44 protein-coding genes and 1 pseudogene (1 of these 45 cut by a window edge) are annotated in these 45,106 nt (G+C 70.2%); 21 read left to right on the plus strand and 24 right to left on the minus strand.

Annotated elements, in window-relative coordinates; genetic code table 11:
- The 5 genes from LDL49_RS30675 to LDL49_RS30695 all read right to left on the minus strand — a co-directional run.
- Positions 1-364, minus strand: the 5' portion of a protein-coding gene (locus tag LDL49_RS30675) for a DNA-3-methyladenine glycosylase family protein (protein ID WP_225296076.1). It extends 530 nt beyond the left edge of the window; 364 of the gene's 894 nt are visible here — the first part of the coding sequence; it begins with the start codon at positions 362-364; its stop codon lies beyond the left edge, outside the window.
- 175 nt (positions 365-539) lie between these two features.
- Positions 540-1,619: a mannose-1-phosphate guanylyltransferase gene (gene manB / locus LDL49_RS30680; RefSeq protein ID WP_225295976.1), complete on the minus strand. Its 1,080-nt coding sequence runs from the start codon at positions 1,617-1,619 to the stop codon at positions 540-542.
- A gap of 32 nt (positions 1,620-1,651) precedes the next feature.
- Positions 1,652-2,770 (minus strand): glycosyltransferase family 4 protein, encoded by a 1,119-nt coding sequence (locus LDL49_RS30685; RefSeq protein WP_225295978.1) that lies wholly within the window; start codon positions 2,768-2,770, stop codon positions 1,652-1,654.
- A 94-nt stretch (positions 2,771-2,864) separates the two neighbouring features.
- Complete coding sequence (locus LDL49_RS30690) at positions 2,865-3,764, minus strand: lysylphosphatidylglycerol synthase transmembrane domain-containing protein (protein WP_225295980.1); 900 nt, start codon at positions 3,762-3,764, stop codon at positions 2,865-2,867.
- On the minus strand, positions 3,761-4,588 hold the full coding sequence (locus LDL49_RS30695) for a class I SAM-dependent methyltransferase (RefSeq protein ID WP_225295982.1): 828 nt from the start codon (positions 4,586-4,588) through the stop codon (positions 3,761-3,763). Before LDL49_RS30695 ends, LDL49_RS30690 begins: the two co-directional genes overlap by 4 nt.
- Before the next feature lie 92 nt (positions 4,589-4,680).
- On the opposite strand from LDL49_RS30695, the gene LDL49_RS30700 reads away from it, so the two are divergent.
- Positions 4,681-5,640, plus strand: coding sequence for a lysylphosphatidylglycerol synthase transmembrane domain-containing protein (locus LDL49_RS30700; protein ID WP_225295984.1), 960 nt, complete (start codon positions 4,681-4,683; stop codon positions 5,638-5,640).
- Here the strand turns inward: LDL49_RS30700 and LDL49_RS30705 are convergent.
- From LDL49_RS30705 to LDL49_RS30715, 3 genes are all read right to left on the minus strand, one after another.
- Positions 5,541-6,602 (minus strand): glycosyltransferase family 4 protein, encoded by a 1,062-nt coding sequence (locus tag LDL49_RS30705; RefSeq protein ID WP_225295986.1) that lies wholly within the window; start codon positions 6,600-6,602, stop codon positions 5,541-5,543. The two genes, LDL49_RS30700 and LDL49_RS30705, sit on opposite strands and share 100 nt — an antisense overlap.
- A 1-nt stretch (position 6,603) precedes the next feature.
- Positions 6,604-7,497, minus strand: coding sequence for a glycosyltransferase family 2 protein (locus LDL49_RS30710; protein WP_225295988.1), 894 nt, complete (start codon positions 7,495-7,497; stop codon positions 6,604-6,606).
- A gap of 84 nt (positions 7,498-7,581) precedes the next feature.
- Positions 7,582-9,609, minus strand: coding sequence for a hypothetical protein (locus LDL49_RS30715; protein WP_225295991.1), 2,028 nt, complete (start codon positions 9,607-9,609; stop codon positions 7,582-7,584).
- Between the two features lie 157 nt (positions 9,610-9,766).
- Between LDL49_RS30715 and LDL49_RS30720 the strand changes: the two genes are divergently transcribed.
- The 4 genes from LDL49_RS30720 to LDL49_RS30735 all read left to right on the plus strand — a co-directional run bounded on the left by LDL49_RS30720 (position 9,767) and on the right by LDL49_RS30735 (position 15,406).
- A complete protein-coding gene (locus tag LDL49_RS30720; protein ID WP_225295993.1) occupies positions 9,767-11,197 on the plus strand; it encodes a glycosyltransferase family protein in 1,431 nt (476 codons plus the stop codon).
- A 170-nt stretch (positions 11,198-11,367) separates the two neighbouring features.
- Positions 11,368-13,002, plus strand: coding sequence for an LCP family protein (locus tag LDL49_RS30725; RefSeq protein ID WP_225295995.1), 1,635 nt, complete (start codon positions 11,368-11,370; stop codon positions 13,000-13,002).
- A gap of 175 nt (positions 13,003-13,177) precedes the next feature.
- Complete coding sequence (locus LDL49_RS30730; protein ID WP_225295997.1) at positions 13,178-14,383, plus strand: acyltransferase family protein; 1,206 nt, start codon at positions 13,178-13,180, stop codon at positions 14,381-14,383.
- A gap of 57 nt (positions 14,384-14,440) precedes the next feature.
- Entirely contained in the window at positions 14,441-15,406 is a 966-nt protein-coding gene (locus tag LDL49_RS30735; RefSeq protein WP_225295999.1) for a glycosyltransferase, read from the plus strand.
- Positions 15,407-15,507: 101 nt separating this feature from the next.
- Here the strand turns inward: LDL49_RS30735 and LDL49_RS30740 are convergent, their stop codons facing one another.
- A complete protein-coding gene (locus LDL49_RS30740) occupies positions 15,508-16,383 on the minus strand; it encodes a helix-turn-helix transcriptional regulator (protein ID WP_225296001.1) in 876 nt (291 codons plus the stop codon).
- Positions 16,384-16,613: 230 nt separating this feature from the next.
- Here LDL49_RS30740 and LDL49_RS30745 point away from each other — a divergent pair, with 230 nt between their 5' ends.
- Both LDL49_RS30745 and LDL49_RS30750 read left to right on the plus strand, forming a co-directional pair.
- A complete protein-coding gene (locus LDL49_RS30745) occupies positions 16,614-17,633 on the plus strand; it encodes a zinc-dependent alcohol dehydrogenase family protein (RefSeq protein ID WP_225296003.1) in 1,020 nt (339 codons plus the stop codon).
- A 166-nt stretch (positions 17,634-17,799) separates the two neighbouring features.
- Complete coding sequence (locus LDL49_RS30750; RefSeq protein WP_225296005.1) at positions 17,800-18,513, plus strand: acetoacetate decarboxylase family protein; 714 nt, start codon at positions 17,800-17,802, stop codon at positions 18,511-18,513.
- Here LDL49_RS30750 and LDL49_RS30755 read toward each other — a convergent pair.
- The 7 genes from LDL49_RS30755 to LDL49_RS57280 all read right to left on the minus strand — a co-directional run bounded on the left by LDL49_RS30755 (position 18,510) and on the right by LDL49_RS57280 (position 25,141).
- The gene (locus LDL49_RS30755; RefSeq protein ID WP_225296007.1) at positions 18,510-19,301 is read right to left on the minus strand and encodes an ABC transporter ATP-binding protein; all 792 of its coding nucleotides are present in this window, start codon (positions 19,299-19,301) and stop codon (positions 18,510-18,512) included. The genes LDL49_RS30750 and LDL49_RS30755 overlap by 4 nt on opposite strands.
- 59 nt (positions 19,302-19,360) lie before the next feature.
- Positions 19,361-20,245, minus strand: a complete 885-nt coding sequence (locus LDL49_RS30760) for a glycosyltransferase family 2 protein (protein WP_225296078.1) — start codon at positions 20,243-20,245, stop codon at positions 19,361-19,363.
- A 187-nt stretch (positions 20,246-20,432) separates the two neighbouring features.
- Entirely contained in the window at positions 20,433-21,200 is a 768-nt protein-coding gene (locus LDL49_RS30765; RefSeq protein WP_225296009.1) for a CDP-alcohol phosphatidyltransferase family protein, read from the minus strand.
- Positions 21,178-22,218 carry an iron-containing alcohol dehydrogenase family protein gene (locus tag LDL49_RS30770; protein WP_225296080.1) on the minus strand — a complete coding sequence of 347 codons (1,041 nt, stop codon included), beginning with the start codon at positions 22,216-22,218 and terminating at the stop codon, positions 21,178-21,180. Before LDL49_RS30770 ends, LDL49_RS30765 begins: the two co-directional genes overlap by 23 nt.
- Before the next feature lie 28 nt (positions 22,219-22,246).
- Positions 22,247-22,978, minus strand: a complete 732-nt coding sequence (locus LDL49_RS30775; RefSeq protein ID WP_225296011.1) for a phosphocholine cytidylyltransferase family protein — start codon at positions 22,976-22,978, stop codon at positions 22,247-22,249.
- A 79-nt stretch (positions 22,979-23,057) separates the two neighbouring features.
- Positions 23,058-23,681, minus strand: a complete 624-nt coding sequence (locus tag LDL49_RS57275; protein ID WP_263655687.1) for a DUF5941 domain-containing protein — start codon at positions 23,679-23,681, stop codon at positions 23,058-23,060.
- Positions 23,678-25,141: a CDP-alcohol phosphatidyltransferase family protein gene (locus tag LDL49_RS57280; RefSeq protein ID WP_308016215.1), complete on the minus strand. Its 1,464-nt coding sequence runs from the start codon at positions 25,139-25,141 to the stop codon at positions 23,678-23,680. Before LDL49_RS57280 ends, LDL49_RS57275 begins: the two co-directional genes overlap by 4 nt.
- Before the next feature lie 95 nt (positions 25,142-25,236).
- On the opposite strand from LDL49_RS57280, the gene LDL49_RS30785 reads away from it, so the two are divergent.
- Both LDL49_RS30785 and LDL49_RS30790 read left to right on the plus strand, forming a co-directional pair.
- Positions 25,237-26,628 (plus strand): bifunctional cytidylyltransferase/SDR family oxidoreductase, encoded by a 1,392-nt coding sequence (locus LDL49_RS30785; protein ID WP_225296013.1) that lies wholly within the window; start codon positions 25,237-25,239, stop codon positions 26,626-26,628.
- A gap of 26 nt (positions 26,629-26,654) precedes the next feature.
- Positions 26,655-28,430: a CDP-glycerol glycerophosphotransferase family protein gene (locus LDL49_RS30790; RefSeq protein ID WP_225296016.1), complete on the plus strand. Its 1,776-nt coding sequence runs from the start codon at positions 26,655-26,657 to the stop codon at positions 28,428-28,430.
- Here the strand turns inward: LDL49_RS30790 and LDL49_RS30795 are convergent.
- Positions 28,393-29,409: a glycosyltransferase family 2 protein gene (locus tag LDL49_RS30795; protein ID WP_225296018.1), complete on the minus strand. Its 1,017-nt coding sequence runs from the start codon at positions 29,407-29,409 to the stop codon at positions 28,393-28,395. The two genes, LDL49_RS30790 and LDL49_RS30795, sit on opposite strands and share 38 nt — an antisense overlap.
- Before the next feature lie 69 nt (positions 29,410-29,478).
- Between LDL49_RS30795 and LDL49_RS30800 the strand changes: the two genes are divergently transcribed.
- The 4 genes from LDL49_RS30800 (at position 29,479) to LDL49_RS30815 (ending at position 33,132) form a co-directional block, all read left to right on the plus strand.
- Positions 29,479-30,921 carry an LCP family protein gene (locus LDL49_RS30800; RefSeq protein WP_225296021.1) on the plus strand — a complete coding sequence of 481 codons (1,443 nt, stop codon included), beginning with the start codon at positions 29,479-29,481 and terminating at the stop codon, positions 30,919-30,921.
- A gap of 34 nt (positions 30,922-30,955) precedes the next feature.
- Positions 30,956-31,303: an STAS domain-containing protein gene (locus LDL49_RS30805; protein ID WP_225296082.1), complete on the plus strand. Its 348-nt coding sequence runs from the start codon at positions 30,956-30,958 to the stop codon at positions 31,301-31,303.
- Positions 31,304-31,450: 147 nt separating this feature from the next.
- Entirely contained in the window at positions 31,451-32,281 is an 831-nt protein-coding gene (locus LDL49_RS30810; protein ID WP_225296024.1) for a GNAT family N-acetyltransferase, read from the plus strand.
- Between the two features lie 11 nt (positions 32,282-32,292).
- Positions 32,293-33,132, plus strand: a complete 840-nt coding sequence (locus tag LDL49_RS30815; protein ID WP_225296026.1) for an LLM class flavin-dependent oxidoreductase — start codon at positions 32,293-32,295, stop codon at positions 33,130-33,132.
- A gap of 9 nt (positions 33,133-33,141) precedes the next feature.
- On the opposite strand, the gene LDL49_RS30820 is transcribed toward LDL49_RS30815, so the two are convergent.
- Positions 33,142-34,008 (minus strand): hypothetical protein, encoded by an 867-nt coding sequence (locus LDL49_RS30820; RefSeq protein WP_225296028.1) that lies wholly within the window; start codon positions 34,006-34,008, stop codon positions 33,142-33,144.
- Positions 34,009-34,122: 114 nt separating this feature from the next.
- Here LDL49_RS30820 and LDL49_RS30825 point away from each other — a divergent pair, with 114 nt between their 5' ends.
- The 4 genes from LDL49_RS30825 to LDL49_RS30840 all read left to right on the plus strand — a co-directional run bounded on the left by LDL49_RS30825 (position 34,123) and on the right by LDL49_RS30840 (position 37,407).
- Positions 34,123-34,881, plus strand: coding sequence for a DUF4097 family beta strand repeat-containing protein (locus LDL49_RS30825; protein ID WP_225296030.1), 759 nt, complete (start codon positions 34,123-34,125; stop codon positions 34,879-34,881).
- 55 nt (positions 34,882-34,936) lie between these two features.
- On the plus strand, positions 34,937-35,641 hold the full coding sequence (locus LDL49_RS30830; RefSeq protein WP_225296032.1) for a TetR/AcrR family transcriptional regulator: 705 nt from the start codon (positions 34,937-34,939) through the stop codon (positions 35,639-35,641).
- Positions 35,642-35,650: 9 nt separating this feature from the next.
- Positions 35,651-36,799: an FAD-dependent oxidoreductase gene (locus tag LDL49_RS30835; protein ID WP_225296034.1), complete on the plus strand. Its 1,149-nt coding sequence runs from the start codon at positions 35,651-35,653 to the stop codon at positions 36,797-36,799.
- A gap of 146 nt (positions 36,800-36,945) precedes the next feature.
- Positions 36,946-37,407: a hypothetical protein gene (locus tag LDL49_RS30840; RefSeq protein ID WP_225296036.1), complete on the plus strand. Its 462-nt coding sequence runs from the start codon at positions 36,946-36,948 to the stop codon at positions 37,405-37,407.
- Positions 37,408-37,424: 17 nt separating this feature from the next.
- Here the strand turns inward: LDL49_RS30840 and LDL49_RS30845 are convergent, their stop codons facing one another.
- Positions 37,425-37,778: a VOC family protein gene (locus LDL49_RS30845; RefSeq protein ID WP_225296038.1), complete on the minus strand. Its 354-nt coding sequence runs from the start codon at positions 37,776-37,778 to the stop codon at positions 37,425-37,427.
- A 193-nt stretch (positions 37,779-37,971) separates the two neighbouring features.
- On the opposite strand from LDL49_RS30845, the gene LDL49_RS30850 reads away from it, so the two are divergent.
- Positions 37,972-38,313, plus strand: a complete 342-nt coding sequence (locus LDL49_RS30850) for an ArsR/SmtB family transcription factor (RefSeq protein WP_225296040.1) — start codon at positions 37,972-37,974, stop codon at positions 38,311-38,313.
- A gap of 122 nt (positions 38,314-38,435) precedes the next feature.
- Positions 38,436-39,329, plus strand: coding sequence for a TIGR03620 family F420-dependent LLM class oxidoreductase (locus LDL49_RS30855; RefSeq protein ID WP_225296042.1), 894 nt, complete (start codon positions 38,436-38,438; stop codon positions 39,327-39,329).
- Here LDL49_RS30855 and LDL49_RS30860 read toward each other — a convergent pair.
- From LDL49_RS30860 to LDL49_RS30870, 3 genes are all read right to left on the minus strand, one after another.
- Positions 39,326-39,862: a hypothetical protein gene (locus LDL49_RS30860; RefSeq protein ID WP_225296044.1), complete on the minus strand. Its 537-nt coding sequence runs from the start codon at positions 39,860-39,862 to the stop codon at positions 39,326-39,328. The genes LDL49_RS30855 and LDL49_RS30860 overlap by 4 nt on opposite strands.
- Positions 39,855-40,655 carry an amidoligase family protein gene (locus tag LDL49_RS30865; RefSeq protein WP_225296045.1) on the minus strand — a complete coding sequence of 267 codons (801 nt, stop codon included), beginning with the start codon at positions 40,653-40,655 and terminating at the stop codon, positions 39,855-39,857. Before LDL49_RS30865 ends, LDL49_RS30860 begins: the two co-directional genes overlap by 8 nt.
- Before the next feature lie 294 nt (positions 40,656-40,949).
- Entirely contained in the window at positions 40,950-42,917 is a 1,968-nt protein-coding gene (locus LDL49_RS30870; protein WP_225296047.1) for a hypothetical protein, read from the minus strand.
- A gap of 47 nt (positions 42,918-42,964) precedes the next feature.
- Between LDL49_RS30870 and LDL49_RS59785 the strand changes: the two are divergent.
- A pseudogene (locus tag LDL49_RS59785) lies at positions 42,965-43,087 on the plus strand (IS982 family transposase); the annotation flags it as partial.
- 29 nt (positions 43,088-43,116) lie between these two features.
- Here the strand turns inward: LDL49_RS59785 and LDL49_RS30875 are convergent.
- Both LDL49_RS30875 and LDL49_RS30880 read right to left on the minus strand, forming a co-directional pair.
- Positions 43,117-43,578, minus strand: coding sequence for an MBL fold metallo-hydrolase (locus tag LDL49_RS30875; RefSeq protein WP_372470465.1), 462 nt, complete (start codon positions 43,576-43,578; stop codon positions 43,117-43,119).
- Positions 43,463-44,008 (minus strand): MBL fold metallo-hydrolase, encoded by a 546-nt coding sequence (locus tag LDL49_RS30880; RefSeq protein ID WP_225296053.1) that lies wholly within the window; start codon positions 44,006-44,008, stop codon positions 43,463-43,465. The genes LDL49_RS30875 and LDL49_RS30880 overlap by 116 nt, the downstream gene beginning before the upstream one ends.
- A gap of 111 nt (positions 44,009-44,119) precedes the next feature.
- Between LDL49_RS30880 and LDL49_RS30885 the strand changes: the two genes are divergently transcribed.
- On the plus strand, positions 44,120-44,983 hold the full coding sequence (locus LDL49_RS30885; RefSeq protein ID WP_225296054.1) for a LysR family transcriptional regulator: 864 nt from the start codon (positions 44,120-44,122) through the stop codon (positions 44,981-44,983).
- Positions 44,984-45,106: the final 123 nt, after the last annotated feature.

The following is a 45,106-nucleotide window of genomic DNA, read 5'->3' on the forward strand; positions in this document are numbered from 1 at the left end:
GCACGGCGGGCACCAGGGCCTCCATGACCCGGCCCGTCCTGCCGATGCGCAGCCCCGCGTGCTTCCTGGCCACGTCCTCCAGCACGGCGTGCCGAACGCTGAACCCCGAGGCGTCGTCATCGGCCCCGAGCAGGGCGGGCAGCGCCTCGAGCAGCCACGCGGCGCCCGGCCCCCAGGCCTGTCCGCACACGCTCCCCGCCCGCACGCTCACCCGCAGGGTGCCAGGGCCGTCCGGGGTTCGGGAGGTGCGCCACACGGCACCGTCGTGCGTGGTGCGCCAGGTGGGATCGCCTGTGCCGCGCCGGTGCGGACCCAGTACGAGGCCCAGGTCCACCGGCCCCTCGGGCTCCCACCAACGCTCCATCACCCCTACAGTCTGCCGTCCCCGTACGCCTCCGGGTGCCGGTGGGCCTTTGTCAGGGGCGCGCGTATCGGCGGCCGGCCACGTGCGGGTTCAGCGGGCGTATTCCTGGAGGCCCCCAGCCCAGTACGGCGGGTGGCGGGTGCCCACCGCTTGCCGTACAGGAAGAAAAAAGGGTTTAGACGTCGCTTGAATAGCGAACGGCGCGCTCAGGAAGCTCGATGCCAGGCCAAATGCGTACACCTGCCTGGAGTTCGTTGCCCGGGCCCACCACCGCGCCGTCGCCGATCACCGCGTCGCGCACCACCGCGCCCGCGCACACCCGCGCCCCCCGGCCCACCACCGAGTCCGTGACCGACGCGCCCGCGTGGATCACGCAGTCGTCGCTCAGCACGCTGCCGAGCACCGAGGCGCCCGCCTCCACCACGACGCGCGCGCCCACCGTGGAACCGCCCTGCACCTTGGCCTCCGGCGAGACCACGGCGCCGTCGAGCGCCAGGTATTCGCCGGTCGGGCCGGGCAGCGCGGGCGAGGCCAGCCGGCCGAGCACCAGGTCGCGCGAGCCGCGGACGAACGCGGCGGGCGTGCCGACGTCGAGCCAGTAGGTACGGTCGGCGTAGCCCAGCACGAGCTCGCCCGACTCGATGAGCCCCGGGAAGGTCTGCCGCTCGACCGACACGACCTCGCCCATGGGGATCTGGTCGATGACCGAGCGGGTGAACACGTAGCAGCCCGCGTTGATGCGGTTGGTCACCGGGTTGGGCGTCTTCTCCAGGAAGTCCGTCACCCGGCCGTCGTCGTCGGTGGGCACGCAGCCGAACCGGGTCGGATCGTCGACCTCCGTCAAATGGAGCGTTACAGCGGCGGAACGGTCCACATGAGTGCGGACCTGGTCGCCTATGTCGTGACCGGACAGGATGTCACCGTTGAGGATGAGCACGGGATCGCCTGGACCCGAGGTGAGCGCCTCGGCGGCGTTGCGGATCGCGCCGCCGGTGCCGAGCGGCGTCTCCTCCGTCATGTATTCGAGCGACAGCCCGAACGCCGCCCCGTCACCGAAGACGGGCTCGAACATCGAGGCCTTGTAGGAGGTCGCGAAGACGATCCGGCGCACCCCGAACGATCGGGCGCGGGCCAGCTGGTGTGCCAGGAACGGCACTCCGGCGGTGGGAAGCAGCGGCTTGGGCGTGCCCAGTGTCAGCGGACGCAGGCGCGTGCCCTGCCCTCCGACCAGGAGGATCGCCTCAAGGTCTGGCAAAGAGCTCTCCATCACTCGGTGAGGTTATCTGACTATTCGATCGCGCGCTGGTAGGAGCTGAGATGCGCCTCCACGGACGCCTCCCAGGTGAACTCGCGGGCTCTGGCCAGACCGGCCTCACGTAGCTGGTGCCGCCGCTCGGTGGAGGCGAGCAGCTGGCCCAGCTCTGTGGCGATGCTGTCGGCGTCGGGCTCGGTGTAGGCGACCGCGTCGCCGCCCACCTCGGGCAGCGAGGTGCGGTGGGTGGTGAGCACCGGCGCGCCGCAGGCCATCGCCTCCAGCACGGGCAGCCCGAACCCCTCGCCGCGCGACGGGAACGCCACCACGAGCGCCCCGCCGAGGAACCCCGGCAGGTCCGGAATGCTCAGGTAGCCCGGCCGCACCACCTTGACGGTGGCCTCGACCTCCCGGCAGGCCGCGTCGACGTCGTCCTCGTGAACCCCGCCGCCGAGCACCAGCGCGGGCGGGTGGTCCAGGCTCTTGACGGCCATGGCGAAGCCGCGGATCAGGTTGGGCACGTTCTTGCGCGGATCGAGCGCGCCGAGGAAGGCCACGTACGGCTGGCCGTGCAGGCCGCACCTGGTGGCCGCGCGGAGCATCTCGGCCTCTGCAGGCGGGTGGAAGAGCCGGTGGTCCACGCCGTGGTAGGCGACGTCGATGCGGGTCGGATCGGCGGCGAGCACGCGGATCAGCTCGTCCCTGGTCGCCTTGGACGGCACGATGACGCGGGTGGCGTGACGTACGGAGGTACGGGTGGCGGACCGGAAGAACGACGCCCGGACCGCGCTGTGCTGGTCGGGCTCGGTGAACCAGGTGACGTCGTGCACCGTCACCACCGTGGGCAGGCCCGCGCGGATCGGCATCGAGTAGTAGGGGGCGTGGATGACCTGCGCCCCCGCCTGGCGGGCGAGCAGCGGCACTCCGGTCTGCTCCCAGGCGAGCCTGGCGGCCCGGTTGGTGATGGCGACGGGACCAGGCATGATCCGCGCCGAGGGCGCGAGCCGCCCATAACGGTCGGCGTCGGCGCGCTGGCAGACCACCGCGAGGTCGGCACCCGCTCGGTCGAGACCGGCGACGAGCCCGTCCACGTATCTGATCAACGCCCCACGGTCCGCGGGGACCGCCGCGGCGTCGACGAGCACTCGAGGCATTACGAAGATCTTCTCCCCTCAAGATCAACGTGGGACCTTTCGCCCCCCTCTACGGTTCAGCTTATGACCACTGAGCCCCAAATCGTGGTCCAAATCACACCGAGTCGCGCCGAGCTGCGATTCCCGCCATACCCGCGCAGATCAGGTCGCCAATGATGATGACTATCCGCGATGAAAGAGCCACGGCGATAGCCGGCCCCGAGGGCATCACCGGCGACAGCACGCCCACCATGACCACTTCCCGCACACCGGCACCGGCGGGAACGACGAACGACATGATGCCCAGGGACCACGACAGGGCGAAGGCGCCGATGGCGAAGAGCAGGCCGCTCTGCGGCACGATGAAGTAGAGGTGCACGCCGTAGGAGATCCAGCCGGCCAGGGCCCAGCCGAGCGCGGTGAGCATGCCGCGCCGGGTCAGCCGGCGTTCGAGGGGCTCGCGCTTGAGCTTACGCAGCCCGAACCCGATCAGCCCGTTGATCACCTTGGGCTCCAGCAGCACCAGCAGCACGGGGACGAGGAGCAGCAGCCAGCCGAACCGGTCCCAGCCGAGCGTGGCCAGCGTGACGAGCAGGCCGCTGGCCAGCTGGATCGGCATCATCAGGAAGAACGCCGCCGCGCTGCGCGGGCGGGGCACGCCGAGGTCGCGGCCCATCTCCATCTGGGCCAGGACCGGCCAGACCGCGCCGGGGATGTACTTGCCGAGCTGGCCGACGAAGAACACCTTGGCGGCGGGGCGCAGGGGCAGTGGTGAGCCGAGGTCGGCCAGCAGGGTGCGCCAGGTCATCATGGCGCACAGCAGCGCGGCCACCACCCCGATCAGGGAGGCGGCGAGCAGCGGCCAGCTCAGCCGGGCGAACCCGGCGACCACGGCGTCCCACTGCGACGCCACGGCCCACCCGCCGAACCCGAGGGCGACCAGCAGGAACCCGAACCGCACGGCCTTGCGCGCCACGGGCGCCTTGCCGGATGTGCCGGGTTTGATGGTGCTCACAGCGGGCGGACCCGCTCGGGCGGCTGCGGGAGGGCGGCGCCCGCCGGGCGCCGGGGCGTCTTCGTCGCCACCCACAGGTAGGTGGGCACGATCGGCAGGAGCAGGCGCAGCACCGCGCGCGGAGTGCGCGCCAGCACGGCCTGCACCACGCGGCCCAGCGCGCCGGGGAACAGCTCGGACCCGGCGAACCGGGTGGGCGTCGCCAGCACCGGGAAGGTGTAGTCCCACACATGGAAGGCCCGCAGCATCCGGCGCAGCCCACGCCGGGTGCGGAAGCGCTCGTAGTAGTGGTCGGCGCGACCGGAGGCGCGCACGTAGCGGTCGGCCAGCGCGGGCGGCAGGTAGGACAGGAACGGCAGCTTGTAGTGCGGCTCCATGATGCCGAGCCGGTTGCCCAGCCCCAGGTAGAGCACGCCGTCGTCGGACAGCACCCGGTGCATCTCGGCGACCACGGCGTCAGGGTCGACCACGTGCTCGTAGATGTGGTTGAACACCAGCACGTCGAGCGAGCCGTCGGGGAAGGGCAGCGCGGTGCCGTCGCCGCAGACGAACGCCACCCGCTCGCCGAACCGGTCGGCCGCCTTGCGCAGCCCGGGCACGTCGATGTCGATGCCCAGCGTGTGCTCGGCCCCTGCGCCGGCCAGCTCGTCGGCGATGAACCCGGCCGAGCAGCCGACGTCGCCGACGGTCAGCCCGCCGAGCGGGCCGTGGAAGTGCTCCACCACCGCGATGATCTTGGCGGCCTTGCGCCGGCGTTTCTCCTCGTCGAGCATCGCCGACTGGAACTCGGAGTACTCCAGCTGTGCGACCCGTTCCTTACCCACGCCGCCCAACAGTACCCGCGTGCGAGAGGCGCTGAACGATCGACGACCCGATCGTCTGGCTATACCCGGCCGCGCGCGGTTAGCCTTGGCCAATGCTCCGCCGCCTGCTGCGCGTCTTCCTCGCGCTGGTCGCGCTCGGTTTCCTCGGCTACGGACTGGCCAGGAACTGGGGTGAGACCACCGCGGCCGTGACCGCGTTGTCGCCGTGGGCGGTGCTCGGGGCGTTCGGCGCGGTGCTGGCCGGCCAGTTCTGCATGCTGCTCGCCTGGCGCAGGGTGCTGGCCGGGCTCGGGTCGCCGCTGCCGTTGCCGGTGGCCGGGCGGATCATGTTCGTGGGGCAGCTGGGCAAGTACATCCCCGGCTCGGTCTGGGCGTACGCGGCGATGATGGAGCTGGGCCGCGACCACGGCAGCCCGCCGCGCCGGACGTTCGCCTGCATCTCGCTGTCCCTGGTGATCAACCTGGGGGTCGCGCTGTCGATCGCCGCCGCGACGCTGGCGACGCAGCAGGCCGTGCGCCAGGCGTGGTACCTCCTGCTGCTGGTCCCCGTGATCATCGTGTGCCTGCATCCCAAGGTGCTCGCCTGGGGTCTCAACCTGGCCCTGCGCCTGGCGCGCAAGGAGCCGCTCGAAAGCGTGCTGCCCGGACGTACGGTGCTGGTCGCGGTGGGCTGGACCGCCCTGGGCTGGTTCGTGTACGGCCTGCACACCTGGCTGCTGTCCGGCAGGTGGGACCTCTACGTGGTGGCGACCGGGGCCTACGCGTTCGCCTGGGCCACCGGGCTGCTGACGTTCGTCGTGCCCGCCGGGGTCGGGGTGCGCGAGGGCGCCATGATCCTCGTGCTCTCGCCGCTGATCGGCACCGGCCCGGCCTACGCGGTGGCGGTGGTGTCGCGGCTGGCGTTCACCCTGGGCGACGCCGTCGCCGCGGGCATCGCCTTCCTGCTGGGCCGTCAGGCGTCGAGGAGCACCGCGGAGTACGACGACCAGAACGGCTCCGGATCGACCGCCTTGACGCCCGACCGCAACCGTTCGGGCTCGCCGGGGGCGTAGAACCGCTTGATCGCCGCGTTGAGCGCCTCGACGTCGTCCGGCTCGACCAGCAGCCCGTCGACGCCGTCCGTGATGTGGTCGGCGAGCGCGCCGACGCGGGTCGCGATCACCGGCACGCCGTGCTCGTGCCCGAGCCAGACGTTCTGGCTGGCGGTCGCGGTGCGGTAGGGCAGGACGAGTGCGTCCGCCGAGGCGAACAGCTTCGGCACGTCCTCGGCGGCCACGTAACCGGGCCGCAGCTCCACCCGGTCGGCGATGCCCAGCTCACCGATCAACGCCTGGGTCCCGTCGAGGCCGCCCCAGAACTCACCCGCCACGGTCAGCCCGACCCCCTCCGGCAGGGCGCGCAGCAGCAGGTCGAGCCCCTTGTACGGCCGGACGATGCCGAAGAACAGCAGCCGCCCGTGCACCTCGGCGGAGCGCTCCCCGGTCGTGGACGGCAGATGCGGCGGCAGCCCTGCCACGCTCACCGGCTTGCCGGTCAGGGACGCCGCCAGCTCCGCCTGCTCGCCGGAGTGGGTGAGCACGGCGTCGACCCGGTTGAGCAGCGCCTTCATCAGCGGCCGGTCGTAGGGCTTGCGCTCGTGCGGCAGCACGTTGTGGCACAGGGCGACGGTCCTGGCCTTGCCGCCCAGGCCGTACAGGATGCCGAGGTAGGCCGGGACCTGCACCGGGCTCAGGACGGCCAGGATCACCAGGTCGGCCGAGCGCAGCCGGCGCCCGCAGGCCACCCAGCCCGCGGGATTGCGCCAGTCGAGCCGGCGCAGCGTCTTCGGGAAGGGAGTGCCCTCGGGCGCCGTTATCGTCTGCTGCCCCGGATAGAGGAAGGCCGGGTATTGCGCCCGCCAGGACTCGATCACCACGTCGTGGCCCAGCGCCGTCAGCCGGTGCGCCAGCTCGGTGGTGTGCTGCGCCCCGCCCCCTTTGTAGGGATAGGTGGGGCCGACGATGGCGATGCGCACGCTATTCGCCCCGCGACCGCACGATCAGGTCGGCCAGCAGCGCCACGGACCCGATGAGCAGGCCCGACAGGAAGATCATGACGGTGTTGGCCGGAAAGTAGAACGGGTGCTGGATCATGTCCCAGATCCCCTTGACGAACCCGATCGCCACCAGCCACAACGCGGGCGGCATGAGCACCTTGAGCGGGTTGAAGTACATGATCATCCGCAGCACCTGCAGGATGTAGCGGTAGGCGTCGGAGACGAAGCTGAACTTCGACGTGCCCGCCCGCTTGGCGTAGCCGATCGGCATGTAGTAGACGTCGTGCTGGTTCGACAGGAACGACAGCGTGATCGTCGTGACGCAGGAGAACCCGGGCGGCAGCAGCCGCAGGTAGGGCTTGGCCACCGACTTGCGGAACGCGCGCAGCCCGGAGTTGAGGTCGGGGATCTTCTGCCCGGCGAGCTGCTCGGCCACCTTGCGGATCACCCACTTGGCCGGCACGCGCAGCAGCTTGTGCGACCCCTCCTCGCTGGTGCGGGCGCCGACGACCTGGTCGACGGTCTTGTCCTTCTCCAGGATCTGGACCAGCTCGGGGATGCGCTCGTTGGGGTAGGTCATGTCGGCGTCGGTCCAGACGACGATCTCGCCCCTGGCCTCCTGCGTGCCGATGCGGCGCACGGTGCCCGACCCGCCGTTGCGGTGGAAGGCGCGGATCCGCAGGTGCTCGAACCGGGGCGCGGCCTCCTGCAGCCTGGCCAGCGTCTCGTCGGTGGAGCAGTCGTCGACCGCTACCAGCTCGTAGGTGTAGCCGCTGGAGTCCATCGCCTTGGTGATGCGCTCGACCTCGTCGATGACGTGATCCTGCTCGTTGTAACAGGGCAGGACGATCGTGACGTATGGCGCTTCTTCCACGGCGTTTCCACTCTGGGGGGTCTCAGACGTGCTCACGTGCGTCGAGGGTACTCTGCCCAGCAGGGAGAAAAGTCCACACACAGGTCAGGCAACGGCCATCCACACGGTGATGGCGAACTTCCAGGTGCCGTTCGGCGCGTCGACGAGCGAGCGCTCGTCCTGCCGGGAGACCAGGGCCATGACCTGCGTCTTCGGGCCGTACGGGGCGACCTGGACCGCTTCGGCCGCCAGCACGACGGGGACGCGGCCGACGGCGCGGACGCGATCGATCAGGCGGCGCACGTCTTCTTCCTTTGCCGTATTCTTCCCGGCCTCCACCAGAACCCGGGCCGTCGGGCGGTCGCACATGCCCCGGACGACCTGGGTGAACCGGTTGGCCGTCACCCGCTCGACGATCAGCACCGAGGCGTTCGGCGGGATCTTGGCGCACATCGCCTCGACGGCCGCCCGCTCGCCCCGCTCCACCGGGGTGAACGCGGTCCCGATCGAGGTGATGGTCGGTGGCACCAGGATGAGCAGGGCGCCCACGACGCCGATCCATCGGCCGTACCCGCGCATGGGCGCCCGGGTGCGCACCCACTCCAGCCCCCACACCGCCAGCAGGATCATCCCGGGGATCACCACCGGGACCAGCCGGCGCGCGGCCCACGGATGGTCGGGGGTGATCTCCGGGCGCAGCAGCGTGGTCACCGTGGTCCAGCCGATGACGGCCAGCGGCAGCAGCCACTCGGCCGGGGAGCCGTTCCTGAGCAGCCGCCGCACCAGCACCGCCGCGGCGAGCGTGGCCAGGACGATCACGGGGATGCCGACGTACCAGCTCACCCAGTGCAGCGACAGTTCCGAGTAGAGCCGGGTGCCGTCGACGGGCAGTCCGTTGTTCTTCTGCGTCTGTCGGATGAACTCGGCGGTGAGCCGGTCTTCCGGCGTCGTGGCCACCCGCGTCACGGTCTGCAGCCACGGTCGCACGGCCAGCCCCGCCACGACCAGCACGACCAGCCCGGCCCCCACGTCCGGCAGCCACCCGGGCAGCCGGATCCGGGCCAGCCGGGGCGCGGCGAGCGTACCGGCCAGGGTGAGCAGGAGAACGGCGGCGCAGATGGCCAGCAATGGATTGAGCGACTTGGACAGATAGGACAGATACGGCCGCGCCAGCACGTACGCCGCCAGCAGCCCCAACCCGGCACCGGCCGCGAGCCCGGCCAGAAGCGGCGGCCCGAGCGCACCCTGGGGCCGGCCGAGGCGCCGCCAGGCGATCAGCGCCCCAGCGAACGCCAGGACCGGCAGCACGTCACGCAGCCCGTCGATCCTGACCAGCACGGCCAGCCCGAACACCAGCCCGCCCAGTGCCGCTGCCCAGCCCCGCGACCTGCCCTCCCGCGCCAGGGCGTCATGGACCAGGGCCAGGCCGCCGAACAGCAGCACCAGCGAGGGGATCTCGCTGAAGGTGGTCCGCGAGGTGTAGAGGACCGGCAAACTCACCGCGAAGGCCAGCGCCGCCACCGGCGCCCAGCGCCCACCGGCGAGCCGGCCCACCACCCCCGCCAGCGTGAGCACGGCCAGCGCCCCCAGCACGGCCGGTGTCAGGAGCATGCCGCCGAGCCAGTCGCCCGCGGCGAACAGCAGCGGCGGTCCCGGCATGAACTGCGGCACCACCGCCCCGTCCGCGGGGTAGAACCCGATGCTGTCGAACAGCAGCGCCGGATCGGGCCCGCCGAACGCCTCCACCTGCGGGGTGATCGGCAGCGAGCCGTGCCGGGCCAGCCAGACGGCGTACTGCGCGTACGTGGCGGGGTCACGCCTGACGATCAGCTGCTCGGTGTGCGTGATCGCGTTGAACACGCCCGACCCCACCGCCACGGCGACGACCGCGCCGACCTGCCGCCCGGTCGCCTCGACGACCTTCAGCGGCCCGCGAACGGCGAACCGGCACAGCAGCCCGATGACCACCGCCCCGAGCACCAGCGCGGGCACCGGCTGGTTCCGGCCCGCCAGCAGCAGCGGAAGCGCGGCGAGCAGCCAGCCGGCCACGATCAGGGCAGGCAGGATCGAGACCACGGCGAGCACCCGGCCCGCCGACGGCCTGCGCGTACGGTCCGGCCAGGCGATTCGCATCGGTGATCGCGAGCGTATCCAACGCGCGGGCACCGTGACGCTGCCACGGGCCTCCGGCGCGCCAGAAGGCGGGGTGGGGCGGTTATGCGCGACCGCGCACCGCGCCCGGTGTGGGCGGTTACGCGAGATCGTCCGAAACGCGGGTAGCGTACGCGACGTGCCGGTGAAGCGGGAGCGGGAGAACGTACAGGTCGAGGAGGCGACGCCCGCCGGCGACCCCGCCCGGACGGCCTCACTGGTGCGGCGGCACGGCTGGTTCCTGGCGGTCCTGACCCTCGGCGCCGCGCTGCGGGTGGTCACGATGCTGGGCTACCGCCCGGCCCTGTGGTTCCCCGACTCCTACACCTACGTCGTCACCATCTTCCACCCGCGCCCCGACCTGGTGCGTCCCGCCGGCTACCCGGCCTTCATGAAGGCGCTCGAACCGTTCCACACGTTCGGCGCGGTCACCGCCGTACAGCACCTGCTCGGCCTGGCCACCGGCGTGCTGGTCTACTGGTGCGCGCGCCGGGCGCCCAGGTGGGCGGCGACGCTGGCCACCGTGCCGGTGCTGCTGGACGCCTACCAGATCGAGCTGGAGCACCTGCTCGTCTCCGACACGCTCTTCATGTTCCTGATCGTCGCCGCGATCGCGCTCACCCTGGCCGACCGGCCCGTGGTGATCGCCGTCGGGCTGCTGCTGGCCGCCGCCACGCTCACCAGGACCGTCGGCCAGCCGCTGATCGTGATCGTGGCGGCCTGGTTCCTGCTGCGCAGGCGGGTGGGGCTGGCCGGGGTGGTGGTCGTGGCCGCGTTGGCGCCGATCCTCGCGTACGGGGGGTGGTTCTACGCCTCCTACCAGCGCGTCGGCATCGTCGGGGCGAACGGCGTGTTCCTGTACGCCCGGACGATGTCGTTCGCCGACTGCGCCAAGATGGACCCCCCGCCGGACCTCAAGGTGCTCTGCGACCCCCGGCCGCCCGATCAGCGGCCGCCTTCACAGGAGTACATCTGGGCCAAGGACTCCCCCCTCGTCGCGCTGCCCGACATCACGTTCACCGAGCAGAACAACGATCTGGCGGGCCGGTTCGCCTCGCTGGCCATCCGCGAGCAGCCGCTCGACTACGCGGCCTCCGTGCTGTCGGAGCTGGGCCGTTCGTTCGTCTGGGGCCGCCCGGTCTATCCCGACCACGAGATCTACGACTACTACGAGTTCCCCGCCACCTCGCCGCCACCGCCCGGCCGGTGGGCCGCGCAGCTGGGCGTCGACCTGGGCAAGCGCTACGAGCAGGGGCCGATCGGCACCGAGGTCGTCGAGCCGTACGCCGGCTGGATGCGCGCCTACCAGGACATGGCCCGCCTGCCGGGCACCGTGCTGCTGGCCGTCCTGCTCGTCCCGCCCGCCCTGGCGATCAGGCGGCGCCGCTCCAGGCTCGTGAGCGGGGCCTACGAGCCGCCCATGTGGCTGCTGCCCTGGTCGACGTCGGTACTTCTGCTGGTGATGCCCGCCGCGGTGGCCGAGTTCGACTACCGGTACGTCCTGCCGGCCGTACCCCTGGCCTGCCTGGCGGCGGCCCTGGCCACCCGCCTCGACCTGGGCAAATCCTAAGAGTTTGCCCAGGATATTCCACGATATGTCCAGCTCTGAGTATGCTTTTGCCCGGTAACATCACGCCTGAGTCACGGTCGATTCTCTTGGTCATGGCTGCGGGCACGCCGTCGGTGACCTAGTCTCGTGGCGCAGAACGACCGAGCCGACCGGACTGGGCGAGGGGGCGCATGAGTGACCATTGGAGCGTGTCCGTGGAGGACCGCAGGGTCGCCTCTACACAGCCCGGCAGCCGGATGTCGCGGCGGGCGGCGGCGTCGAGCCCTCCTCCTCCGCCGCCACCCGAGGACCTGCCGCCCCGCGGCCACCGCGGCGGTGGCAACAGCGGTGGCAACAAGATGCGCGTGCTGGCCTGGATCAGCATCGCGACCACCTCGCTCATGGTCGCCGGCGCGCTGACCGGCTACACGCTCTACCGCGACGCCTTCAGCAACATCAACCAGAAGGGCTTCAAGGAAGACATCCTCACCCCCCGGCCTCCGGACACCGGCGCGCTCAACGTGCTGCTGGTCGGCTCCGACACCCGTGCGGGCAAGGGCAACGCGAAGTACGGCCAGAAGCTCGCCAGGACGGCCGACGCCGGCGGCAAGCGCACGGACACGATCATCCTGATGCACATCTCGCCCAACCGGGACCAGGCGCGGCTCATCAGCTTCCCGCGTGACTCGATGGTGCAGATCCCCAGGTGCAAGAACGACACCACGAAGCAGGAGATGCCGGCCCGCCGCGACATGATCAACTCGGCGTACAGCTCGGGCGGGGTCGCCTGCACGATGTCCACGCTGGAGACCCTCACCGGCATCCGCATCGACCACTACGTCGAGGTCGACTTCAGCGGCTTCAAGGCCATCGTCGACGCCCTCGACGGCATCACGATCTGCCTCCAGAACGGCGTCGACGACAAGAACTCCCACCTGAAGCTGCCCCCGGGCAACAGCAAGCTGAACGGCGAGCAGGCGCTGGGCTACGTCCGGCTGCGCCACTACGGTGACGGCAGCGACATCCAGCGGATCAAGCGCCAGCAGATCTTCCTGAGCAAGGTCGTGCAGAAGGCCACCAGCAGCCAGCTCCTCACCGACATCGGCAAGCTCACGGGCTTCATCAAGGCCACGGCCAAGTCGGTGACGATGGACCCTGAGCTGGCCAACGACACCGCTCAGCTCATCGACATCGCCAAGAGCGCGCAGAAGATGACGGCGGGCGGGGTCAAGTTCACCACGATCCCGTGGCAGCCGGACCCGGAGGACAAGAACCGGGTGATCTGGAAGCAGCCCGACGCCAACGACCTGTTCAACGCGATCAAGAGCGACGTCGAGCTGCCCGAGCCCGCGGCGACGACCGGCACCACCAAGCCCAAGATCAACCTCAAGCCGGAGCAGGTCCAGGTCCAGGTGCTCAACGGCACGACGACGCAGGGCAAGGCCCGCGAGGTGGCCGACCTGCTGAGCAAGGAGGGCTTCAAGGTCACGGGCGTGGGCAACTACCTGGCCGCCGACGGCAAGAGCCAGGCCAGCACCCAGGTCCGCTACGCCAAGAAGGCGGCCGACGGCACCGCGTACAGCGACGTGCTGATCAAGGCGATGCAGCCCAAGCCGGCCCCGACGGCGGGCAAGCTCAAGCCGACCACCACCGACGCCTACACCCCTCCGGTGCCCGTGCCCTCGACGACCCCGGCCACCACGAACCCGCCCGTGATCCAGCTGATCATCGGCGAGGACTTCAAGTCGGTCAAGGTCACCAAACTCCCCGACAGCGTCACCAACAGCACGATCTCCGCCGACAAGCAGAAGAACGTCTGCACCTGACCTCCAAGTTCCCTGTGTAACCGGGTGTTCTCACACCGCGAGTGAGACAGGAGCCTCGCGGCCGGGATAATGTGTTGCGGTCGGCGACGCGGGCTCGCCCCACGCGATCAAGGACGCGTGCCGCGTGCTGCCTGTCGCGTTCCCCCGACCCCGAGTGAAGCTGAGCGACTCCGTAGTGTCTGACACGAAGCACTCCCCACCGACCACGACTCCCAAGGGCCCCGGTGACGCCGATGAGGCCACCGGTCCCGCGAGCACAGGAGCTCAGTGGCCGCTGCCGGAGGAGGCTTTCTGGAGTGAGAAGACGGATCCGCACGGCACCGCCCCGCCCGCGGCGGGGCAGGAGGAGCCCAAACCGGAGCCATCGCCCCAGCCCGAGGCGCCCAAGCGGAAGCGCGACCCTTATCTGGACAACGTCAAGTTCGTCCTGATCGCGTTCGTGATCGTCGGCCACTCGCTGGTGCCGACGCTCAACACCGACTCCGCCAGGTCGCTCTACATCTTCATCTACACCTTCCACATGCCGCTGTTCGTGCTCATCAGTGGCTATCTGTCCAGAAATTTCTGGAACTCCAACGCCAAGACCAACAAACTGGTCGACACGTTCGTCGTGCCGTACGTGATCGTGGAGGTCGGCTACGCGCTGGTCCGGCTCGGCCTGGGGCAGAAGTGGAGTCTCACGATCATCGATCCCGCGTGGATCAACTGGTATCTGCTGGCGCTGCTGTTCTGGCGACTGTCCACACCCGTGTGGAAGCGGATGAAGCACCCGATCCCCGTGGCGATCGCGATCTACCTGTTCGCCGGGTTCTCGCAGATCTCCGGTGACTTCAGCATGGACCGGTTCTTCGGCCTGATGCCGTTCTTCGTCATCGGGCTCGTGATGCAGCCCGAGCACTTCGAGCTGCTCGACCGCCGGTGGATCAAGATCGTCTCGGTGGTGGTCGTGCTCGGCGCCGCCGCGGTGTCCATCTTCATCGCGCCCAAGGCGCCGCTCAAGCCCTTCTACTACAAGCACAGCTTCCAGGACATGGACCTGTCCTGGTGGATGGGCCTCGGTGTGCGCGCCGGGTTGCTGATCTGCGGGCTGGCCATGAGCTATGCCGTCCTGGCGCTGGTGCCCAGGCGTGAGACGTGGTTCACCGATCTCGGCACTCGCACCCTCTACTGCTACCTGCTCCACGGCATCCCCGTCCTCATCGCCAAGGACCAGGGGTGGCTGGAGCTGCCCTGGCTGCACGGCCCGCTCGGGGTGCTGGCGATCAGTGCGAGCTGTTTCGCCCTGGCCATCGTGCTGTGCCTTCCCGAGACACGCACCCTGTTCAAGTGGGTCCTTGAACCTCGCCTAACCTGGCTGTACCGCCGCCCTTCAGGAAGTTAAGCGGCAATTCCCCCTGCATTTACGCCGTTGACCGGGTGACCGCGCAGCATCGACCGCATGCGGGTTTGCGTCGCCACCACCGTCCACCATCCCGAGGACGCCCGGATCATGCACAGGCAGATCCGGGCGCTGCTCGACGCGGGCCACGAGGTGACCTACGTCGCGCCCTTCACCTACTACAACGTGACGCCCGCGATGGGCGTCACCGCGATCGACGTGCCGCGCAACGCCGGCTACGGCCGGGCGCGGACGGCGCTCAGGCGCGGTCTCAAGCGCGCCGACCTGCTGATGCTGCACGACCACCGGCTACTGCACGCCCTGCCCTTCCACCACCCGCCCATTGTCTGGGATGTACGGGAGCAGGTCACCGCCAGGCAGATGGCCCGAGCCGAGAGGCGTCACCACGTGATCACCTCCGCCGTGGTGCCGGAAGCCACCCTGGTGTCGGCGGAGCCTCCACCTCCTGGTAACACCAGGGTGGTGCACATCGGGCGCCTGTCCGCCGGGCGCGGCGTCTCGGAGCTCATCGGGCTGGCCGAGCGACTCGTCCCGTACGGCATCCGGATGGACCTGATCGGCGCCAGTGACCGGGAGATCCGGCCGCTGCTGCGAGACGCGCAGCGGGTCGGGCTGCTCGACTGGTTCGGGTACGTCCCGAACCGCCATGCCCTGCGCATGGCCGAGGGCGCCCTGGCCGGCCTGGCCCTGTCGGCGGAGACAGGCCCGAGGACGCCGACCAAGATCCTCGACTACATGGGCCGGGGGCTCCCGGTCATCACCACGCCGCACGGGTCGATGGCCGAGCGCGTCGGGTGCGGGGTCGTGGTGCCGCTCGACGTGGACGCGCTCGTACACGCCGTACTCGATCTCAAGGAGGACCCCGCGCGGCGGGCGGCGCTGGGGGCGCGCGGCCACGCGGAGGCCCGCCTGCGGCACCACTGGCCCGATCACGCGGCGGAGTTCGTGGCCCGGATGGAGAGGTGGGCGGGAGTCAGCGCGCCCGCCCACTCCCTAGCCGTCTAGGGGCAGGAGTCAGCGCGCCCGCCCACTCTGACCGTCCCGCCCCACTCTGACCGTCCCCGCCCACTCCCCTGACCGTCTAGGGGGCGGACCAGGGGTGACGGTCACGCCGACGGTGCCGCGGGGTCGGGCACGAACGTATGGGTGGCGGCCCAGCTGGCCAGCAGGCGGAGTTTGTCCTCGGAGTCGCTGCCGGGTTCGGTGCCGTAGGCCACCAGGGTGAGATCGTCGGCGGCCAGCGCGAGGGATTCGTAGGTGAGGTGGAGGTCGCCGACCACGGGGTGGTGGAAGGGTTTGGCGCCTATGTGGTGCTGGCGGACGTCGTGGCGGGCCCAGCGGGCGCGGAAGTCGTCGCTGCGGGTGGACAGCTCGCCGATCAGGTCGGTGAGGGTCTTGTCGTAGGGGTCGCGGCCGGCCTGGGCGTGCAGGAGGGCGACGGTGTCGTCGGCGGCGCGGTCCCAGTCGCCCCAGAAGTGGTGGGAGCGGGCGTCGAGGAAGATGTACCGGGCGTGGTTGGGGGTGGCGCCGCGGGCGGTGTCGATCATGGGGGCGTACAGGGCGCGGCCGAGGGTGTTGAAGGCCAGGACGTCGCCGCGGCCGTTCATGACGAAGGCCGGTGCTTCGGTCATGGCGTCCAGCAGCCGCTGCACGCTGGGCCGCACGGTGTGCGGGACGGCGCGGCGCCGGCGGCGCGGGCCCTGCCCGGCGGTGCGGGCCAGGTCCTCCAGGTGGGTGCGTTCTTCGTCGTTGAATCGCAGCGCGCGGGCCAGGGCGTCCAGAACGCTGTCGGAGACCCCGGACAGATCACCGCGTTCCAGGCGGGAGTAGTACTCCACGCTGACCCCGGCCAGCTGGGCGACCTCGGCGCGGCGCAGGCCGGGCACCCGCCGCCTGCCGGAGGACGGCAGCCCGGCCTGCTGCGGGCTGATCCTGGCCCGGCGGGAGGTCAGGAACTCACGGATCTCGCTGCGGTTGTCCACTTTTCCAGGTTAGGCGGGCTTCCTTCTGGGAGGGGTGCCCTGTCATTACACCTTTAGACAGTGCCTTCCACCTCGTCTGACCAGCGCCTTTGATGGGTAGTGGCTAGTGCCCCGGCCTGATCAGAGGGCCCGGCCGGGCTCGCGACGGTTTCGAGCCGCGCCCGCCTGCGGGGGGCCGGCCGTGCGGACAGAGTGTCTGTGCGGCCAGAGAATCTGAAGGAGTGAAGGTTATGCGTGGTGTGGTGATGCACGCTCCCGGTGACGTTCGAGTGCAGGACCTGGACGACCCAAAGATCATCGAGCCGACAGACGCGATCATCCGCGTCACGGCGACCTGCGTGTGCGGGTCGGACCTGTGGCCCTATCGCGGCGTCGAGGAGGTCCACGAGCAGCCGATGGGCCACGAGTACGTCGGCGTGGTCGAACAGGTCGGCAGCGAGGTCAAGACCGTCAAGCCCGGCCAGTTCGTCGTGGGCACGTTCGTCGCCGCCGACGGCACCTGCGAGATCTGCCGCTCGGGCTACCCCTCTTCGTGCATCCACCGGGTGTTCGTCGGCCAGGTCGGCACCCAGTCCGAGCGTGCCAGGATCCCCTTCGCCGACGGCACCCTGGTGGCCACGCCCGGCACCCCCGAGCCCGACCTGATCCCCAGCCTGCTGGCCGCCTCCGACGTCCTGGGCACCGGCTGGTTCGGCGCGGTGGGAGCCGAGGCCGGCCCCGGCAAGACGGTCGCGGTCGTCGGCGACGGCGCGGTCGGCCTGCTGGCGGTGCTGGCGGCCAAGCAGCTGGGCGCCGAGCGGATCATCGCCATGAGCCGCCACGAGGCGCGCCAGAAGCTGGCCATCGAGTTCGGCGCCACCGACATCGTCACCGAGCGCGGTGACGAGGGCGTGGCGAAGATCAAGGAACTGACCGGCGGGCTGGGCGCGCACTCGGTCGTCGAGGCGGTCGGCACCCAGGAATCGATGCGGCAGGCCATCGGCTCCGCCCGCCCGGGTGGTCACGTCTGCTTCGTGGGCGTCAACCACGACGTCACCCTCCTCGGGGATGAGCTGTTCTTCGCCCAGGTGCACCTGCTCGGCGGGCCGGCCCCGGTGCACCGGTTCCTGCCCGAGCTGATCCAGCTGATCTGGGACCGGAAGATCGACCCCGGCAAGGTCTTCGACCTCCAGCTGCCTCTGGAGGAGGCCGCCGACGCCTACAAGGCGATGGACGAGCGCCGCGCCATCAAGGTGCTCCTGACCGTCTGATCACTCTGCCACCGGCGCGTCGCCGCGCGGGATGAACGCGATCGTGTCGCCCAGGCTCCGCACAGCTCCTCGATGATGCCCTCCGCGTTCTTGCGATTGTCACAACAGAGCAGACGCGATCCGGGCAGGAATGGTCACACGGCTTCCCGGTTGATGTACTGGACTCATGTCTTCGCATCTGATCCAGGGCCGCACGGTGAGCATGCCCGTCCAGGTGAGAGAGGCCACGGTCTGCAGCGTCATGTATCCCGTACGGGCCGACGCCGCCAGGGCGGTGATCGCCTACTCGGGGCTGGACGTGGCCGAGGTGTTCCCGGGCAAGGCCATCTGCGTGCTGGTGTTCGTCGATTACCGGGACAGCGATCTGGACGCCTACCACGAGGTCGGCGTGGCGTTCCTGGTGCGTCCACCGGGCGTGGCGCAATCGGTCGGGCTGAGCGATCTACGGCGGGCCGGGGTGTTCATCCACTGGCTACCGGTCGATCAGGAGTTCACTTTGGACGCGGGCCGCCGCATCTGGGGCTTTCCGAAGGAGCTGTCCGACATCGACCTGCGGCTCGACTCGGCGTACAAGCGCTGTGTCCTGCGCAAGGACGGCCGGCTGGTGCTTGACCTGCTGCTCAGACCGGGCCTGCCCGCGCCGGGCGGGGGCGCGCTGGTGCCGCTGGACGCCTTCACGCACCGGGAGGGCGTGACGCGCCGCGTCCCGTGGTCGGTGACGGCCCGGGGCGTCCGCGTACGGCCCGGCGGCGCGCTGATCCGCCTGGGCAACCACCCGATAGCCAAGGAGCTGAGCGAGCTCGGCCTGCCGAAGCGCCCGCTGCTCACCACCACGGTCGCCCACGCCGCCATGACCTTCGGCGACGCGATGGCCATCTAGGCCCGGGCGCTCCACCGTCCGTCGACGCGGCTGATCCGGACCGGGTGGTCGAAGCACTTGCTCACCAGGTCGGTGGTCAGCACCTCGTCCACGGGCCCCGACGCCATGCACTCGCCCTCCCGCAGCAGCAGCGCGTGGGTGGTGCTGGCGGGCAGCTCCTCCAGATGATGGGTCACCAGTACGGTGGCCAGCGCCGGGTGCTCCCGGCGTAGCACGTCGAGACTGGCGAGCAGCTGCTCCCGGGCGGCCAGGTCCAGCCCGGTGGCGGGCTCGTCGAGCAGCAGCAGCCGCGGCCTGGGCATGAGGGCCCGCGCGATCAGCGCCCGGCCCCGCTCGCCCTGGGACAGGTAGGGCCAGCGCGCCTCGGCCTTGCGCGCCATCCCCATCATCCCGATCAGCCGCAGGGCCTGCTCCTCCTGCTCGGCGGTGGGCCTCCATCGAGGGACGAGCTCGATGGTGTTGGTGGCCCCGGTCAGCACGAGTTCGCGCACCCGGAGGCCGGACTCCAGCGAATGCCGTGGATTGACGTGCCCCAGGAAGGAGCGGAGCTCGCGCATGTCGACCCGGCCGAGCCGATGCCCCAGAACCTCGACGACCCCTCGTGTGGGGTGCTTCACGGCCCCCAGGAGGTCGAGCAGCGTGCTCTTCCCGGCCCCGTTGGGCCCCAGCAGGGCCCAGTGCTCGCCCTGGCCGACCGTCAGAGAGATCGACCGCAACAGAGAGGTGCCATCGCGCACCACATCGACCTCGACAGCGCGCAGAACTGGCCCACCGGCAACAGGATCCATCTGCGCAGGCTATCAACAGTCATCAGATGTCTGAGGACTGACCGTGACCTGGCCGGTCCTCAGACGATCGGCGGGCGCCCCAGTTTCACCATGCGCCACGCGGTCTGCCAGGCCATCGGGCGGCGCTCGCCGGCCGGCGTCCGCAACCCTTCGAAGAACCCGGTGAACCACGCCTTGATCGCCACGCCGGACCGGCGCTCCCGGATCAGCGTCAGCACCACCCAGTCGAGCAGGTAGAGCGCCGCCAGCGGCCACGGCAGGTTGCGCCGCGCCAGCCACACCCGGTTGCGTGCGTTGAGCCGGTAGAACTCGGCGTGGCGCGTCGGCGGGACCTGCGGGTGGTACATGACCGTCTCGGCGTCGTACTCGATCCGGTAGCCCTCACCCAGCAGCCGCCAGGCCAGGTCGGTCTCCTCGTGAGCGTAGAAGAACTGCTCCGGCAGGCCGCCCACCTGGAGGAAGGCCGAGCGGCGGATCGCCGAGGCGCCGCCGAGGAAGGTGGTGACCGGTGAGGATCGTTCGGGGTCGCCCGCGCGCAGGCGCGGGACGTGGCGCCGCTGGCCGATGCCGCCGTCGGGGTCCATCACCCGGAAGGAGATGACCGCGAGGTCGGGCTCGGTGGCGAAGCGGTCGCGGACGTGGGAGACGACCTTCTGGTTGGCGTACCAGCCGTCGTCGTCGAGGAACAGCACGACATCACCGGAGCACTCCTCGACGCCGCGGTTGCGGCCGGCCGGGATGCCGGTGTTGCGTTCGAGCCGGATCGTCTTCACCGTCGCTGACGAGCCCACGGGTGGCGTCGCCGACACCTCGGGCACGTCGGCGCCGTTGCCCACGATCACCACCTCGACGTCGCCGTCGATCTGGTGGAGCGCGGACTCGACCGCCCGGTTCAGCTCCGCGACCCGGTTGCCCATGGTGAGGATGACGCACGAGATCTTCAACGGGTCATCGTCCTGACGCGTCGAGAACACGGGCGGAGCATTCTTTCATGATCACCGAGTCTGCTGGTATGCATATTTCCTGATATTGGTGGAGCCAAGCGTATCGGAACCGAAGGTGAACCCCCGCCAAACTGCGGACGTCCGATCAATACGACGAGCGAGGGGCTCCGCCGGTTCCGATGTCTGCTCACGCAAGCCGCCTCGATGCCAGGATGCTGACCAGGTGCAGGACGGTCTGCAGGACCGCGGCCACGAAACAGGCGATCAGCAGCACGCGCGAGGCGAGCAGATCACCCGCGACGGCGTCGATCACCGCGGCGACGACCGCGAGCATGGAAAGCTCGATCGGCTGCACGATCCGGTGGAACTTCGTCGCCCCCACCACCCGCCGGGCCAGCCCCAGCAGCCCGGAGCGCAACTGCCCCGCGGATGCCTCGGTGGCGGTCGGCAGGCCGCCCTTGGCCCTGGCCACGTCCACGAGGTCGGTCTCGGCCTTGATGAGGATCGCGCCGAGCGCGGCGGCGACGCCCAGCACGGTGTACCAGTCAGGCAGCACGGCCGAAGCCCGCCAGCCCAGCCCGATCAGCAGGGCGGCCTCGGTGAAGTAGGCGCCGACGCGGTCGAGGTAGACCCCGACCAGCGAGGTGCGGCCCGTCCAGCGGGCCAGCTCACCGTCGGAGCAGTCCAGCAGCAGGTAGACCTGTACGAGCAGGGCGGCGCCCACGGCGGCCCACAGGCCCGGCAGGGCCAGCACGATCCCGGCCACGATCCCGGCCAGCGTCATCACCCAGGTCAGCTGGTTGGGCGTGATGGAGGTCTTGGCCGTCAGCCAGGTGACGTAGATGGACAGCCGGCGCATGTAGAGCACGCCCGCCCAATGCTCACCGTTTCTGCGCTCGAGGTGTCCGGCGGGCTGGGCGACCCGCCGGATCTCAGCGACCGAAGGCCCGGACATAGTCCCCCACCCGATCGCGGACCTCGGACTCCGACATGCGCAGGTGCTCCAGGATCGTGTAACGGCCGGGACGGGTGGCGGGCGCCAGCGTGACGGCCTCGGCGAACTGCTCGCCGCTCAGGCCGATGTCGGCCGGGACGACGGGCAGCTCGTGCTGTCGCAGGCAGTCAGTGACCTGCTTGAGCCGCGCGGCGTCCTCCCTGAGGAAGAAGCAGAAGGCGGCTCCGATCCCGGCGAGCTCGCCGTGATTGGAGGTGCCGGGGAAGAGCTGATCCACGGCATGAAGGATCTCATGGTCTCCACCACTCGCGGGCCGAGACGAGCCGGCGATGACCATCGACATGCCCGACAGAATCAGCGATTCGGCCAGAACGGTCAGGAACGCGTCCGACTCGATGGAGTCGGTGCGGCCGACCAGCGCCTCGGCCGCCATGCGGGCCATCGAGCAGGCCAGCCCGTCGATGGGCTCGCCGCGCTCCACGTTGCCCAGCTGCCAGTCCTCGATGGCCGACAGGTTGCTGACCACGTCGCCGACCCCCGACCGGACCAGCGACTCGGGAGCGCTGTGCACGAAGTCGAGATCGACCAGGACCGCCAGCGGCATCGGCACGCCGAACGTGCCCTTGCCGCCCTCGTACACCAGTGAGGCCGTGGGCGAGCAGATGCCGTCGTGGGACAGGTTCGTGGCCACGGCGACCATCGGGATGCCCGCCAGCGAGGCGGCGTATTTGGTCGCGTCGATGGTCCGGCCGCCGCCGACGCCGACGACCACCTCGTAGGCGCCCTTGCGCAGGTCGGCGCCGAGCGAGACGGCCGCGTCGACCGAGCCGTCGGACACCCTGAACACCTCGGCCTCGCCGAGCGTGGGCGCGATCAGGCCCTCGATGTGGTCGCCCTGCCCCGGGCCGACGGCGACGGCGACCCGGCCGGAGGTCGCCACCCGGGTGTCGGCCAGTAATGCGCCGAGCTCCGCCACCGCGCCCCGCCTGACCATGATGGCCAGGGGCGCGGGCAGCATCCGCGCTAGAAGCGGCATGCCCGCCTCCTCAGTAGCGAACGGCTATGGTACGAGCCTTGGCCAGGTCGTCGTGGTTGTCCACCTCGACCCAGTCGACCTCCCCGATGGGCGCGACGTGGATCCGCTCGCCGCGCGCGACCATCTCCTGGTAGCCGTCCTCGTAGTAGAGCTGCGGGTCGCGCTCGAAGGTGGCCCGCAGCGCGTCGGCCAGGCGCTCGGCGGCGCCGGGGCGGATGAGCGTGGCGCCGATGTACTCGCCGTAGGCGGTGGCCGGGTCCATCAGCTTGGTGATCCGCTTCAGGTCGTCGCCGTCGAGGGTGACCTTCATCTCCTCATCGGCCAGCCGCTTGACGTTGTCGACCGCGAGCAGGATGTCGCTGGTCTCGGGCGCCGACAGCAGCGTCTTCTCGACCGAGACGGGGTGCACGGTGTCGCCGTTGACCAGCAGCGCGCCCTGCGCGAAGTAGTCGCGCGCGCACCACAGGGAGTAGGCGTTGTTCCACTCCTCGGCCTTGTCGTTGTGCACGAGGGTGAGCTTGACGCCGTGCCGCTTCTCCAGCTCGTCCTTCCGCTCGTGTACGGCCTGCGCCGCGTAACCGACGACGATCACGACCTCGCGCAGGTCCACCTCGGCGAGGTTGCGCAGCGAGATGTCCATGATCGTGGTCTCACCGTCGACCGGCACCAATGCCTTCGGCAGCGTGTCGGTGTACGGTCGCAGGCGTCGTCCGGCTCCAGCGGCCAGCACCATTCCCAGCAACGTGCACTCCTCAGTCGAGCATCTACTCCGTAGGACCCAAAGGTTAGTTGGCTTTTGGCCCTCACCGGGTAATCGACCGTTAGTCTCGCGTTTCCGTAGCGGTCGCGGCCACCCCTGAGGGAGAGGTGGCGAGCCAGCAGGTGAGGCTCTCCCACCCGAACAGGACCCACAGATACGCGGCGAGCAGCACGAATCCGCCGGTCACCACGCCCACGATCGCCGACAGCGAGATCACCATCATCCGCCCCTCCCAGCCCAGCCCGAACGTGCTCAGCCACGGCGGCGGATAGGCGCGCTGGCGCAGCCGGTAGATCAGGTCGTAGTGGTGGAAGGCCAGCGCGCCGAGCAGCGCGAAGATCAGCACCGGCGGCACGTCGTGGGCGAAGCCGCAGGCCGCGATGAAGGTGTACTCGATCAACCGCAGGATCGGCGGCACCAGCCAGTCGAGGCGGCCGTCGTGCGGATGGGAGCTGCCCGGCCCGGCCAGCAGCAGCGTCACGGCGGGCGCGAAGACCGCCAGCCCGTCGGACCCCGCCACGCCGATCAGCAGCAGCACGCCGATCACGAACGCCCCGGCGATCAACGGGGGCAACGGCGGTAGCTGCCCGGACACGAGCGCGCCCATGCCGCGCGACAGCGGCCCGTCGTCGCGATAGGCCACGACGTAGCTGCTCGGCACGGGCGCCATCTGCACCGAGGTCATCGCGCGGTCCTCGCGATCCGGCCGACGAGCAGGTAGAGGGTCGCCACGCCGCCCCAGCCGAGGAGCGCGACGAAGGTGACCCGGGCGTTGTACACGCCGGCGGTGATCGCGATCAGCGCCATCCGCTCCCCTATCGGCAACACGATCGCTTTCTTCATCCACCGGAGGACCTTCTCTCGCTCCATGCGGTGCGCCAGGCGGAGCACTCCCGGTTTGGGTGCGCCGTGGTGCTCTCCCTCGGCCGAGTTCAGCAGCGAGCTCACCGGCTTGGCCCCCAGGGCGCCGGCCCGGCTCGCGTCGGCCACCCCGGCCGCGAAGGAGTAGTTGATCGAATGCCGTACCGTCTGGAGGATCATCGCGGCGACGGCGAGATACCAGATGCCGTCGGGGCCGCCCTCGCTCAGCGGCAGCCCGGCCGCGTAGCCGAAGGCGAGCCCCACGTAGACGACATACTCCTTCAGCCGGTCGGCCATGCTGTCGAGCCACGCGCCCAGCGGCGTGAAGGCGCGGGTGTAGCGGGCCAGCTGGCCGTCGAGGCAGTCGCAGGCGAACGACAGGTAGAGCAGCCCGGCCCCGGCGAGCTGCGCCCCGCGGTTGCCCGCCCCGAACCAGACCGCCGACAGCACGGCCAGGCCGATCGAGATGCCGGTGACGGCGTTGGGCGTGAGCTTCAGCCGGGCGGCGGGACGGATGAGATGGCGTGTCCAGGACGAAACAAGGTAAGTGCTGACAAAGCCATCCTCCGCCTTGACCGAGGTGTCGAGGCGTACCTGGGACTCGTCGACGTCGGCGAGCCTGCTGACCGCGGTGTCCGCCGACACCTGGCCAGTCACCCGGTCGCAGTGCAGCTGCCCGATCCCGGTGGCGCGCACCTTCACGCCCGATCTGACCAGGCCCACCAGCAGCAGGTCGACCGCCTCGACGGTGGTGACCGGGCCGAGCTTGCCGGTCTCGGCCAGGTCGGCCAGCTCCTCGGCGACGTCGGCCAGCGCGCTCAGGTCGGCCTGACTCGCCTGGAGCACGCCGCGGAAGGTGGCGTTGGCCTCGGGCACGAGGTGGAAGGAGCTGCCGGCCGCGACGATCTTGCCGCCCTCGACCCGCACCGGCGGCCGCATCGGCGCGGCCATGGCGTCGTAGGAGACCAGGGCGCTCGTGTCGCGCTTGGGATGCTCCAGGAGCAGCGAGAGCGCCTCGGTGTGGGTGACGAGGTCGGCGGGCAGCACGACCAGCGTCCCCGGTACGGCGCGCGCGAGCTTGGCGACGCCGCGCAGGTCGGTGCTCAGGCCGCCGAGGCCGTCAGCCGGCGACACCACCTGGACGTCGAGGACGGACAGCTCGGCCAGCTGGCCGTTGAGCCGGTCGAGCAGCGTGCCGTCGGCGCAGGACAGCCGGCAGGCGGGTGTCGTGGCGAGCAGCACCACCGACGTGGTCGTGCTCTCGCGGGTCAGTGAATCGGTCACGGCGCAGGTCTCCTCCCGGTCGCGAGGGAGTGCGTGGACACAGCGTAGCGACAGGGCAACGCGATATCACGGAACCGGACCGTTACGCTCCCCCTATGGAATCTCGGCTGCGCTCCGTAGGGGTGGTCCTGGCAGGTGGCGTGGGTCAGCGTGTCGGGCTCAACACCCCCAAGCAGCTCATCAAGATCGCTGGTAGGACGATCCTGGAGCACACGCTCGCCCTGTTCAACGGCTCACCCGACATCGACGAGGTCGTGGTGCTGATGGCCCCCGGCTTCGCCGACACGGCCAGGGAGATCGTGGAAAGAGGCGGTTTCGACAAGGTCAGCCAGATCGTCGAGGGCGGCGCGAGCCGCCCGGAGAGCACCTGGCGCGCCCTCAAGGCCCTGGGCCCGAGGGAGTGCAACGTGCTCCTGCACGACGCTGTACGGCCTCTCCTGGAGCCCCGGATCATCACGGAGTGTGTCAGGGCCCTGCAGACGTATTCGGCCGTGGACGTGGCGATCCCGAGCTCCGACACCGTCGTGGTGGCCGTCCCCGGCCCTCGTGGCGAGATCGTCCGCGACATTCCCGACCGATCACGGCTGCGGCGCGGCCAGACGCCGCAGTGCTTCCGCCTGTCGCTGATCCGCGAGGCGTACGAGCGGGCCTTCGCCGACCCCGACTTCGAGCGGCAGCCGGCCACCGACGACTGCGGCGTGCTGCTGCGCTATCTGCCCGACGTCCCGATCTACATCGTGCCGGGCAGCGAGCACAACATGAAGATCACCCATCCGGTCGACGTCTACATCGCCGACAAGCTCTTCCAGCTGGCCGCCACCAGCGCGCCCGTCCCCGACCCGAGGGACTACCGCGAGGCGCTCGACGGCCGGACCATGGTGGTCTTCGGCGGCAGCTACGGCATCGGCGCCGACGTCGTCGAGCTCGCCACCGGCCACGGCGCCCGCGTGCACTCCTTCTCGCGCACCCAGAACGGCGTGCGGGTGGAGGACTACGACCAGGTGGCCAAGGCGCTGGCGCAGGTGGGCCGGGTCGACTACGTGGTCAACACCGCGGGCGTGCTGCACATGGGCAAGCTCGCCGAGGTCACCGACGAGACCATCGCCGAGACCGTGGGCGTCAACTACCTGGGCCCGGTCAACGTGGCCCGCGCCGCCTACCCGCACCTGCGCGAGAGCGCGGGCCGCCTGCTGCTCTACACCTCCTCCAGCTACACCAGGGGCCGGGCCGACTACAGCCTCTACTCCTCGACGAAGGCCGCCGTCGTCAACCTCACGCAGGCGCTGGCCGACGAGTGGGCCGCCGACGGCATCCGGGTCAACTGCGTCAACCCCGAGCGCACCGGCACGCCCATGCGCGAGCGCGCGTTCGGCGAGGAGCCGCCGCACACCCTGCTCTCACCGCGCGCGGTCGCCCAGACCTCGCTCGACGTCCTCATCTCCGACCTGACCGGACAAGTGATAGACGTGCGCCTGGACGGGGCTTGACCCGCTGCTCGTTACCCTGCGGTTATATGGGGAGACTCTCTGCGATCGCGGCGGTCCTCGGCTGCTATCCCGTCCTGGTGGTCGCGGCGCTCTGGCCGTCGCCGGTCGTGTTCGGCGCGGTCGCGGCGGCCTCCTACGCCACCGAGTACGCCGCGCCACGCCACGCCCGGCCGTTCCTGGGTCTGCTGGCCAAGGTGCATGTGGACGCCACATTCCGGTTCGTGATCAGGGAGATGGCCGCCCTGCTGCTGGTGGCGCGGACGACCGGGCCCGGCTCGCCGTGGTTCGTCGCCATGGCCCTCGGGCTGTTCGCGCTGCACGGGCTGCGGGCCGTACAGACGTGGGTGGCCCTACGGCTGCGCCACACCCTGAGCGTGATGCCGGTGACCACCCGCAACCTGGACGTCTCGGCCCTGCGCATACCGCGGCTGCCGCCGGAGTTCCTGATCGACTTCCGCGGCGTCCGCTTCCTCTACCTCGACCTGCCGGCGGTGCTCGGCGCGTCGGCCGGCGCGCTCGCAGGGGCCATGGGCACGGGAGTCTCCCTGCTGCTCGGCGCCGCCGGGGCGCTCGCCGTCCTCCCCTTCGTCCGCCGGACGGCCCCGCTCGCCGACCGGGCCCACATCCTTGAGGTGGTCGACGGGCAGGTACGCGCCTACCGGCCCGAGGTGATCCTCTACTTCTCCGGCGCTCCCCAGGCCGCCTACCAGGCCAGGATGTGGCTGCCCGTCCTGGAGCGGATCGACCGGCGGGCCGTGGTGGTGCTGCGCGAGCGCGGCATGGCCCGGCATCTGGAGGAGACCACGCTGCCGGTGCTCTGCATCCCCTCCTCGGCCGACCTGATGGGCTTCCACTCGCTCTCGGACGCCAAGCTCTGCCTCTATGTGGCCAATGTCGGCAAGAACATCCACATGCTGCGCATCCCGGGCCTGCGCAGCGCGTTCATCGGGCACGGCGACAGCGACAAGCAGGCGTCGTTCAACCCGTTCTCCAAGGTGTACGACGAGGTTTGGGTGGCCGGGCCGGCGGGCCGGGACCGCTACCGGCGGGCCGGGGTGGGCGTCCGGGACGAGGACGTGCACGAGGTCGGCCGTCCCCAGCTGGAGGGGATCACGGCTGATGCGCCCATGTTGCCGCCGGTGCCGAGCACGAGCGCGGCGAGCGTGGCCCGCGCGCCGTACCGGACCGTCCTGTACGCCCCGACCTGGGAGGGGTGGACCGACGACCTGTTCCACACCTCGCTGATCACCATGGGCCCGCGCATCGTGCGGGCGCTGCTCGACCACGAACCGCCGGTCCGCCTGATCTACAAGGCGCACCCGCTCACCGGCCACCGCGACCGGAGTGCCGCGCGGGCGCACCGGCAGATCGTGGCGATGATCGAGGCGGCCACGCTCGCCCGCTCCAAGCTCAGGCACCCGTCGCACACGGGCCACGCCCTGCCGGCCGGGCACCTGGTCGTCTCCGGGCCGAGGCCGCATCTCTATGACTGCTTCAACCAGGCCGACCTGCTGATCACCGACATCTCCTGCCTGGTGTCCGACTTCCTGGCCAGCGGGAAGCCGTACGCGGTGACCAACGTGGCCGACCTGCCCGAGCGGATCTTCCACGAGCGCTACCCGAGCACGGAGGCGGGCGTGCTGCTCGGCGAGGACCTGGCCGGGCTGGCCGGGCTCCTCGACGGCGCGGACACGCTGGCCGCCGCGCGGGACAAGCTCAGGACCTATCTGCTCGGGCCGGAGTTTCCGGACGGCATGGCCAGGTTCAGTGCGGCGGTCGAGCGAGTCTGCGCGGGCTCGTGAGGAAGCCCCAGCCCCAGGACATGTGCATGGCGGCGTACACGATCGGCAGTCTGGCCTTCACCGCCCCCGGCAGCCCGCTGCCCGTCAGGAGGGACCCCGCCACGATCGCGACGGCGTAGCCGCCGGGCGCGATCAGCGCGAGGGGGAACAACGGCGAGATGACCAGGCCGAGCAGGATCGCCAGCACCGCGGCGGGGGGCGCCAGGTAGCGCAGGTTGATCGTGCCCTCGTGGGTGCGCGAGACCACCCGGCGCCAGCGCCCGTAGTGGAAGTACTGCTTGGCCAGCGCCTTCACGTTGGGGCGGGGGCGGTAGGAGACCCGCATGCGCGGCTGGAACCAGACCAGTCCGCCGGTCTGGCGGATGCGGTGGTTCATCTCCCAGTCCTGGGCCCGCTGGAAGTGCTCGTCGTAGCCGCCGACCCGGTCGAGCGCCGCGCGCCTGAACACCCCCAAATAGACGGTGTCGGCGGGGCCCGCCGTGCCGCCCACGTGGAAGGCGGCCGCGCCCACGCCGATCTTGGAGGTCATCGCGCACGCGACGGCCTTCTCGAACGGCGTGATGCCCTCGGCCGCCATGACGCCGCCGACGTTGTCGGCGCCGGTCTCCCTCAGCGTCTCCACGGCGACGCGCAGGTAGTCGGAGGGCAGCATGGCGTGCCCGTCGACCCTGGCGATGATGCCGTTACGGGAGGCGGCGATGGCGGCGTTGAGCGCGTTGGGCGTGCGGCCCGTGGGGTTGGGCACCACGGTCACCCGCCGGTCGGCCGCCGCGATGGCGTCGGCGACCTCTTGGGTACGGTCATGTGAGGGCCCCACGGCGAGAACGACTTCGATCTCACCTGGGTAGCTCTGGGCGAGGACCATGTCTACGGCCTCGCGTAGATGCCGCTCCTCGTTGAGGACCGGCATGACGACGGAGATGGGCGGCCAGCCGTGCGTCTCCGCTGGCGCGTGCGGCGAGTCGGGGAACTGCTTCATGGCGGGGCTCACGCTACTGTACGAGCAGGGGAGGACGGCAATCCCGCGGTGGCACGAGGGGGGCAGGGCATGCGCGACCCGGGCGAGGAGGACGCTGGAGTACACGTGGGCGGCGACGCGTACGGCGGCGTCAAGCTCGTGGGCAGGCGCACGCGCAGGCCGCTCAAGAGCGCCAAGGCCCGGCGCCGGAATCTGATCCTTTCGGGAGTGCTGTCCGTGGGCGTCCTGGCCGGCACCGGCGTGGTGTGGGCGGCGCCGAAGCGGATCGGCACGATCGACGCGGGTGTGACCGAGTCGGCCCCCCGCGGTGCCATGAACATCCTGCTCGTCGGCGTCGACAAGCGCGACGACCTCACCCGCAAGCAGCAGAACGAGCTCAAGCTGGGCCGCGAGTCGGGCCAGCGCACCGACACCATGATGGTGATCCACCTGTCGGAGGACCACAGCCGGGTCACCGTGGTGAGCCTGCCCCGCGACACCTGGCTGACCATCCCCGGCAAGGGCGATCACAAGATCAACTCGGCCTACCAGTTCGGCGGGCCCAAGCTGGCCCGCCAGACCGTCGAGCAGGCCACCGGGCTGCGGATCAACCGCTACATCGAGGTCAACGTCCTCGGCTTCATCAACGTCGTCGACTCCCTCGGCGGCGTCACCGTCTGCACGCCCGTGCCGATCAAGGACCCCAAGGCCGGGCTCGACCTCACGGCCGGCACCCACGAGCTGAAGGGCATTCAGGCGCTCGGCTACGCCCGCACCCGCGCCACCGCCCGCTCCGACCTCGATCGCATCGACCGGCAGCAGCAGGTCATCTCGGCGCTGCTGAACCGCGCGCTCAGCGCCGGCATGCTGGCGAACCCGGCCCGGCTGACCTCGTTCGTCAACTCCACGCTGAGCACGATCAAGGTCGATCCCGACGACGACCTGATCGGGCTGGCCACCCAGCTCAGGGACGTCTCGCTGGACAACGTGAAGTTCGCCGACGTGCCGCTGGCCAACGTGGACTTCAAGGCGCCGACCGGCGAGTCGGCGGTGCTCTGGGACAAGCAGGCGTCCCGCGACCTGTTCGCCAGGATCAAGGCCGACGAGGACCTGTCCAAGCCCAGCCCCACTCCCAGCTCGTCCACCTCGTCCTCCGCCAAACCCACCATTCCGCCGGATCGGATCGCGCTCAAGGTGCTCAACGGCACGCTCATCACCGGTCTCGGCGCCCGCACCAAGACGGCGCTGGTCGCCGCCGGGTTCAAGGTGTCCGGCACGCCGGGCAACACCAAGCGCAAGGACTACAAGAAGACGGTCGTCCGTTATGGCGCCGGCCGCGAGGACTCGGCCCGCACGGTCGCCGCGGCCATCCCCGGCGCCGACCTCGTCCAGATGGACGGCGACGGCATCGAGGTGATCGTCGGCAGCGACCAGCCGAAGATCGGTAAAGCGAAGACCTCGACCACACCAAGCGCCCAACCCACAACTACACCCGTTACTAAAACGGCAACCCAGAACATCTGTAAGAAATAGGCATATCCCCCAGCCGTTCGGGCACGTGACAGCCATGGTGGTCAGGTCGTGGCGAGAGGAACCGCTTACTGTCTTGCATGCCGTCGGAGACCTCGACGTGGCCGGCGCTCCGCGCCTTCAAGCCGCGCTCGATCAGGTGCTGGCCTCCGCCGACCCCCCGAAACTGGTGCTGGATCTGACTGATGTGCCCTTCTGCGACTCCGTGGGGCTGGGTGTGCTGGTGTCCACCCACAGCCACGTGCAGCACGCGCACGGCAGGTTCATGCTGGTCCTCGCGCCCGGCATGATCAGTCATCTGCTGACGATCACCAACCTCGACCGGCACTTCGAGACCTGCTCGTCGCTGCTGGAGGCGCGGGCGGCGCTTGGTGCGGCGGCCTGAGATCGAGCATTTCTCGAAGGTGTGCTAAACGATGTTCATGACTTTCGGGTTCAAGACTTTCGGGTTCAAGACTTTCGGGTTCAAGACTTTCGGGTTCAAGAGATTCGGCGCGCATCTTCCAGCGGTCTCGTAGGGAGGCCGTTCACGTTGTTCGATCAGTTCCCCGAGCCTGCCCGCAGCCAGCTGGCCACGGCCTTCGACGAAGGCAGGACACGGCCGGAGTGGTGTTTCAGGGAAGGCCCGGCGCGGCTCGCGTTCTGGGCGCCCTACCGCGGCGCGGACCCGGTGATCACCTGGCAGTTCGAGCCCGGCCCCGACCCCGACCTCGCCGCCGGCCTGCTGCGCCGCGGCCTGTCGGAGATGGGCCTGGACAAGATAATCCACGACATCTCCCTCAAACCCGGCCTCACCCCGGTCGTCGACCGAGCCGTCGAACACCAGGCGCTGCTCGGCGCCGGGTTCGCGATGGAGGTCGAGCGGCTCATGCTCGAGTGGGCGGCCGGGAGTGACGTACCGGTCGATCCGGGCCGGCTGACCTACCGCCCCGCCCGCGGCCTCGACGCCGCCACCGTCCTGGACCTGCTGGTACGCATCTCGGAAGGGTCACTCGACTACGACACGCAGGTGGAGCTGGCGACGGCCGGCGCCGAGCACGAGGCCCGGTGGATGTACGACGACCTGGTCAACCGCAAGGGCAAGACCGACTGGTTCGTCGTCGGCTACCTGGGCGACGACCCCGTGGGGCTGGTGGCGCCGGACGATCATTCGATCGCGTACATCGGCGTGGTGCCCGAGCACCGGGGCCACGGTTACGTCAACGACCTGCTGGCCAAGGGCACCGCGACGCTGGCCGAGACGGGCGTCGAACGCATCGTGGCGGCCACGGACGTGGGCAACTCCCCCACGGCCAACGCGTTCCTGCGCGCGGGCTATTCGGAGGTTGGGCGGCTTTTCCGCTATTACTGGAGGGCCCCATGATGGAGGAGACCTTGAGACTTGGCGTCATGTTCGACCGCGGCCTGCAGCCGGAGCAGTTGATCCCCTTCGCCCAGGAGCTGGACGGCACGGCGGTCGACGACCTGTGGGTGGTGGAGGACCTGGGCTGGACCGGCGCCATCTCCTCGGCCGCCACCGCCCTGGCGGTCACCTCCCGCCTGCGCGTGGGCATCGGCATCACCCCCGCTCCCCTGCGCAACCCGATGCTCCTGGCCATGGAGCTGGCCAACCTGGCCCGCCTCCACCCCGGCCGCCTGGCCGCCGGAATCGGCCACGGCGTCCGTGGCTGGATGCGCCAGGTGGGCGCCGCGCCCCCGTCACCTCTGGCGCTTCTGGAGGAGACGATCACCTCCGTCCGCGGCCTCCTCCGGGGCGAGACGGTGAACCTGCACGGCCGCTCCGTCCACCTGGACGGCGTCTCCCTGGTCCATCCGCCCGCCGAACCGCCTCCGGTCCTGGCCGGCGTCCTCGGCCCCCGCTCCCTCGCCCTGTCGGGCCGGGTGGCACAGGGCACGATCCTCCCGGAGGGCTTCAGCCCCGAGCAGCTCCCCACCCTCGTGGGCCACATCGGCGCCATGGCCGACCACGAGGTGGTGGCCTTCATCCACCTGTACATCGGCCCCGACGCGCGGGAGGCGACCTGGGACGTCGCCGTGGAACAGGCCGGTTTCCTCCAGATACGGCCGGAGGAGGTCGTCATGGCCAGCGGCTCCGCTTCGGAGGCCGCCGACATGGTGCGGCGGATGTGGGCGGCGGGCGCCCAGACGGTGGCGGTACGACCGTTCGGCGCGGATCCGCTGTCCCATGTGACGAAGCTCTTGTCGGCTTTGTAGGGTTTTCGGCTATCCGCTGCCGCGGCCGAACTCCCCCTCCACCCGCCGCACGATCTCCTGCTCCTTGGGCAGATAGGCGGCGTAGAAGTCCTTGCCGCACTCCAGGTCGTCGAGCGCGGCCTTGATCTCCCTGTTCAGGTATTGCCGGGCGGTGTTCACCGGGATACGCGGCTCGTAGTACTGCCCGCCGGGCAGCCCCTTATCGGGAATGTCATCGTTCAGGGCGATCTGCTTCTTCTGGGCCTCGAACTCCTGACCACCCCGCCGGCTCATGTCGACCGGCCTGAGGGAGGCCACCTGGTGCCCCTTGCCCTTGAGGCAGTCGCCCATGGCCGAGGCCAGCCCGACGAGCTTCGGGTCCGCGTTGAGTTCGCGGTCCAGCCGCTGGGCGATCAGCTCGTTCTCCTGCTTGGCCCAGTCCTCGTCGGACGTCGCGACCTTGCCGGTGACCTGCTTGAGCCCCTGCGATCTGCACGCGGTCAGCGCCTTGCCGTAGGCGACCCGCTGGGCGGGCGACAGCTGGTTCTTGATGGTGAAGTTGGGGCTGTCCGACTCGCGCCAGAGGACACGCTTCTCTCGCTGCTCGGGGTGGACGAAATCGGCGAAGATCCCGAAGCCCTGCTCCGTACGCTCCTTCTTCATCGCCTCGTAGTCGCCCAGATAGGCCTTGCCGGCATCATCGGAGATCTTCACCTCCGGAACCCAGGCGACGTACTTGAAACCGCGCTGCTTCATGCAGTCCGCCACGACTGTCTGGATCTGCCGGGGCTTGTCCGTCTTGCCGCTGCTCACCACGGCCGGGGCCGCCGGCGGGGAGGTGGCGCAGCCCGCGGCGAGGCAGAGCCCCACGACAGCCAGAGTGGATTGCTTGATCATGGCATCGCAGAATACACCGTTCAACGTAGCATTGGAAGAAGGCGGCCGAACGGCGGATGCCCAATCAGTCGAACGGCCGATGGCGGCACCCCGGCACCAGGCCACGATCGCCCTATGAGGCGAATCACGGCAACACCCACGACACCCCTGACCGCCTTAGCGCTGGCGGGGCTGACCGGACTCATCGCACTGACCGGATGCTCAGTAGACCTGGACGCCAAAGAGGTGCACACCGCCCAGTCCTTCCCCTACAGCGGCCCCCAGCTCACCATCAAGTCGTCACTAGGCGGCCTCCGCATCATGCCCGGCACCGGCGCGACCGTGCAGGTGGAACGCTGGCTCCGCGGCAAGGCGGCCAACGAGGGCAACGCGTCGTGGTCACTGAAGGACGGCACCCTCCGCCTGAGCGCCAACTGCACGGTGGTCTTCGGCGACTGCGGAGCCCGCTACCACGTCAAGGTGCCGCCGGGCACGCGCCTCGTCGTCGAGGGCGACGACGACGGCATCATCCTCCAGAACCTCCCCCAGGACGTGGACGTCTCGAACGGCGGCACGATCCAGGCGTACGACACTTCCGGCAAGCTCCGCCTCCTGAGCGACGACGCCACCATCACCGGCGAACGCCTCAAATCCCCCAGCGTCCGCGTCCGCTCGAGCACCGGCGCCATCGACCTGTCCTTCGCCGCACCCCCGTCCAACCTGGACCTCCTGTCCAAGGACGGTCGGGTGACGGCGACCGTACCCAACGGGGCCTACCGGGTCATGGCTCAGAGCCAGGACGGACGTGAGCGGTCGGAGATCAAGAGCACGGAGAGCGACCGGACCATCGTCGCGAAGAGCGGCACGGGAGACGTACGGATCATTGCCAAGTGAATCTTGGCGCCGCGAACATGTTCGTTACGAACACGTTCGTGATATCTTGCTCTACATGAGCACGCACGACAGCGCCCAGGCGCCTCCCCACAGCCGACGGGAACGCCCGGCCAAACCCGCGTTGACCAGGCAGGGGATCATCGACACCGCGCTGGCGATCATGCGCGACGAGGGCCTGCACAAGGTGACGATGCGCCGTATCGCCATCGCCCTCGACACCGGGCCCGCCTCGCTCTATGTCTACGTCCGCAACACCGAGGACCTGCACGCCCAGATCCTCGACGCCCTGCTCGGCTCGATCACCGTGCCCGCCCCCGACGCCGGGACCTGGCGCGAGCGCCTCAAGGCCGTGCTGAACAGCTACCGCGACGTGCTGTTCCACCATCCAGCGATTGCCCGGATGGCGCTCTCCACCCAGCCCAGCGGCCCCAACTACATGGCGCTGGTGGAGGCGGTCCTCGCCCTGCTCGCCGAAGGCGGCGTGACCGGCCGGGCGGCGGCGTGGGGCGTGGACCTTTTGCTGCTGTATCCGACCGCGGCCGCCGTCGAGCACAGCGGCGAGCGATCGGCGGCCCAGGAGGCCGCCGACCTTTCCGCGCTGGGCGCGCAGATCGCCGCCGCGGATCCAGCTCGCTACCCGCACATCGCCGGACTCGGCGACGAGCTCATCTCGGGCGACGGGGCCGGCCGCTCCGACTGGGCGTTCCATGTCCTGGTCGACGGGATCCTCGCCGCCATCTCCCGTACCCCTCCCGCATAGGAGCCCAGCATGTCCGCACCTTCCATCGCGATCGTCGGCGCCGGCCTCAGTGGCCTGGTCCTGGCGCGCGTCCTGCAGATGCACGGCATCGAGTCCACCGTGTACGAAGGTGAGCCCGCCGCCGACGCCCGTAGCCAGGGCGGCGTCCTCGACATGCACGAGGAGTCCGGCCAGTACGCGCTGCGCGAAGCCGGCCTCTACGAGCAGTTCCACCGGCTCACCCACCCACAGGGCGAGACCCTGCGAGTCCTGGACAAGGCGGGCACGGTCTTCATCCACCACGAGCCGGAGGGCGGCTATGGCGGGCGCCCCGAAATCGACCGGACCGCGCTGCGCAACCTGCTCATCGAGTCCCTCGACCCCGGCCGTATCGCCTGGGGCCACCGGGTCACCGCGGCCCACCGGCTCGCCGACGGCCGACATGGGCTGACCTTCGCCAACGGGAGCAGCACCAGCGTCGACTTGCTGATCGGCGCGGACGGCACCTGGTCGAAGGTACGCCCCTTGGTCTCGGCGGCCACGCCGCGATACTGCGGAATCTCCTACCTGGAGCTGCGACTCTCCGATGTCACGACCCGCCACCCTGAATCGGCCACCGTCGTCGGCCCCGGCATCATGTTCGCCCTGTCCGACGACAAGGCCCTGATAGGCCACGGTGGCACCGACATCATCCTGGGGGCCTCGCTACGGGTGCCGCAGGACTGGACGGCCACCCGCGGCGTCGACTGGTCCGACGCGCCGGCCGCCCGCGAAGCGCTGCTCAAGGAGTTCGCCGACTGGAGCACCGAACTGACCGACCTCATCCGCCACTGTGACGACACGATCGTCCCGCGACTGATCTACGCCCTGCCGACCGGCCACTCCTGGAGCCGGACCCCCGGCGTGACGCTGGTGGGCGACGCCGCGCATGTGATGTCGCCGTACGCCGGCGAGGGAGCCAACCTCGCCCTGCTCGACGGCGCCGAGCTGGCGCTGGCCATCGTCGCCCACGAGGACGACGTGGAGGCCGCGCTGACCCGGTACGAGACGGCCATGTTCCCCCGCGCGGCCGCCTCGGCCGAGGGGTCCGCGCGAGGTCTGGACATGTGCTTCGCCCCGGACTCACCGCGCGCCATGGTCGACTTCTTCGGCGGCGTCGGCGTACCCGTGAAGCACTGACCCACAGCGGGCGTTTCGCCGACAAACAGCTCGATCTGGCCGATGAGGGACGGCTATGCTGCCCGACGTCTCGCAACACTCCTCGTACGCTCCCATCAAGCCGCGTCCGGCGCCCCCAGGGAGCGACGACGGACCAGGAACGGAGCTTGGAGGCCGCAGTGGCGATGCCCAAGAAGGGATCCCGGCTCATCACCGTCGGCGAGACCGCCTTCCGCTGGCGGGTCCGCCCCAAGCCCACCTACCGCCGGGGCGACAACCCGGCTCCTCTCACCTTCACCGTTGAGCGGGTCGAGGAGCCGGGGAACGTTCTCGTGGTGTCCCTCCCCTGCGCCCGGCCGGACAACTGGCAAGGAGAGCGCACCATCGTCATCCGCCCGCTCCTCGTCGCCGGATGCGTCCAGCGAGCCCTCGACCAGGGCTGGAACTCGGGCCAACGGGGCTCGCCGTTCACTCTCACCATCACCGAGGACGAACTGCCCGGCCTCCTGGGCGAACCGCCTCAATACCTGATCCCCTTCCTCTGGGGCATGATCCCGGAAGGCGGCGGCATCGAAGACCTCCCCCGATGCACCCAGATCTGGAGCCGAAGCGACCAGCCGAGCTGGTGAGCGCGCCGAGCGAGATCTCAGCTGGGCTGCCACAGCTCGACCCGGTTGCCCTCAGGATCGGTGACCCAGCCGAACCGGCCGACACCCTCCATATCCTGAGTTTCCTTGGCCACGTCCGCTCCCTTGGCGCGCAATTGCGCGAGCATCGCATCCAGGTCGCGGACACGGAAGTTGAGCATCGTCTGCTGGGCGCGGGAGCCGAAATACTCGGTCCGGGACTCGAAAGTCGCGAACACTGTCGCCCCGGCTTGCTGACGCCACAGGCCGTTCTCATCGGCGTCCAGGCCCAGGCAATCGCGATACCACGCGCTCAGGGCCACCGGGTCGGTAGCCCGCATGAAGTAGCCGCCGATGCCAAGCACACGTTCCATGTCGCCATCTTGCCAGGACCGCGATCGCCCCGCCGTCCTGCTGCCAGTAGCGGCGCGGGTAGCCACCACGCAACGCGTCCAGCGACAGGTGAAAGAACGGCTCGGCCAGTTCCTGTTGCAGGGGCCTTCGCCACTGCGCCGACCGCACCCAGCACTTCCTCCGGTTTTGGCCATATAATCGGCTCGACGACCTATGACGACACACGCCGAACCCTCACAAGACGCCTCCGCGCAGCTGGTTGACGTGTTCAAGGCGCTCGCCAACCCCGTACGGCTCCAGGTGCTCCAGTGGTTGCGCGACCCCGAGCACCATTTCCCGGTGGAGCAGTTCATCGCGGACCCGCACGAGGTCGGCGTGTGCGTGAGCCACATCCAGGCCAAGACCGGGCTCGCGCAGTCGACCGTCTCCGCCTACATGGCAGCGTTGCAGCGTGCCGGGCTGGTCCGCGCCACTCGCGTCGGGAAGTGGACGCACTACCGCCGCGACGAGGAGCACATCGCCCAGCTCGTCGACGTGCTCGGACGCTCGCTCTAACGACTCACCGAACACCCCTTGCAGGGTTGGCGTTTTGGCCTCATATCGACAATATGCGATACTTCGCTGCGTTCCTGATAACGAGCGAGGCGGGTCCGTACCGCCGGATAGCAGGAGGAGACATGGGCGCGATCGATGGGATGGATCTGGGGCGCTTCGGGGTCTGGACGTTCGACTTCGAAGACCAGCCCGCGAGCATGATGCGAGATTCCATCCAGGAGCTCGAAGAGCTCGGCTGGCCGGCGTTCTGGATCCCGGAGCGGGACGGACGTGAGGCGATGACGCATGCCGGATTCCTGCTGTCGTGCACCGAACGCATCAGCGTCATCAACGGCATCGCGCGGATCTGGTCCCGCGAGCCGCGGTGGACCCAGGGCGCGGCGTTGCTCCTGGCCGACGCCTACCCCGATCGCCACCTGCTCGGCCTCGGCTTCGGCGGCGAGCGGCCCGGGACCAAGCCGCTGCAGGCGATGAGCGACTATCTGGACGAGATGGACGCGGCGACGAGCGCCAATCCCGCGCCTCGGGCGCCGATGCGACGCCTGCTGGCGGCGTACGGCCCGAAGATGCTCGAGATGGCCCGCGATCGGTCCGAAGGCGCTCATACCTACCACGTGACGGTGCGGCACACGGCGCAGGCGCGGAAGGTGCTGGGCGACAGCCCGTTCCTCGGCGTCGAGCAGGCGGTGCTCCTGGAAAGCGACCCCGACAAGGCGCGGGCGATCGCGCGCGAGCATCTGCACGTGTACTTCACCACGAAGTACAACATCGCCAAGTTCCTCCGCCTGGGCTACACCGAAGCCGACATCGACGGCGGCCGTGGCAGCGACCGGCTGGTCGACGACCTCGTGTACTGGGGCGACCTCGACACGATCGTCGGCAAGCTGCACGACCACCTGAACGCCGGGGCCGACCACATCGGCATCCAGGTTCTCGGCATCGAACCCGGCCAATCGGCGATGCCGCAATGGCGGCGACTGGCCGAGGCGCTGCTGCCCAAGCGCGCCGCCTCCTAGGGGGAGTCCTGGAGGATCGCGACCTTGATCGTCCCGGCGGCGTGCAGGCTGGTCAGAAGCGTCCAGTCGTCCGCCGGGTCCAGCCATACCTGAAGCTCCTCGGGGCCGCGCGGCCGGGGCAATGACCCGGCCGGCTCGTAGAACGACGTGACCAGCACCAGCGGCACGGGCGCGGCCCACTCCTCCGGAGCCGGCGGCACGTGCCTGCCGCCGAGCAGCACGGCCCGCTCCTCGGGCGTGCACTCCTCCAGCGGCCCGGCCGCGGCCAGCTCCGCCTGTGCCCTGACCTGGGCGTCCAGCGCGATCCGCGCGCGCGCCTCGCGTCGCTCCTCCGGAGTGCCGAGCGCGTCGTAGCCGGGCCTGAGCGCGCCGACCAGCTCGTCCGGCTCGTCCGCGTACGCCCGCGAGCCGCCGCCAGAGAAGATCATCTCGTACCGGTACAACGAGCCGTCGACCTTGACAGGCATGGCGGGCGGCCGGTCCGCCGCCGAGGTGTTGCGGATGACGACCGCCGCGCGGTTCGCTTCACTCATAGCGACCAGGGCTCTTCTTCTTCTCGTTCCATTGGGTGATCGCGAACAGGGCCGTGAGCTGCGCCTTGTCGGCCGCCCGGTGGTAGAGGTGGTCGGCCAGCTCCAGATAGGACGAGTAGTCCAGGCGCCTGCGGTGCTCAGTATGGTTGCCGGCGACGTCCTTTTCGTGGTGGTTGAGCGGGAACTGGTCGTCGCCGAGCCGCAGCGCCAGCCCCACCGTTCCCAGCGCCAGTTTGATCTGCGTCTGGATGACGCCGAAGTAGTTTCTGTTCACCAGACTCAGCAGCCGCTGGTAGAAGGCGGGGATGTGGTCGAACGCGGAAGTGTCCACGTGGATGTGGCCTCCCGTGCTCGGCGTCGCCACGCCGCCGTGCGACTTGATGATCTCGCACACGAGCTGGATGCTTTCCCACGTGCGCGGCGTGTCGTACAGCGGTGGTGAGACGAGCTCTCCGGCGACGGATACGTCCTGTTCCAGCCGCCAGCCGTTGTCGCCCTCGTAGTAGCCGCCGTCGTGGCCGGTGTGATACGGGTGTGTCCACGGATCCCGAGTCAGCCCCGCGTCGTACAGGTCGCGAGCGATGGCCTGGTTGATCGCGTCCTGGTGCGGCTTGAGCGACTCGGGCAGGTCGTACTCTATCTCCCTGCCGAACTTGAACCCGGTCCCGGGCGCGGCCAGTCCGCCGGTGGCGTCCTCGGTCAGGTAGGGCACGACCGGCTCGCCGCGCTCCGCCCGCGCGAACGCCTCCGCGAGGTCGCGTTCGAACGCCTCGGGGTTCCAGCGATAGGACACCTCCGGCTCGCGGGGCCGGCTGTCCCAGGCACGGGCGCGGGCCTCCAGCGCACGAGCGTGCTCCGCCGCTCGACCGAGTGCTCCAGGCCGAGGTCGCCCGCCAGCTTCCGCAGAGGATCGAGGACCCATGCCGGGGCGTCGCCCTGCGAGCCCACGATCCGGTCCATGCGCGCCAGTGCACTCGTTGCGGGCTCGCCGAGACTGGTCGCGTACCGGTCGGACACCCGCAGCCTCGCCCAGGTGCCCGGGGTGGTGTCCATGTATCCCCGCAGCGCCTCCACCAGCGCCGCCCGGTCAGGAGCGCCCACCGGGTCGAAGCCGAGCCGCTGCGCGCGCTCGGCCACGTGGGCGAGGCGGCCGATCCGGTCGCCGAGGCGCAGCTCGCGCGACAGTCCGAGCAGAGGGTCCAGCGGGGGACGCGGCGCGCCGTCGCCGACGATGACGCGGTCCATCCGGCCCATGAGCGCTGCCTTCGCCGGGTCCAGGCCCGCTTCGGGGAATCGCTCGTCCATGACACGCACGTCCCAGCCGTCCATGTCGCGCTCGCGGTACCGCGTGAGGCTCTCCACGAGCTCCGCGTGGGCCGCCCAGCCGGTCCGGGAGGGCACCGTGCGTGTCCACCTCCACGAGCATCTCGGAGAACGTCCGGAGCGCGTGCGCGAATCCCACCTCGGCCGCCAGGGTACGCAGCCGACCATCGGGCGCGACCGAGCGGAGCGCCCGGTCGGTACGGCTCATCGCCCGCGCGGCCGGGTCGCCGAGCCCGGCGATGGCGTGCTCGTCCGCGATCCGCAGCCCGTCCCACAGCTCGGAGTCGTTCTCCCGGGCCCGCAGCAGCTCGCGCACCAGGTCGTGCCGCCCTGCCACGCCCTGGACGTCCACGCCCCGCGCCTCGGCGTCCAGGAACAGGCGTCCTAAGTGATCAAGCGAGTAGAGCCCGAGGCGCAGGTCGAACGTGAGGCTGCGAAGCCGGTTGACCCGGATCTGGCGCGTGGTGCCGTTGGCGGAGCCGAGCGCCAGGTCCATCCGGCCGAGCGCCCGCGCGAGCCGGGAGGAGGGGCGCACGAGCTCCTCGCCGGCGAGCCACAGGCCGGGAAAAAGCAGTGGGTCCGTCTGCCGGTACCGCTCCAGCCGATCGATCAGGTCCCACCTGTCCGTCGCCCCGGCGGGATCGAATCCTAGCCACTGCGCCTCGTCGAAGACGCGTACCAGCCCGTCGAAGGCGGCAGGCATGCCCACGGCACGCGACAGCTTGTGGACGTGGGTGACCATGTCTCTCGTGGTGGGGTTGTGCATGGTGGAGGTCACGGTGCGGGCCATCGTCCCGAAGGTATGCGCGAACGCCTCGTCCGGCACCACGATCCGCAGCCTGCCCGCGACGCGGCGGCCCAAGGAGATCACGTCGGGATCCAGGGGCGGCGGGAGAGTGCCGTCCCGGTTGATGAGCTGGTCGATGCGGCCCCTGCCGTCGCCGTCCGCGTGGTGGGCTGCGGCGGGCGCGCCCTCGCGCGGTGCGGGGGCCCCGTCATGGGCGTTGGAGGCGCGGGCCGGGGGCGTGGTGCGCTGGCCGTCCGCAGCGGAGTGGGGCTCGGTGTGCCGGTCACCGCCTGGCGGCGTGGCGCGCTGGTCGCCGGTGCGGGCGGGTGGGGTGTCGCGGGCGCCGCCTCCGGGAGCGGTCTCCCCGCGGGGAGCGGGCGGTTCGTGTGCCGTGCCGATGGGGACGACAGGCCCGTCCTGGGCCTGGCCGGTCCGGGGGCCGCCCGCGCCGTGCCTGTCACCGGTGCGTCCGGGGGCGCCCTCCTGCCCGTCACCCACGCGTCCGGCGGCGAAGCCCGGCCCGTCGTCGGTCCCGTGCGCGGGGACGCCGCCGTGCCCGCCCGCCGTCCGCCCGGAGGCGACGTCCTGGGCGTGGGTCGCCGGCTCCGGAGCCGTGTTCACCGGATCCCGAGCCTGGTCGGGGGCGGCCGGGCGGTCCGAGCCCCGCACGACGACCCCGCCATCGCCCTGCTGCGAGCCAGCGGCGCGGTTCGACGCGCCGGATACGTGGCCCAGCACGCCCGCTTGGCCGTGCGCCACCGCCGCGGGCGCCGCACGGCCGCCGTTCACGACCGCGCCCCCGGCCGAGCCGTCCGCCTGTCCTTCTGCTGGACCGAGCGCCGGGCGAGCGACCTGGCCGGTCGGCTGGGTGTTCCCGGCCTGGCCGGGTGTGCCGTCGCCCGCCTTCGGGGCGACGGCAGCGGGCTCGTGGGCGGGGCCGGGCAAGGCCCGCGTGCCCGGGGACGGATTCCCCCTGAGATCCGAGGCGTTCCCGGACTGATGCCGGCGTCATCATCCGCGTGCCGGCACGCATCCTCGCGCTGACCGCTGCTATCTGGCCCAACGACAAGACCGGCCAGCCGATCACGCGATCCCTGATCGCATACGACCACTGACCGTAGCCAGACCCCTTGACATCAATCATCTAGGCGGTGTGCTCCGAGCACAGACAGCCGACCCCCTTCTCGATCCACTCCTGGCCGTCCCACTCCGGATGCCGCGCGATCATCAGGGCGGCCACCTCTTCGGCGATCGTCTCCTCGCTCATGGCCGAGTCGCGGCGTACCCAGGTCTCGTCACGCAGCAGCTGAAGATAGTCCCGTACGTCGGCCAGGAGCTGAGGCCCGCCCACGTCACCGTGGCCGGGCACCACCACCTGCGGGCTCTCGGCGGCCAGCCGGTCCATCACCGCCAGCCAGCGGATGCCCGACACGTCGGTGTCATGCGGCGGGAACCAGGGGAAGATGGCGAACTGCCCGGCCTCCACCAGATCACCGGTGAACATCACCCCCGCGTCCGGGACCGTGATCACCTGATCGCCTTTGCTGTGCGCCCGGCCAGTGGCCCGCAACCGCACCACCCGACCGCCCAGATCCAGCGTGCTCATGGTCGTAGACCACATCGGGAGTCGCCAATCGGACACCCTCAAGCCGGCGCGCGACCGACTCCCCGAGCCCCTTGAACATCTCGATATAGCCAGGCCCCCTCACCTTCAGGTCCTCGGCCTGCGCCCGGTTGATCAGGAACGTCGCCTCCCCGGCGAACACCTGAGCGCCGAACGCGTGCTCGGGATGAAAATGCGTCGTGGTCAGGTACAGCGTGCGCCCGTCGGCGAAGTCGGCCGCGAACTTCAGCACGGTTTCGGCATTCGCCGGGCCCATACCGGTATCGACGACAAGGACCGAATGCGTACCGCCGATGAGACCGATGTTCGGCACCAGCGGCACCCGCCGGTTCGGAATCACCACCAGATCGCGGGCAAGCTCCTGTACGTCCGTGACCTGCACAACGGGATCGGGCAACACAAATTCGGCCATGCGGACTCCTCGGAAGCGGCAGATTCGGTCCCACCACTCCATCGCGAGACGCTGGAAGGCGTCCAACACCGATTCCGCACGCCCGATGCCGTACGGGTATCGTCGCCGCTGATGGACCTACGCACGCTGCGCTACTTCGTGGCCGTCGCCGAAGAGCTCCACTTCGGCCGCGCCGCCGTACGCCTGCACATGACACAGCCGCCACTGAGCAGGGCCATCAAGCAACTGGAGACCGACCTCGGCGCCGTCCTGCTGCACCGATCATCCACCGGAGTCTCGCTCACGCCGGCCGGAGCAGCACTCTACGACGAGGCGCGCACCCTGCTGGAGCAGGCCGACCAGGCCCGCACCAGGGTCGCCGCCGCAGCCGGCACGGCCACGATAACGATCGGCACCCTCGCCGACAGCGCCGAACAGGCCGGCACCCACCTCGCCGCCGCCTTTCGCCGGCGCCATCCCGGTTCGCACGTCCGCATCCGCGAAGCCGACTTCACCGACCCGACCACCGGACTGCGCTCCGGCCTCGTCGATGTCGCCCTCACCCGGGCACCGTTCGACGAAACCGGCATCACCACCCACGTCCTGCGCTCCGACCCGGTGGGAGCGGTCCTACGCGCCGACGACCCGCTGGCCGGCCGTGACCACCTGCGCCTGAACGACCTCGCCGACCGCCGCTGGTTCCAGCTACCGGAAGGCACCGACCCGGTCTGGCGGGCATTCTGGACCCACCCCATGGGCCTCGGCCAGGACGGCCCGGTGGTGCGAACCGTCCACGAGTGCCTGCAGGCGGTGCTGTGGAACGGCACCGTTGGGCTGACCACGCTCGCCCACGCCCTTCCGGAGGGTCTCGTCGCGGTTCCGCTGCTCGACATGCCGCCCAGCCGTCTTGTGGTCGCTTGGAACAGCACCGACGCCAGCCCGCTCATCCGCTCATTCACCCAAATCGCCGCCGCCGTCTACCGCCCTGCCACCTAGTGCTGTGACCGGAAACGATCGCCGGGTTGGATGACGAGGCTTCAGGCTGCGGAAGTCAGAGGTCGGCCGCCCCAGCGGATGCCTTTCTCGCTTCGGATGCGGGCGCGTTCGCGGCGTTGGGCG

It is taken from the genome of Nonomuraea aurantiaca, assembly GCF_020215705.1.
Classification (GTDB): domain Bacteria; phylum Actinomycetota; class Actinomycetes; order Streptosporangiales; family Streptosporangiaceae; genus Nonomuraea; species Nonomuraea aurantiaca.

Bases quoted from the DNA above. Each gene is read 5' to 3' on its own strand.
- LDL49_RS30685 (WP_225295978.1), bottom strand. From the start codon at position 2,770: ATGCCTCGAGTGCTCGTCGACGCCGCGGCGGTCCCCGCGGACCGTGGG.
- LDL49_RS30700 (WP_225295984.1), top strand. From the start codon at position 4,681: ATGCTCCGCCGCCTGCTGCGCGTCTTCCTCGCGCTGGTCGCGCTCGGT.
- LDL49_RS30715 (WP_225295991.1), bottom strand. From the start codon at position 9,609: ATGCGAATCGCCTGGCCGGACCGTACGCGCAGGCCGTCGGCGGGCCGG.
- LDL49_RS30725 (WP_225295995.1), top strand. From the start codon at position 11,368: ATGAGTGACCATTGGAGCGTGTCCGTGGAGGACCGCAGGGTCGCCTCT.
- LDL49_RS30735 (WP_225295999.1), top strand. From the start codon at position 14,441: ATGCGGGTTTGCGTCGCCACCACCGTCCACCATCCCGAGGACGCCCGG.
- LDL49_RS30745 (WP_225296003.1), top strand. From the start codon at position 16,614: ATGCGTGGTGTGGTGATGCACGCTCCCGGTGACGTTCGAGTGCAGGAC.
- LDL49_RS30750 (WP_225296005.1), top strand. From the start codon at position 17,800: ATGTCTTCGCATCTGATCCAGGGCCGCACGGTGAGCATGCCCGTCCAG.
- LDL49_RS30755 (WP_225296007.1), bottom strand. From the start codon at position 19,301: ATGGATCCTGTTGCCGGTGGGCCAGTTCTGCGCGCTGTCGAGGTCGAT.
- LDL49_RS30765 (WP_225296009.1), bottom strand. From the start codon at position 21,200: ATGTCCGGGCCTTCGGTCGCTGAGATCCGGCGGGTCGCCCAGCCCGCC.
- LDL49_RS30770 (WP_225296080.1), bottom strand. From the start codon at position 22,218: ATGCTGCCCGCGCCCCTGGCCATCATGGTCAGGCGGGGCGCGGTGGCG.
- LDL49_RS57275 (WP_263655687.1), bottom strand. From the start codon at position 23,681: ATGACCTCGGTGCAGATGGCGCCCGTGCCGAGCAGCTACGTCGTGGCC.
- LDL49_RS30785 (WP_225296013.1), top strand. From the start codon at position 25,237: ATGGAATCTCGGCTGCGCTCCGTAGGGGTGGTCCTGGCAGGTGGCGTG.
- LDL49_RS30790 (WP_225296016.1), top strand. From the start codon at position 26,655: ATGGGGAGACTCTCTGCGATCGCGGCGGTCCTCGGCTGCTATCCCGTC.
- LDL49_RS30795 (WP_225296018.1), bottom strand. From the start codon at position 29,409: ATGAAGCAGTTCCCCGACTCGCCGCACGCGCCAGCGGAGACGCACGGC.
- LDL49_RS30800 (WP_225296021.1), top strand. From the start codon at position 29,479: ATGCGCGACCCGGGCGAGGAGGACGCTGGAGTACACGTGGGCGGCGAC.
- LDL49_RS30805 (WP_225296082.1), top strand. From the start codon at position 30,956: ATGGTGGTCAGGTCGTGGCGAGAGGAACCGCTTACTGTCTTGCATGCC.
- LDL49_RS30820 (WP_225296028.1), bottom strand. From the start codon at position 34,008: ATGATCAAGCAATCCACTCTGGCTGTCGTGGGGCTCTGCCTCGCCGCG.
- LDL49_RS30825 (WP_225296030.1), top strand. From the start codon at position 34,123: ATGAGGCGAATCACGGCAACACCCACGACACCCCTGACCGCCTTAGCG.
- LDL49_RS30830 (WP_225296032.1), top strand. From the start codon at position 34,937: ATGAGCACGCACGACAGCGCCCAGGCGCCTCCCCACAGCCGACGGGAA.
- LDL49_RS30835 (WP_225296034.1), top strand. From the start codon at position 35,651: ATGTCCGCACCTTCCATCGCGATCGTCGGCGCCGGCCTCAGTGGCCTG.
- LDL49_RS30845 (WP_225296038.1), bottom strand. From the start codon at position 37,778: ATGGAACGTGTGCTTGGCATCGGCGGCTACTTCATGCGGGCTACCGAC.
- LDL49_RS30850 (WP_225296040.1), top strand. From the start codon at position 37,972: ATGACGACACACGCCGAACCCTCACAAGACGCCTCCGCGCAGCTGGTT.
- LDL49_RS30855 (WP_225296042.1), top strand. From the start codon at position 38,436: ATGGGCGCGATCGATGGGATGGATCTGGGGCGCTTCGGGGTCTGGACG.
- LDL49_RS30860 (WP_225296044.1), bottom strand. From the start codon at position 39,862: ATGAGTGAAGCGAACCGCGCGGCGGTCGTCATCCGCAACACCTCGGCG.
- LDL49_RS30875 (WP_372470465.1), bottom strand. From the start codon at position 43,578: ATGAGCACGCTGGATCTGGGCGGTCGGGTGGTGCGGTTGCGGGCCACT.
- LDL49_RS30880 (WP_225296053.1), bottom strand. From the start codon at position 44,008: ATGGCCGAATTTGTGTTGCCCGATCCCGTTGTGCAGGTCACGGACGTA.
- LDL49_RS30885 (WP_225296054.1), top strand. From the start codon at position 44,120: ATGGACCTACGCACGCTGCGCTACTTCGTGGCCGTCGCCGAAGAGCTC.